Genomic DNA, 53,016 nt, shown 5'->3' with positions numbered 1-53,016 from the left:
AAGAACCCGACAGACTGACCCAAGAGCGTCAAGGATCAACCGACCTAGAACCGTCAAGAATCACCCGAAGTCCTACAGCCCCACCGGACACCCGGGCGATCGTGGGTGAAGAACGGCGCCCGGCCGACGGTTCTCACCCACATCCCACGCTTGTCCGGTCGCTCAGGCCCGCAGGACCTCGCCCGTCCGCAGGAACAGGTCGGCGGCGTGCTCGCGGGACCGCCCGATGGCCGTCAGCCCGATTCGGCCGTCCACCTCGAGCCCCAGCAGCATGTGCATGACCACCCCGACCCCCGTGACGGGGTCGAAACGCAGCCCCGCGGCGCGGACAGCGTCCAGCACGTCGCGGGCCTCCCGGCCGCGCCAGGCGGGGTCGACCAGGTTGTCGGTCGCCTCGTAGAAGCGGCTCGACCCGTCCCGCGTCACCCAGCGGGCCGCCGCCACGTCGTACCGGCCGGGCACCAGGGAGCTCAGCGCGTCGAGCGGATGGGTCGTGCCACCCTTGCGCAGGTTCATCTCGAGGGCCGCGATGCGCCACGGCTCGCCCGGCGCGGACGAGACCGCGAAGTCGACGCTGAGCCGGCCCAGTGCTCCCCGCCGTGCCAGGGTGCGGGCCGCCGCGAGCCCGTACTCCCCGAGGCGGGCGGCGTACTCGTCCGCCGCCGGGAACGTGCACCCCTGGTACACCTGGCCACCCTCCCCGCCGAGGACCTGCTCGTGGGTGGCGAGGACCTGCGGCGGCCCGTCCGGGACGAGGTCGACCTGGACGCTCGGGCTCGCGAAGCGCACCCCTTCGACGAGCTCCTCGACGATGCCACCCTCGGCGAGGTCGGCCACGTACCAGTCGGGGAAGGCCGCGACGCTGTCGCAGGGCCGGTCCTCCTCGTCCCACCGCAGCACCCGGTTCCCGTCGCCGGCCCCGCTGTCGTCGGTCTTGACCACCACCCCGTGGCAGCCCGGCAACGACCCGCGCAGGTCCGCGACCGCCGCCAGCACCGCCTCGGGGCTGCGGACGTCCTCGACCCCGACGGGGACCGGCACCCCGGCGTCCCGCAGCAACCGGCGCCCGGCGCTCTTGCGCGCCAGCACCTCCAGGTGCGGCGCCGTGCCGTTGACCGGCATCCCCAGCGCGTCGGCGATCCGCACCTCGTCGCCGGTGACGTTCCACGGGTCCAGGAACGCCGGCCGGTCCCCCACCCACTGCCGCAGCCGCTCCACGAGGTCGGGACGTGCGAGCAGCTTGGCCGACAGGGCCCGCGGTGACGGGTCGCCCACGGCGAGCACCCGGAACCGGCGGCGGCAGTCGGCACGGTCCCGGGCCGGCAGCAGGTCGAGGTAGTCGTCGACGACGTCGGCTGAGGGGGCGACCGAGCACACGAAGACCAGCTCGCAGTCGCGGACCCGGGCCAGGCGCGTCAGACCGAGCAGGTAGCGGTGCTCGAGCACCGGCAGGCGGGCGCCGTAGTGCGCCAGCAGTGACGCCGCGATGCTCAGCGAGGGCAGCGAGACGACGACGTGCGGGACCCCCGACCCCGGCCGGTGGGCACGCAGGGCGGCGGCCAGCCGCTGCTGGTTCTCGTCCCAGGCCACGCAACCACCTCGGTCCTGCCGTCACCCCCGCATCCAGCGTGCGCCTCCCCGACCGGTCGGGCAAGGGACCTTGGGCCCCGGCCCGCCACCCCCGGCCGACGTCCTCGGGCCCGGACATCCCGCGTGACAGCATGGCCGGATGAGCGACGACGCCCGCAGACAGCGCTGGGAGAAGGCCGGCGAGTGGCCCCTGACCTTCGCCGCCCTCGTCTTCCTCCTCGCCTACGCCTGGCCGATCCTCGACCCCAGCCTCTCGACGACCTGGGTCACGACCACCGAGGTCGTGTCGTGGGTGGCCTGGGCGATGTTCGCCGTCGACTACGCGGTCCGGCTGCGGCTCGCCTCACACCGCGCCACCTTCGTCCGCAAGAACTGGCTCGACCTCCTCGTCGTGCTCCTCCCCCTGCTGCGGCCGTTGCGGCTCCTACGGCTCGTCACGCTCCTCGCGGTGCTGCAGCGCAAGGCCGGCGGGTCGCTGCGCGGCCGGGTGTCGGTGTACGTCGCGGGCGCCGCCGTCATGACGATGTTCGTCGCGAGCCTGGCCATCCTCGATGCAGAACGCGACCGTGCAGGCTCGAACATCGAGGGCTTCGGCGACGCCATCTGGTGGGCGGCCACCACCGTGACGACCGTCGGGTACGGCGACCAGTACCCCGTGACCACCGCGGGCCGGTTCGTCGCGGCGGGCCTGATGCTCGCGGGCATCGCGCTCATCGGCGTCGTCACCGCCACCCTCGCCAGCTGGCTCATCGAACGGGTCGAGGAGATCGAGGAGACCGCGCGGACCGCCACCGAGCAGGACGTCCGGGCCCTGTCCGAGCAGATCGCCCGGCTCCAGGCCACCGTCGACGACCTGCGCGCCGACCGCGCGACCTAGCTGTCGAAGCCGATCCCCACGGCGTCCATCGCCTTGAGCCACAGGTTGCGCCGCCCAGTGCGGTCCTCGGCCGCCAGGCTCGCCCGAGTGACCTTGACGCCGAGTCCGCGCAGCGGCTCCGGGGGGAACGGCAACGGCTTGCGCCGGACCATCCCGAGGCGGGTCACCTCGGTGTCGCGGCGGTCGACGAGGTCGAGGGCCACCCGCGCCCCGAACCGGGTCGAGGCCACCCCGAGCCCGGTGTAGCCGACGGCGTACGCGAGCCGCCCGGCGAGCGCCGTGCCGAAGACCGGGGTGAAGCGAGACGTCGTGTCGATGACCCCGGCCCACCGGTGCGTGATTCGGATGCCCTCGAGCTGCGGGAAGATCGCCAGGAAGTGCGCGGCCAGGAGGTCGTGCGAGGCCGACTGCTCGTAGCGCGCGTCGATCCGGCCCGGGAAGTGGTAGTTCGCGTCGTACCCGCCGAACAGCACCCGGTCGTCGAGGGTGCGGCGGTAGTAGTGGAACTGGTTGCCCGCGTCGGTCAGCCCCTCACGCCCCTCCCAGCCGACCGACGCCAGCTGCTCGGCGGTCAGCGGTTCGGTCATGAGGACGTGGTCGTAGACGGGCAGGGTGTACCACGCCAGCCGCTTGAGAACGCCGCGGAAGGCGCCGGTGCCGACGACGACCCGGCGCCCGCGCACGCTCCCCCACTCGGTGCGGACGCGCACCCTCGAGGTCTCCTCGTCGAAGCCCGTGACCGCGGTGTCCTCGTGGATCCGGACGCCGAGCCCCTCGGCCGCCGCCGCGAGCCCCCAGACGAGGCGGGCCGGGTCGACGAGGCCGACGGTGGGGTCGAGCATGCCGCCGAGGTAGCGGGGCGAGTCCACCCGCGCCCGGGCCTCGCCGGCGTCGAGGAGCGACACCGGCACGCCGTGGGCCCGATGCAGGTCGTACGCCTCGCGGACGGTGCCGACCTGGCGCTCGTCGAGCGCCATCGTCAGCTCCCCCGGCACGTGGAGGTCGGCGTCGATGCCGTACGTCTTCACGGACTCCACGAGCCCGGCGAAGTTCTCGGCCCCGAGGCGCTCCAGCGTCCCGACCTCGTCGGGCCAGCACGCCAGGCCCTGCGCAAGGCCGTGGGTGAGCGACGGCGACACGAACCCGCCGTTGCGGCCCGAGGCGGCCACCCCGAGCCGGCCGCGCTCGAGCACGACGACGTCGCGCGTCGGGTCGTCCTCCTTGGCCTGGATCGCGGCCCACAGGCCGGTGAAGCCGCCGCCGACGACCACGAGGTCGGCGCGGTGCCCGCTCCCCGTGAGCGCGGGGCGCGGCGTCGGCCGCAGCGCGGGGCGGTCGGTCCAGTACACGTCCGGGACGGCGTCGGCGAGGGCCGCGCGCACGGCAGCGGGGGCGGACGAAGGCATGACAGGCATCATCCACCACCGCATCCGGCAGGTCTCGGAACGGTCACGATCAGGACCCGATCGTCGGGTGCTGTTTCCCAGCGGGGGCCTCGCGCAACTAGGTTCAGGAGTATGAGCGAGCCCCTGGTCGTCCTGTCGGGCGTCAACAAGCACTTCGGTGACCTCCACGTGCTGCAGGACATCAACCTCACCGTGGACAAGGGCGAGGTCATCATCCTCATCGGCCCCTCGGGCTCCGGGAAGTCGACGCTCTGCCGCACGATCAACCGGCTCGAGACCTTCGAGTCGGGCTCGATCACGATCGACGGGACCGAGCTGCCCGAGGAGGGCAAGCAGCTGGCCGCGCTGCGCGCCGACGTCGGCATGGTCTTCCAGTCCTTCAACCTCTTCGCCCACAAGACGATCCTCGAGAACGTCACCCTCGGCCCGATCAAGGTGCGCGGGATGAAGAAGGCAGAGGCCGAGAAGCGCGCCATGGAGCTGCTCGAGCGGGTCGGCATCGGCCACCAGGCCGAGAAGTACCCCGCGCAGCTGTCCGGCGGGCAGCAGCAGCGCGTCGCGATCGCCCGCTCACTCGCCATGGACCCCAAGGTCATGCTCTTCGACGAGCCCACGTCGGCACTCGACCCCGAGATGATCAACGAGGTGCTCGACGTCATGGTCGAGCTGGCGCAGAGCGGGATGACCATGGTCGTCGTCACCCACGAGATGGGCTTCGCGCGCAAGGTCGCCAACCGGGTCGTCTTCCTGTCCGACGGCAAGATCGTCGAGGAGGCCACCCCCGAGGAGTTCTTCACCAACCCCAAGAGCGATCGCGCCAAGGACTTCCTCGGCAAGATCCTCAGCCACTGACCCCCCAACGGCCGACCGGCCGCCCGAGCGACCACGAGTCGCCCAACACAGGAGGAACCTGATGAAGACCAACCGGATCGGACTCGTCGCCGCGGCGGCGGTCCTCGCGCTCACGGCGAGTGCCTGCGGTTCCGACGACGGAGGCTCCGGTGGTGGCGACACCGGCGGCGGCAACGGCGGCGGCGACAGCATCAAGATCGGCATCAAGTTCGACCAGCCGGGCCTCGGCCTCAAGCAGGGCAACGACTACACCGGCATGGACGTCGACATGGCGAAGTACGTCGCCGGCGAGCTCGGCTACGAAGAGGACGCCATCGAGTGGGTCCAGGCCCCCAGCGCCCAGCGCGAGAACCTCATCTCGACCGGCCAGGTCCAGCTGATCTTCGCGACGTACTCCATCACCGACGAGCGCAAGGAGAAGGTCTCCTTCGCCGGCCCGTACTTCGTCGCCGGCCAGGACCTCCTGGTCCGCGCCGACGACAGCTCGATCACCGGCCCCGACACCCTCGACGGCAAGAAGCTGTGCTCGGTCACGGGCTCCACGTCGGCGCAGAAGGTCAAGGACCAGGTCCCGGGCGTCAACCTCCAGGAGTTCGGCACGTACTCCGAGTGCGTCGCGGCCCTGGTGTCCAACGGCGTCGACGCGCTGACCACCGACGACACCATCCTCGCGGGCTACGCCTCGCAGCCGCAGTACGAGGGCAAGCTCAAGGTCGTCGGCCAGACCTTCTCCGAGGAGCGCTACGGCGTCGGCCTCAAGAAGGACGACACCGAGCTGTGCCAGCAGGTCACCGACGCCATCAACAAGATGATCGAGGACGGCTCGTGGCAGAAGGCCGTCGACGACAACCTCGGCAAGGCGGGCTACACCCCGGGTGCGGGCAACCCGCCCACCCCGGACGCCTGTTCCTGACCGACGCTCGCCGCGCGTGACACCGCCCGCCCCGAGCGGGCGGTGTCACCGCGCAGAGCACGAGCCCCGGCCGAAAGGTGAGCGATGGGCGACATCCTCCGTAACTACGACATCCTGGGCGCCTTCTGGGTGACCATCCAGCTGTCGGTCCTCTCCGCAGTCGGCGCGCTCGTGATCGGCACGGTCATCGCCGTTCTGCGGGTCTCCCCCGTGGGCATCCTCCGAACCATCGGCTCGCTCTACGTCAACCTCATCCGCAACACCCCGCTGACCCTCCTCATGGCGTTCAGCATCCTCGGGATGACCTTCATCCTCGGGCTGCAGCTCGACGAGCAGGCGACGCGCAACGCCTACTGGTGGGCCGTCATCATGCTCGCCGTGTACCACGCGGCCTTCGTCTGCGAGGCGCTGCGCAGCGGTGTCAACACGATCCCGGCCGGGCAGGCCGAGGCGGCCCGCTCCATCGGGCTCACCTTCGCGCAGTCGATGCGCGAGGTGCTCCTCCCTCAGGCGTTCCGCGGGTCCATCGCCCCGCTCGGGTCCGTCCTCATCGCGCTCATCAAGAACACCACGGTCGCCGCCGTCATCCTCGGCACCGCGGAGTCCGCCGGGCTGCTGGCGGAGATCACCGAGAACGAGGGCGCGAGCCTGCCGACGTTCTTCATCTTCGCGCTCGGCTTCGTCATCCTCACCCTCCCGATCGGGATCGCGACGACCAACCTGTCGCGACGTCTGTCGGTGAAGCGATGAGCGCCGAGACCGTCCTCTTCGACGCGCCCGGGCCCAAGGCCCGGCTGCGGCACCGCATTCTCACCGGGGTCGGGGCCCTCCTCGTCCTCCTCGCCCTGTGGGTCGTCTACCGCAAGATGGACTCCGCCAACCAGCTGCAGGGCTTCATGTGGGAGCCCTTCGTCACCGACAAGGCCGTCTGGACCGCGTACCTCCTTCCCGGCCTCTGGGAGACGGCGAAGGCCGCGGCCGCCTCCGTGGTCCTGGCCGGCGCCTTCGGCATCATCTTCGGCATGGGGCGGCTCTCGCCCTTCCGGTCGGTGCGCTGGGTCAGCAGCGTCGTCGTCGAGTTCTTCCGCTCGGTGCCGGTCCTGCTCATGATGGTGTTCTTCTTCTTCGGCTACTTCGCCACGGCGTCGTGGCTGCCCAACCAGTACGCCCCGTTCGCGGCGGTCGTCCTCGCGCTGACGCTCTACAACGGCTCGGTCATCGCCGAACTCGTCCGCTCGGGCGTGCACTCCCTGCCGAAGGGCCAGTCAGAGGCCGGCATGTCGATCGGGCTCACCGACTTCCAGACGCTGCGCATCGTCCAGCTCCCGCAGGCCCTGCGCGCCATGCTGCCGGCGCTCGTGGGCCAGCTCGTCGTCGTGCTCAAGGACACCGCGCTCGGCACCGTGGTGCTCTACCCCGAGCTGCTCACTTCCGCAAAGACCCTGGGCTCGGCGTACGCCAACACCGTGCCCGCCTACCTCGTCGCCGCGTTCCTGTTCATCGTCATCAACTACCTCCTCACCCGGCTCGCGAGCTACGTCGAGGGCTTCATGCAGCGCAAGAAGCGCTCGGCCGGCACGCCGATGGCAGCCGCGTCCGCCGCGGGACCCGCCTGAGCACGAGGACGACCCCACGCAGAAGGGCCGGGACCGCATGCGGTCCGGGCCCTTCTGGTCGGTTGGACTCGAACCGACGTTCCCTCCAGTTGGCCTCACGTGGACTCAATGGGACTGAGCATGCCTCTCAGCTGCACAAATGAGTCGTTCCCCGACACAGAGCCGGATGGATGACCTCACCGCGGCGGTGTTCGCAACGGCCGACCGCCGACCTCCATCACCTCGACGACACCTTCGATGATGTGGACTGATCAGTCCGACGCATAGTCCACCTGGGGGGTTTCAGCCGTCCGCGGCAGGGCCCTAACGTCAGGATGACGGCGCGCGCCTCAGGTGCGGACAGCGCGCTCACGCGTCGCCGACGGTCCACGGAATGGAGTCCGCTGTGGCCACTGTCCCGACCGCACCTGGTAGCCCCACGACCCCCGCACCGATGCACGGGAAGAGCGGGTCGGAGCTGGCGGCCGATGGCGGGGACCCTCGAGGCCACATCGGCCGGGTCACTGCGGGCTCATTGGTCGCCGGCCTTCTCGGCGGTCTGCTGTTGGCGTTCATCCCGGTGGTCCCCGCCCAGGAACCCCGCATGACCGGCGCGCTGCTGTGTGGGTTTGCTCTGGGCTGGGCGATGCTGGCGGTGTTCTCGGTGCGCTTCACCGATCAACCGCAGCGGTGGGCCCTCGTCCCGTCGGTGTTCATGGGGGTGGGTGGCCTGCTTCTTCTGGCCTTCGGCTCCTGGACCACCGGCGTGCTCAGCTGGGTGTGGCCGCCGGTGTTATTGGCCATGGTGGCGTGGATGGTGGTCCGAGTGCGTCGAGACCTGCACAGTCGCAGCGGGAGGGTGCTGCTGTACCCGGTGCTGGTCGTGCTGGCTCTCGCTGCCGTCGGGGGCGTCTACCAGGCCCTGGGCGCCGCTGCCGATGCCAGGGCCTACCCGATGCCCGGCCAGCTGCTCGCGGTTGACGGGCACCGACTGCACCTACAGTGCACCGGGTCAGGCAGTCCCACGGTCGTGGTCCAACCCGGCGGTGGTGAGATGTCCTCGAACTGGGCCTGGATCGCACCAGCCGTGGCCCGCACCACCCGGGTGTGCGTGTACGACCGGGCAGGTCGAGGGTGGAGCGAGCCGGCGGACACCGCCCAGGACGCCGAGCAGATATCGGCCGACCTGCACACCCTGCTGCAACGCGCGAACGTGCCAGGGCCGTACGTGGTGGCCGGGCATTCCTTCGGAGGGCTCTACACGCTGACCTTCGCCGCCCGCTACCCCGACGACGTCGCCGGGATGGTGCTCGTCGACTCAACGGCACCGACCCCGGGTGCGACCCCGACCGCGCCCCGCTCCGCGAGCTCGTATGACGTGCTGGGCCGGGCCTCGGCGTTGCTCTCGGGCAGTGCCCGCGTGGGACTGAGCCGCCTGTACGCGACGACCGAGGCCGGCACACTGCCACCGCGTTCGCGCGGCCAGGTCCGAGCCAGCATGGCAACGCCAGAGGGTGTGCGCAGCACGATCGATGAGTACATCCAGGCCGGCGCCTCGGCTCGGGAGGCCGCGTCACTCACGGACCTGGCCGCGACGCCACTCGTGGTGCTGACGGCCGGCGTCGGCAGTGCCCCCGACTGGTCCACCAAGCAGGACCGGCTGGCCACGTTGTCGACCAACACCTCGCACCGCACCGTGGAAGGGGCCGCCCACGCGGAGCTGGTCGCGAACGAGGCCGACGCAGCCAATACGACCCAGGCGATCCTTGACGTGGTCGCAGCCGTTCGGAGCAACCAACCGCTGGCTCGGTAACGCACGGGTGTCCACCGGGATCGTGGACACCGCGCGTCCGTCGGCCTCGCGACAGCGACTGCGCTTGGTCCTACAGCCCGATCATGACGGCGTTGCGGACGGCGTCGTTCACTGCGTGCGCCAGAGCCGGTCCGGCCAGGTTCCGGCTGCTCCGCCAGGCAAACGACAGCGGAACGCCGAGCAGGACATGGACGACGACGAGCTCGGCGACCACCAGCGGCAGGGGCAGGTTCACCAATGAGACGGGCAGGTGCCACAGCCCCCACAGCGCCGAGACGAAGACCGCGGACTGCCAGCCACGTGAGTCGCCGCTGTGATGCAGGTGCGCATCCAGCGCTCCACGGAACGCGACCTCCTCCAGCAGGAACGTGGCAGGGAAGTACAAGGCGGTGTACTTGACCAGGGCGCCCAACGCCGCCAGCGCCGGCAGCGGCGTCCCGGTCACCACGTGCACGATGCCGAACACGATCGCAAATCCGCTCGCCCCGATGGCGATCGGCAAGGCTGCCGAGCGCAGCGCGCCGAGGACGGTGCCGGCCCGCAGCGAGAAGGCTGCTGCAACCGCGCCGGCGACAGCGGCCATGTTCCAACCGAACAAGGTCCAGTCGGCGGCGGCCGCCGCCTGGATCGCGTAGAACACCGGGACGACGGCCAGCACCATCGCCATGGCCACGCCACGACGGCTCAGGGCGAACCGACTGGTGTCACCCGCGAACAGCTCGCGCAGCGGGCGGCGCCGCACCGCGAGCTGGAACACGGCGGTGAGCGGGACACCCAGCAAGAGGTAGCCGTTGGCACTCAGCCGGAACAGGTAGCCGATCGTCATCCACACCGCCACAAAGGCGACTGCTTCGACCAGCCGCCTCCGGCGGCAGCTGTCGCGGCCCTGCAGACGCGTGGTGTTCGTCGTGGTCGCGGGCTGCAGGCTGTCCAGAAGGGTCATGGCCGTCATCTCCGTTCAGGATGCGAGAGAGCTGAGTCCGCCTTCTCGTGTTCCCAACCCTGCTCGTCCGGCAGACCGCTCGCCCCGGCACAACGGCCGGGATCCAGTCAGGTTGAACGGGTCCGGTCACTCGTCGAACGGGGCCAACCTGACGGCGGTGGTGAAAGCCCCGTACTGGCGAAGCAGGCGAGCCCGGCCTTCAGGCACCCGGGCGGCTTCGTCCGCCCACGCCCGGGCGAAGTACTTCTTGAACCCCTCGCGCGGGTGGTCGGTCACCGCGCTATCGAGGACGCTTGTGGGCAAATCCCAGGAACGGATACCAACAACGTCGACCCCAGCGCCTGCGGACAGCAGGTACGCGACGGGGCCTGCGTCAGGGGTGACGTGGGGGCTGTGGTGCATGGTGATGGCCGTCTGCAGCGTCTCGGTGGCTGCTGTGGACAGGCCGACCTCTTCTGCGACGTCCCATGCCACCCGCGCGGACGCCAGGGTGAAGTCGTCGGTACCCGCAGCGAGGACAAGGCCCGTGTCGTGCAGCAGCGCGGCGGCGTACAGCAACTCGGTGTCGACGTCGATGCCCTCGAGCTCGCCGAGTGCGCGTCCGAACGTGTACGTGCGATGGCTGTGCCCCAGCAGAACCGATGGGAGGACGCGGGTGGCGGCGTGCGTCGCCGCTCGGGTCAGGGCCGAGTCGGGCGCAAGCAGGCGCGACGGCGCGAGGTGGGCGTTGCGTCCCGGGTGCAGGTGCACGGCCAGGCGCACTCGCCCGACCGCGTTGGCCGCATGGACCCGGACGACGTCGGCCAGCAGCCCTCGTCGCTGCCCGCGCTCCAGTCGGCCGCCGGTGCGGCGACTCCAGTCGATGGTTCCCAGCGTCGGTTCGACGTTCATCGTCATCTCTCATCCGGTCCTGGGCACGGGCCCGCAATGTCGTTGTCAGACTTCGACTGTGTCACGCGACGCACGGGCTCGCCCCGGTCAAGTGGCCGGGTTCGAGTCCGCGTAACAGACCCTCTCCTGCGCGCCGACCCGAGCGGGAGCAGTCGCCGGAAACGGGCGCGCAATCCCGGCCATGTGACCGGGGCGAGCGACCAGCGTCCACCGCGACCGTGGGGTGTGTGGCCGACCGCACCGGACGGCCAGGAACCGGAAGACCACCATGCGCACCTTCACAGCCAGCACGATGCCGGTCTCGACCCGCCCGCCCGCACCGCCGACGGGCCCGTTCGCCCGCATCACCCTCGCGTCCATGTCCGCTGGCGCCCTCGCGGGCGCCGCCAGCACGTTCGTCGTGCTGCCGTCGGCGTCGGAGGCCCGAGTCGTCGGCGGGGCGCTCGTTGCGTTCGCCGCCGGTTGGGTCCTGTTCGCCTCGCTCACCACCCGGTACACCAACCGTCCACAGACGTGGGCATACCTGCCTGCGGCAGCTCTCGCCGTCAGCGGCGCCGCCATGGCGCTGCTCGACCCCGGTGAGCCCGCGATGAGCCGCCTACCGTGGGTCTGGGCGCCCGCGCTCGTCGCGCTCGGCCTGTGGAGCGTGTGGCGCACCCGTCGTGACCTGCCACGCCGCGTGGCCCGGCTCATGGTCTACTCCGTCGCCGCCCTCGTGGTCGCGGCTGGGCTTGGTGGCGTGGCCCAAGTCGCTGTCGGTGACCCCCAGACCGCTACGGGTCCGGCGCCGGGTCGGCTCGTCGACGTGGGCGGGTACCGCCTGCACCTGCACTGCGTCGGCACCGGCGCCCCCACCGTCGTCCTGCTCAACGGGCTCGGAGAGACGTCGCCCCAGTGGGCGCGCGTCCTTCCGCCTGTCGGCGACAAGACCCGCGTGTGCGCGTACGACCGTGCAGGCCAGGGCTGGAGCGAAGACTCGTCGAAGCCGAGCGACGCGACCACCGCCGCCACCGACCTGCACGAGCTCCTCACCGTCGCCGGTGAGAGCGGCCCGTTCGTCCTGGTCGGACACTCCTCCGGGGGTGTCCACGCCATGACCTACACACACCTGTACCCCTCCCAGGTGGCTGGGCTCGTCCTGCTCGACAGCGCCAGCCCGAACCAGGCCAAGGTCGTCACGTCGTTCAACGGCGAGTACCAGGTCATGCGCCGGGGCCTCGCGGCCGTGCCGACCCTGTTCCGCTTCGGTGTCGGCCTCCTGATGCAGGCCCTGGGCGCCCCGGACCTGCCCGGGAACGCCGGCCGGCAGGCGGCAGCGTTCGCGGACAGCCCCCGCGGCTGGGCCGGCGAGCGCGCCGAGCAGGCCGAGCTGCCCACGGCGTTCGCTCAGTCGCAGGCCATGACCGGCTTGGGGGACCGACCGCTCGTCGTCCTCACCGCCAAGGCCAACGTCGACTCCAAGCCCGGGTGGGCCACAGCACAGGAGCAGATGGCCGCCCTGTCCACCAACAGCCGGCATACCGTCGCCGAGATGGACCACGTCGGGTTCCTCCACAACCCGACCGGTGCCGCTCAGTCCGTGACCGCCATCGCCGACGTCGTCACCGCCACCCGCACCCAGGGCTCCGTCACCGCGCGATGACCACCGCCACGCCCCTTCGAGACCTGTCTCGAAGCTCCGCTCCCGGTCATCTCACCCCTCCAGGTGACCGCCGAGGCTCGCGACGCCCAATCCTGCACCGGCGCCGGCGGCCCGGGGAGCGGCCCGCCCCAGAGGCGGGCCGCTCCGGACCACTACTTCCTCCCCCGCGCCGCCTCCCTGGGCCTGCGCACCCGCGCACTCGAATGGATGACCCCTCCCTCACCGGATCCTGTCCGTCGCCTCTGCCGCACTTGCCTGCTGACCCTTGGCGTCGCCGGCGCCCGCACATCCCTCACTGCCGCCGATTCTCCGGCTACGAGCGCCCCCGCGGCCGTGCCCCGAAGGTGACCTCCGTCAGCGACGCCACGGGCGCACGCCGTCAACCTCCAGCCCGTCAGCCGGCCAATCCCGGCCATTGCGCCGGGGCGAGCAACCGCCCACTCGACGACCGTGGGAACACGCAGACGCCAGCACCAGCAAAGGAACCCGCATGACTACCACCCTCACCGCCTCCACCGGCAGCGGCACCGCCGGAAGGGCACACACCGCTGGTGGCCGCTGGGCCGCCCTGGCCCTGCTCGTGTCCGCGCAGTTCGTGGTCATGCTGGACACGTCCATCGTCAACGTGGCACTGCCATCCATCCAGGCAGACCTCGACCTGCGGCCCACTGCCATCACCTGGGTCGTCAACGCCTACGTCCTGTCCTTCGGTGGGCTCTTGCTCCTGGCCGGGCGGGCCGCGGACCTGTTCGGCAGCCGACGCCTGCTCGTGGGCGGCTCCATCCTCTTCGCAGCCGGCACACTCCTCGCGGCGTCCGCGTCCAGCGCGCCCCAGCTCGTCGGTGGTCGCGTCGTCCAGGGCGTCGGCGCCGCCGCACTCAGCCCCGCCGCCATGTCCCTGCTCCTGCTCACGTTCGGCGGCCAGTCGCGAGCCCGCGCCATGAGCATCTGGGGCGCAGCGTCGGCGCTCGGCGGCGCAGCCGGCGTCATGGCCGGCGGCCTACTCGTCGGCGCGTTCGGCTGGGCCTCCGTCTTCCTCGTCACCGTCCCCGTCTCCGTAGCCGCCGTCGCCCTTGCCGGACGCCTCCTGCCCGAAGGCGCCCGAGGCGGCACCCGGCGCCGATTCGACTGGCGCGGCGCCGCCACCATCACCGGCGCCGTCGTCGCCCTCGTCCACGGCGCCCTCGGCATCGCCGACCACGGTTGGGCGTCTCCGACCGTCATCGCCGCCTTCACCACGTCCGCCTCACTCGCCGCCCTGTTCGTCAGCATCGAGCGCCGCACCGCCGACCCGCTGCTGCCGCTCGACCTGTTCCATTCCCGTACCCTGACCACCGGCGTCGGCCTCGCCGTGCTGGGCGGCGCTGCAAGAGCCTCCACTTTCATCCTCGTCGCGCTCTACCTGCAGCAGGCCCTCACCATGGCGCCAGCACAGGCGGGCCTGGCCATGGTCCCCACCTCCCTGGCCGGATTCGCGTTCTCCCTCAGCCTGCTGCCGCGCATCGTGCGCGCCCTTGGCCCGCAGCACAGTCTGGTCGCCGGGCTCGTCGTCCTTGCCGTCGGCCATCTGTGGCTCGCCAACGCACCCACCGCGAGCGGCTACCTCACCGCCGTCCTGCCCGGCCTGCTCCTCGTCGCCGTCGGAGTGGCCCTCAGCTTCACCCCCACGACCATGGTCATCGCCGGCGCAGTGCCCGACACTCACACCGGCCTCGCGTCCGGCCTCGCCGGGTCAGCCACCCAGGTGGGCGCGGCCCTCGGCACCGCCACTTTCACCGCCATCGGCATCTCCGCAAGCGGTCCCCTCGGCCAAACCCTCGGCACGACCGGCTTCGCTGCCGCGTTCACCGCCGCGGCCGCCGTGGCCCTTACCGCCGCTGTCCTCGGCTCCACCATCGCCCGAGCGCGGCACTGACCCCTACCCAACCCGACCATCCGGGTAGGCCATACCCACCAGTGAAAGACAGGAACACCATGAGAAACAGCAGCGCAACCACCTCCCTCCTCAACCAGGAAGTCACCATGAAGGCAGTCATCCAAGACAGGTACGGCAGCTCCGAGGTCCTGCGCGTCGACGACGTGGCCGTCCCCGAGCCCGGCGACCACGACGTGCTCATCAAGGTGCACGCCGCCGGGCTAGACCGCGGTACCGAACACCTCATGACCGGTAAGCCCTACGCGATGCGGATGGCGACGGGGCTGCGGCGACCCAAGATGCCCATCTCCGGACGGGACGTCGCCGGCACCGTGGTCAGGGTCGGCTCAGCCGTCACCCAGTTCGCTGCCGGAGACCAGGTCTACGGCGTTGCCCCAGGCTCATTCGCCGAGTACGCGGTCGGCCCCGAGAACAAACTCGCCCACAAGCCTGAGAACCTCACGTTCGCCCAAGCCGCCGTGGTCCCCATCTCTGCCGGCACCGCCCTGCAGGCACTCCGAGACGTCGGCAAGCTCCGGGCCGGCCAGGAGGTCCTCATCATCGGAGCGTCTGGTGGCGTCGGCAGCTACGCCGTCCAGCTCGCCAAGATCCTGGGAGCTCGGGTCACCGGGGTCGCCAGCGCCGCCAAGGCCGACTTCGTCCGCAGCCTCGGCGCCGACGACGTCCTGGACTACGACCGCGACGACTTCGCCGACGGCACCCGCCACTACGACCTCATCCTGGACATCGGCGGTGGCTCCTCCCTCCGGCGACTGCGCCGCGCCCTCACGCCTCGCGGCACCGTTGTCTTCGTCGGCAGCGAGAACACCGGCAACATCACCGGAATGGGCAGGCAGCTGCGCGGGGCGATGATGTCGCTGTTCGTCCGTCAGCGCCTCGCCCTGCTCATGGCCAAGGAACGCGCCAGCGACCTGCAGGTCCTCGCCGAACACCTCCAGGCCGGGCAGCTGACGCCGAGCATCGCGGAGAGCTACCCGCTGTCCCACGCGAAGGATGCGATGCGCCTCCTCGAGGCCGGCAGGGTTCGCGGCAAGGTGGTGATCATTCCTAAGGACTGATGGGTGTCGGCGTCACCAGCCGCATCTCAACGCCCGCCCGCCCTGCCGAACCCGCCGTGACAGAACGACGCCGGCAGGGCTACCAGGGTCTCCCGCTCAGGGAGGGGCGACCTGGGTGACCTCGTGGACGGCTTCACGAACGTCGTCGTCGACGAGGTCCGCGTTGATGGAGATGGCCGCAGCGGACCCCTCGCCAGCAGCGGTGATGACCTGAGCCCGCGGGTTGCTCACGTTGCCCACGGCCCATACCCCAGGAATGCTGGTGGTTCCGTTGACCCCCACCACCACCCAACCCAGGTCGTCCGTCAGGCACCCGAGCCCGGTGAGCAAAGTGTCATTGGGGACAAGGCGCGGCGGCACGAAGAGGGCATCCCTTGCTACCGTGCGACCATCGCGCATCAGGACCCCGGTCAGGTGGTCGCTCTCGACGACGACGCGGTCGACACCACCTTCGACGACGCGAACCGAGCGGGCCGCCAAGAGCGGGCGGTCCGCCTCAGCGAGTACGTCGTCAGGAGCAAACAGAACCAGGTCACTCGTCCATTGCCGCACGATGTTGGCGAACCGGGCGGTGTCCGGCCCGTTCCAGAGAACACCGAGCGCCTTGTCGCGCACCTCCCACCCGTGGCAGTACGGGCAGTGCAGCACGTCTGTCCCCCAACGTTGGCGCAGACCGGTGATGTCAGGCAGCTCGTCACGCAGGCCAGTCGCGACCAGGACCTTGCGCGCGCCGACCCGCTGACCACACTCCAGGCGGGCTTCGAACCCGGCAGCAGTCTTGACGAGTTCGCTGACGGAACCCGTGGTGATGGTCACCCCATACCCGCGGACCTCATCGCGACCGACATGGAGGAGGCCGGCCGGCGGCATGCCGTCTCGGGACAAGAACCCCTGCATGTGCGCCGCTGGGGCATTGCGCGGGGCGCCAACGTCAACCACCACCACTCTTCGACGAGCCCGGCCCAGCACCAAGGCAGCCGACAGGCCGGCAGCCCCGCCCCCCACAACCAGGACCTCGCACGACTCCATGGCAGGACTGTGGCCCAACAGCGACGGACGAGGCAATAGTCGGATGGGCCATCCAGAACCTCGAAGTCCTGGTCACCACGCAGCTCCCTTCACGGGGGGCGCCGCTGAACGCAGGGCCCAACCCCTCGCCCCCCTCTCCAGACCATGGTCGGCCTGCCGCTCGAGGCCACCGACCGCGATCGCTCGTCTGCATGATCAGACCGGCGGCTGAGGGTCGTACTGCACGTCACTGCGCACCGCACGAGCCCGGTCGGCAGTGGCGAGCCGGAAGACCAGGTGCAGGGCCATGTCGATGCCAGCGCTGACCCCGGCGCTGGTGATGACGTCCCCGTCGTCGACGAAGCGGGCCTTCGAGTCCACGTTGATCGACGGATCGAGCTCGTGCAGCAGCTCAAGGGACTGCCAGTGTGTGGCCGCGGGCCGTCCTGCCAGCACACCGGCGTTGGCGTACACCAGTGCGCCGCTGCAGACGCTGGTCATCAGCGGAACGGTCGCGCGCTGCCCGCGGACCCAGGCGAGGTGGTCTTCGTCGCGCATGAGGACCCGTGAACCCGGCCCGCCCGGGTGGATCAGCACGCTCATCGGTGGCACCTCGTCGAACGAGTGGTGGGCGCCGATCACCATGCCCTTGGCCGCGCGTACCGGACGGCCGTCCTTGGAGACGAGGGTGACCGCCCAGCCGTCCTGCGGGTAGGTGAGGGTCCAGTTGGACAGGATCTCCCACGGACCGACTGCGTCGAGCTCTTCGACGTCGTCGAACAGCAGGATGCCGATGTGCTTCGTGGTAGCGGGCGCGATGGGGCCCACGGGGACGGTGAGCGAGGTCATGGCGGAATCCTTCGGTAACGGCGTGGGGTTCTCTCGGTGAATCCACGGTCGCGCTTCGATGCAGGGCTCGCCCCGGTCAATGTGCCGGGATGCCTCTGGGAGTGGCCCCGATCAGCGGTACCGTCGGCTGGTGCTACACGGCCGCGAGCCCGAGCAAGCGCGCCTTGCTGCGTTGCTGGACCAGGCACGCACCGGACGCGGTGCCGTCCTGGTTGTGCTCGGAGAGCCCGGTGTTGGCAAGACCGCCTTGTTGCGGGACCTGACCACCCCCCGGAAGGCCGGTGAAGACGGCACCTTTCGGGTGGTTCGCACCGCCGGGGTCGAGTCGGAGTCACCTCTGCCATACTCGGCGCTGCACCGGCTGCTGCGTCCCGTCCTGGACTTCGACCGGCTCCCTCCCCCTCAGGCGCGCGCGCTGCGTCTCGCGTTCGGCGTCGAGGACGGACCCACGGTCGAGCCCTTTCTCGTCGGCGTGGCCACCCTGTCCGCCCTGACCGACGCAGCGGAACCCGACCAGCCGCTGCTGTGCGTCGTCGACGACGCGCACTGGCTCGACTCAGCATCGGCGGACGCCTTGCTGTTCGCGGCTCGGCAGCTGGCTGCGGACCCGGTGGCCATGGTCTTCGCGGCCAGGACCGGCGACACGACCCGACAACCGTTCGCCCCACCGGGACTGCCCGTCCTCGAGATCCACGGCCTCGACGACGACGCGGCCCGCCAGCTCCTCGACGAACGCGGCGGGGACCCGCTGCCGGGTGAGGTCGCGGAGCGTCTGCTGCGCGAAACGGGCGGAAACCCCCTCGCCCTGATGGAACTGCCCACCGGGCTGAGCTCGGCCCAGCTGCACGGCGAAGAGCCCCTGCCGCGACAGCTCACGTTGACCGCAGGCGTCGAACGCGCGTTCCTGGACCGGTGCCGCCTCCTGTCGCAGGAGGTGCAGACGCTGCTCCTGGTCGCGGCGGCCGACGCCACCGGGCGGGTCGCCACCGTCCGGCAAGCCGCCGCAACGCTCGGCGCCGACGCCACCGCGTGGGAGGACGCTGAGCGGTCAAACCTGCTGACGATCAGCGGTGACACTGTGGCGGTGCGGCACCCGTTGGTCCGGTCAGCCGTGTACCAGGCGGCGACCAGTTTCGAGCAGCGCCAAGCCCACCGCGCCCTCGCCCAGGCGGTCGGCCGCGACGACCCGGACCGTGCGACATGGCACCGTGCCGCAGCAGCCGACGGACCTGACGGGGACGTCGCCCACGCCCTGGCCGACGTCGCTGTTCGCGCCGAGCAACGCGGCGGCCACCTCGCTGCGGCCGACGCATTCGAGCGGGCGGCCGCACTGACGGTGAACGAGAAGGATCGGGCCACTCGACTGTTCGGAGCCGGGCGCACCGCGTGGGCGGCCGGGCACGCGGTCCGCGCCCGCGCGCTGGCCTCCTCAGCGCGTGAGCTCACGGTCGACCCCCTTCAGCGAGCCGACATCGACCGTCTCCGGGCACGGATCGAGGTCAATGTCGGCTCCGCCGTGGACGCACACCGCATCTTCACGGTCGCGGCTCGCACGGTCGCGGACCACGACAGCGGGCGCGCTTTGGAGATGGCCTGTGCCGCGGCCCTGAACCGCACGTACGGCGCCGACAGCGGCGCAACCCTCGGGGAGTCCCAGCTGACGCATCTGCTGGGCACGACCGATCAGGACACACCTCGGACACGGTGCCTGCGGCTGCTGCTGCGCACCCTCACCGCCTCCGGGGAGCAGGACTGGGGCCGCGCCACTACCGCTCTGGCGCGGGCTTTGGAGGCTGGACGCGAGGTTGAGGACCTGGACGTGATGGGCAACCTCGGCAACACCGCTCTGCACCTGGGCCACGACGAAGGAGCCCGCTTCTACTACTCCGCCATGGTGTCCACCGCCCGCGAGGCTGGTGCCGGCATGGTCGTCATCTACGCCCTCGAGCGCCTCATGTTCGGCCAGCTTCCCACCGGCGCGTGGACATCAGTGCGCAGTTCCGCCGACGAAGCCCTCAGGTTGGCGGGCAGCGTTGGACAGCCGACCCTGACCGCCGCGCCATTGGCCGTGTTGACCCTGCTGGCCGCGCTCACCGGTACTGACGACTTCGACCACCAGCTCGCGGCGTTCGAGGATGTTGCGTCCACGTACCCGTTGGGCATCATGGCCGGCCCCACGCACGACGTCACCCGGTGGGCCAAGGGCGCCCACGCCACCGCGCACGGTGACGCGCCGGGGGCACTCCACTACCTGTCGGGGATGCGCGTGCCGGCCCTGCACCGGCTGGCCGCCGTCGATCGGCTCGAGGCGGCCGTCCGCGCCGGCAACACAGAGCAGGCTCTGGCGTGGGTGGACGAGCTGACCCCGTTCGCGACCAAGAGTCAGCACGGCTGGGCGCTCGGCGCCGTCGATCTGGGCCGTGCCCTGACCTCGCGCGATCACGCGGACGCAACGGCGGGGTTCGAGCGTGCGGTCGGTCACTACCGGCACGCGTCACGGCCCTACGACCTGGCACGCACCCAGCTCGCCTATGGGGAGTTCCTGCGCCGCACCAACCGTCGCGTGGATGCCCGCACCCACCTGAGGTCGGCGCTGGACGCCTTCGCCGACCTGGGCGCGAAACCCCTGGCGGAGCGCGCCACCCAAGAGCTACGGGCATCCGGCGAAACGGCCCGCAAACGCGACCCATCCACCCTGCTCGCCCTGACCCCGATGGAGCTCAAGGTCGCCGAGCTGGTCAGCACCGGCCTGTCGAACAAGGACGTCGCGGCCCAGTGCTGGGTGTCACCGCGCACTGTCGCGTTCCACCTGCGCAACGTGTTCACCAAGGTGGGCGTCAGTTCGCGGACCGAACTCGCGCACCTCGACTTCAGCTGACCTCCTCGACGTCGCCCCGTCCGGCGCCGACGACGGGCGCGCAGCCGCTGCGCGGGACCCCCGCCCGCGGGCAGCCGGTCGCCCGATCAGGTCACGCACAGCCATCCGCTGTCCTGCCAAGGACCGAGCCATGGCAAGCGGTGACCTGCTCCCGCCATGAAAGGGATTCAATGGTCGACGCCAACACTCAACGATGCATAGCCGATGCCCCGGAATGCAAGAAACCCCTGACCTTGCGTCTCCGCAGGTCAGGGGCCTCTCGTGATGCTCCCCCGGTTGGACTCGAACCAACAACCCTCCGGTTAACAGCCGAATGCTCTGCCAGTTGAGCTACAGGGGAAGGGCCACCACGGGATCGCCGCGGCAGCGACGCCACGATAGCAACCCCGGACGCGCGGCACGAAATCGGCCCCACCGGGCGCCCCTCAGTCCAGCCCGACCTGCTCGCGGACCCGCGCGAGACCGGCCCGCACCTGCTCGTCCACCCCGGGGTCGCTCGAGCGGACGCCCGTGCCGAGCACGGCCTGGGACAGCAGCCGACGGGTCGCGAGGTCGCGCCGGACGACCACCTTCGCGGTGCGTCGCCCGCCGAGGTCGAGGGTCTCGGCGAGTACCACCGAGGCCTGGACCCGCTCGCGCAGCGTCTCGGGCAGCATGCCGGGCTCTGTGAGCACGACCCGCAGCGGTGGCCGGCCGTCGACCCACACGACGCGCAGGACACCCTCCTCGGACCAGGTGCCGGCATCGACGAGGTGCCACGGCCGGTCGAGAACGAGGGTGGGGTCGGACCCGGGAGCCGCGGTGACGACGTACAGGCGGTGCCGCCCGGCAACGACGGTGAGGCCCTGCTCGCCCGTGGCCCAGGCGAGCAGCTTCTCGCCGGCCGCGAGCGGGATGACCGCCGCGACGTCGTCGGGGACCTGCGGCCTGCGCAGGCCGGTCCAGTGGAGTCTCATGAGGTGGCGGCCTCCCGGAGCCGGACGCGCTCGAGCTCGAGGGCGTGCAGGGCCGTCGTCCGCTCGCGCAGCGAGGACTGGTCGGCGGCGGGGTCGTTCTGGATGCGGCGCAGCGTGGCCATCGCGTCGGCGATCCGCCGCCCGAGGTGGGCGTCGCGGACGCCCATGAGCAGGCTGTCGAGGTAGCGACGCGGCGGCAGCCCGGTGGACGAGTCGTACCGGACCGGCAGCGGCGCCACCGACAGCTCGGCGACCAGGCCCCGGACGGGGACCGGTGCCGCCTCACCGATGGCCGCCACCCAGGCCGCCGTGGACCCCGTGCGGCGTCCGTTCGCGGCGGCGATGCGGATGCCGTCGAGGACGGCCCGGTGCGCGGGCGCCGTGAGCGCCTCGGGGTCGAGCGCCTCGAGGTCGGCCTCGGGGAACTGCGTCGGGTACTGCACGAGCGCCTGGAGCAGCTGGCGCTCGACGGCGACGACGGGGTCGCGCAGGTCGGGCGGCGGCAGCGAGACGGAGCCCTCCCCGGGGCCGGGCTCCGGCACCTCGTCGGTCCCCGCAGGGCTCGGGCGGCGGTCGGGGCCCGCGTCGTCGGTGCTCGCGAGCCGGCCGGCCTTCTTCACCTCGGCGGCCATCTGCTCGACCTCGATGCCGAGCCACCCGGAGACGGTGCGGGTGTACTCGGGGCGCAGGCTCGTGTCGCGGATGGAGCCGATGATCGGGGCGACGGCCTTCATCGCCTGCACCCGGCCCTCGGCGGTCTCGAGGTCGAAGCGGCGGATCGTCGTACGGACCGCGAACTCGAACATCGGGACGGCGTTGTCGACGAGGGCCGCGACCTCCGCGTCGCCCTTGGCCAGCCGCAGCTCGCACGGGTCCATGCCGTCGGGGGCGACCGCGACGAACGACTGTGCCGCCCAGCGCTGGTCCTCGCCGAAGGCCTTCATCGCAGCCTTCTGGCCGGCGGCGTCGCCGTCGAAGGTGAAGACGACGCGGGCGGGGGCATGGTCGGCCTCGTCGCGCATGATGCGCCGCAGGATCTTGATGTGGTCGACCCCGAACGCCGTGCCGCAGGTGGCGACCGCGCCCTCGACGCCGGACAGGTGGGCGGCCATCACGTCGGTGTAGCCCTCGACGACGACGGCCCGGCGGTCGACCGCGATGGCCTTCTTCGCGAGGTCGAGGCCGTAGAGGACCTGGGACTTCTTGTAGATGGGGGTCTCGGAGGTGTTGAGGTACTTCGCGGCGATCCGGTCCTCCTCGAAGAGCCGACGCGCGCCGAACCCGACCGTGTCGCCGGTGGTGTCGCGGATCGGCCACACGAGCCGGCCACGGAACCGGTCGTAGAGCCCCCGGCTACCGCGGCCGGTGAGGCCGCCGGTGGTGACCTCGTCCTCGGTGAAGCCGCGCTGCAGGAGGTGCCGGGTCAGGGCGTCGCCGTCAGCCGGCGCGAAGCCCACCCCGAAGCGCTCGGCGGCCGCGGCGTCGAAGCCGCGTTCGCGCAGGAAGTCGCGCCCGACCCGCGCGTCGCCGCGGGCGCGGTCGAGGAGGAGGCCGGTGTAGAACTCCTCGGCGACCCGGTGGGCCTCCAGCAGCCGCGACCGCTTGCCGAGCGACGCGCCGCCCTCGCGCGGGCCGCCACCCTCCTCGTACCGCAGCTCCATGCCCACCTTGGCGGCGAGCCGCTCGACGGACTCGGTGAACGTCAGGTGCTCGACCTTCTGGACGAAGTCGAGGACGTCGCCGCCCTCGCCGCAGCCGAAGCAGTGGTAGGTGCCGACGGACGGGCGGATGGTGAAGCTCGGGGTCTTCTCGTCGTGGAACGGGCACAGCCCCTTGAGGGAGCCCACCCCCGCCGGGCGCAGCGTCACGTGGTCGCGCACGACGTCCTCGATGGAGGAGCGCTCCTTGACCGACGTGATGTCCTCGGCCTTGATCCGACCCGCCACCCGACCTCTCCCTCTCGTGTGTGCCCGAGTCTAGGTCGTGCCGACGTCAGCGCGTCGCGCGGCGGCACCAGCGGCGGTGCAGCTCGAGGGCGCGCACGTCGGTGAGCGAGGCCACCTGGTCGATGACGACCCGCAGCGCGGCGTCGGCGTCGGGGGCCGCGGCGTGGTCGGCCCGCAGGTCGGGGTCGAGCCGGGTCGGGTCGCTGTCGAAGGCCGCGACGAGCTCGGCGACCACCTCGCGCTGCGCCTCGTACAGCGCCACCCGCTCGGCGGCGTGCATGACGTAGTGCGCCGCCACCGCCTTGAGGACGACGGTCTCGGCGCGGGCCTCCGCAGGGACGACGAGGGTCGCCTCGTGGCGGACGAGCGGGCCGTCGCCGCAGGCCTCCCGGGTGGCGGACTCGACGGCGACGGCGAACCGGCCGATGAGCCGCGAGGTCATGTCCTTGAGGGCCGCGAGCGCCCGGCGGCTGCCGTCGTGGCCGGTCGGGACGGCCCCGGAGGCGAGGACCCGCTCGAGCGCGGCGCCGAGGGCGTCGGCCTCGAGGTCCGGGTCGTACACCCGGGCGGCCACGGCGAGGACGGCCTCGACGTCGGTGGTGTCCCGCAGCATCCGCGGGTCGAGCCACCCGGAGGCGATCGCGTCCTCGACGTCGTGCACCGAGTAGGCGACGTCGTCGGACCAGTCCATGACCTCGGCCTCGAAGGACCGACGTCCGGGCGGCGCGCCGTCGCGGATCCACGCGAAGACGTCGAGGTCGTCTTCGTACACCCCGAACTTCGTCGTCGGGGTCGGGGCCTCCCCGCGCCGCCACGGGTACTTGGTGGCGGCGTCGAGGCTCGCGCGGGTGAGGTTGAGGCCCGCCGGGCGGCCGTCGGCGTGGGTGCGCTTGGCCTCGAGCCGGGTGAGGATGCGCAGCGTCTGGGCGTTGCCCTCGAACCCGCCGATGCGCGCCGCCAGCGTGTCCAGGGCCGACTCCCCGTTGTGCCCGAACGGCGGGTGCCCCAGGTCGTGGGCGAGGCAGGCGGTGTCGACGACGTCGGCGCTGCACCCGAGCGCCCCGCCGAGCTCGCGGCCGATCTGGGCGACCTCGAGGGAGTGGGTGAGCCGGTTGCGGACGAAGTCATCGGACGAGGGGGCGACGACCTGGGTCTTGGCCGACAGGCGACGCAGCGCGGCGGAGTGCAGGAGCCGGGCCCGGTCGCGGGCGAAGTCGTCGCGGTCGGACCGCTTCTGGGCGGGGTCCTCGGCGACCCAGCGCTCCCGGTCCCGCGCGGCATACGTCACGCGGGCGAGCCTACGACCCGCAGGCCTCCCGGGCCGCCGCGGCCGCCCGCGCGACCCAGGTGGGCGGGGTGCCGTACCGCTGCGGCTTGACGAGCAGCCCGGCGGCGGAGTCGGCGACGAGCTGGGCCATCCGTGCGTCGCGGGTCTTCTCCTGCTTGGCGGTGAGCACCCAGTTGACGACGAGCTTGCGGTAGCCCGGGGTCGCGACCTCCCAGAACGCGGCGGCCGCGGGGTCGTCGGCGAGGAGGCGGGCATAGGCGGGCGGCAGCTCGAGCGTGCGGGTCTCGTAGGCGTAGATGCCGGAGCGGTCGGGGCGGCGCCGCTCGAAGGCCGCGAGGCCGCTCGGCTGCATGCGCCCCTGGGCGGTGAGCTCGGCGACGGCGTCGAGGTTGGTCGGCGACCACATGCTCGACGGCTTGCGTGGGGTCCACCGCTGGCGTCGGGCCTCGTCGTCGATGCGCTCGGACCGGGAGTCGATCCAGCCCCAGCACAGCGCCTCGCGGACGGCCTCGGCCCACGTGATGCCGCCCCGGCCCGAGGCCTTCTTGTACAGGCCCATCCACAGCTCGGTGGCGGTGTCGTGGTGGGCCGCAAGCCACCGCCCGAACTCGGCGGCGTCGGCGAAGAACACCGCCGGCTTCTCGGGCGTGCCGCCGGGCGTGCCGATCGTTTCGCTCACGGTCCCATCCTGCCGCCCCCCACCGACAGCGGTGCGGTGAAGCGGTGCCATGACCCCGCTCGACCGCACCGTCGGTGCAGGTTGTGGAGAACTCGACGGCGCTCCCTGCGCCATCGGCGATGCTCGGCCGATGGATCTGGATCTGCTCGTGCGGCTGCAGCACGGCGTCCTGTCGGTGGACCAGGCACGGGAGCACGGTCTCACCGAGGACATGCTGCGGTGGCGGGTCGAGTCCGGCCGGTGGAGCCGGCTGGGCCGCGGACTGTACGTCGCGCAGACCGGGCCGCTCGGCTGGCTCGGGCGAGCCCACGCGACGGTCCTCCGGGGCGGCGACGGTGTCGGCCTGGCCCTCGACTCCGCCGCGTACCTCCACGGCGTCCGGTCAGGGCCTCCGGCGATGGTCACGCTGTGGGTTCCCCGCGGCCGGAGGATGACGCGGCTCCCCGGGACGAGGGTGCGTCAACGCAGCAGCATCGACGTCGTCATGCGGCGAGGGCTGCCCGTGACCACCGCCGCCACCACCGTGCTCGACCTCGCCGACGCGCCGGGCACCGACTGGCGCGACGCGGTGGCGACGGCGGCCTGTTGGGTGCAGCGCCGGCGGGTCAGCTCCGCGGAGATCGTCGCGGCGCTGGACGCCCGGCCCCGGCACCGGCACCGTCGGATCCTGGGACTGGCTCTGGGCGTGGTGGCGGAGGGCGCCGAGAGCCTGCTCGAGATCGGGTACGTGCAGCGGGTCGAGCGACGCCATGGGCTCCCACGGGCCCGGCTCCAGGTGCCCGCCGGCGGGCCGGCGTCCCGACTCCGGCGTGACGCGGAGTACGAGCAGTGGCGCGTCGTCGTCGAGCTCGACGGCCGGCTCGGCCACGAGGGCGAGTTTCTCGCTGTCGACCGGCGCCGCGACCGGGGCGCGGCGCGCGAGGGCCGGCTCACCCTGCGGGCCGGGTGGGTCGACGTCGAGGCTGACGCGTGCGGGCTCGCGCTCGACGTCCACGAGACCCTGCGGAGCCGCGGCTGGGTCGGGCGCGGCCGGGCCTGTGGACCCCGCTGCGCGGTGCGGCACGCGCTGGCCCGGACGGCGCCACCGTGAGCGGTGCGGTGAACCGGGGTCATGACCCCGCTCGACCGCACCTCCGGCCCGTGGCGGGCGTCAGCCGCCGGAGACGCTCAGCTCGGCCTGGGCCACCTGCTCGCGCTGGGCGTCGTCGAGCTCACGGCCCGCGAGCCAGTTCTCGGGGAGCGCGACGACCCGCGGCGAGCCCGCCCGTCCGCGCGGGCCCTCGGACGGCTCCCCCGGCCAGGGGGCGTCGAGGTCCATCGACGCGATGAGGTCGTCGAGCGCGGCGAGCGAGTCGACGAGAGCCAGCTGGTTGCGCACGGTCGAGCCGGCCGGGAACCCCTTGAGGTACCAGGCGATGTGCTTGCGGATGTCGCGGCAGGCGCGCAGCTCGTCACCGTCGTAGAACTCCACGAGGTACTCGGCATGCCGCCGCAGCACCGCCGTGACCTCCCGCAGCCCCGGTCGGACCCGGGCCGCCGACCCGGCGAACGCGGCCGCGAGGTCGGTGAACAGCCACGGCCGCCCGAGGCACCCGCGCCCGACGACGACCCCGTCGCAGCCGGTGCGCCGCACCATCTCGAGTGCGTCCTCGGCCGACCAGATGTCGCCGTTGCCGAGCACGGGGACGGTCGTGACGGCCTCCTTGAGCCGGGCGATGGCCGACCAGTCGGCCTGCCCCGAGTACGCCTGCGCGGCGGTGCGCGCGTGCAGCGCGACGGCCGCGGCCCCCTCGGCCTCGGCGACCCGCCCGGCGTCGAGGTACGTGACGTGCTCGTCGTCGATCCCGACCCGCATCTTGACGGTGACCGGGACGTCGTAGGGCGCCGCCTCGCGGACCACGGCCCGCACGATGCCCCGGAACAGGTCGGTCTTCCACGGCAGCGCGGCGCCCCCGCCCTTGCGCGTCACCTTGGGGACCGGGCAGCCGAAGTTCAGGTCGATGTGGTCGGCCCGGTCCTCGGTGACGAGCATCCGGGCCGCCAGCCCGGCGGTCGCGGGGTCCACCGAGTACAGCTGGACCGACCGGGGGTGCTCCCCCGGGTCGTGCGAGATGAGCCGCATCGTCTCGGGGGTCCGCTCGACGAGCGCCCGCGACGTGACCATCTCGGCGACGTACAGGCTGCTGGCACCCGACGCGCCGCCCATCTCGAGCCCGGCGGTGCCGTACTCGCGGCACAGCCGCCGGAACGCCCGGTTCGTGATGCCGGCCATCGGCGCGAGGACGACGGGCGAGTCGATGACGTGGCGCCCGATGTGCAGCGGCGGCAGCACCGGGGTGGAGGTCGGGGCGGTGGTGACAGACATGGCGCCGCCCATTCTCGCCCGGCCGGGGCCGTGGGTGTGAATCGGAGCCGCGGGGCGTCGGCTCGCGGGGCTACCGTGGCGGGGTGGCCCACCCGCGGATGTTCGACGACGACGACCCGCTGCTGCAGCGGCTCCGGTCGGTGGCGCTCGCCCTGCCCGACGCCGCCGAGAAGGTCAGCCACGGCATCCCCGCGTTCTACACGACCAAGGTCTTCGCCTACTTCGGCGGCTCGGTCAAGGTCGACGGCGAGTGGGTCCGGCACCCCGGTGCGGTCATGGTCCTGCCCGACGCCGGCGAGCGGGAGGCGCTCGTGCAGGACCCTCGGTGCTTCGTTCCCGCCTACCTCGGGCCGTCCGGGTGGGTGGGGCTCGACCTGGCCGACGTCGACGACTGGGCCGAGGTCGAGGAGCTCGTCGAGTCCTCGTACCGCAACACCGCCGGGCCGCGCCGGGTCAGGGCCCTGGACGCCCGCTGACGTCGCCGCCCGGCGGGCGGTCGCGCCGGGACCAGGCGACGAGCTCCCAGAGGGCCGCCACCGTCTCGGCCGGATGGGTCAACGGGAAGACGTGCAGGCCCCGGGGCACGGTCACCACCCGCGTCCACGGCGCCGAGGCGGCGGCCTTCCGGAAGCGCCGTGCGTCGACCCTCAGCTGGTCGAGCTGGCCGTTGAGGAGCAGGACCGGGGCCGTGACGGGGGCGAGCATCTCGGGGCGGCACTCGGCCATGACGGCGGCCCAGGCGTCCGGGAGCCCGTCGAAGCCGTAGCCGGCCTCCTTGAGCGCCGCCGCGAGGGACGGCGGCAGCAGCGCGTCGAACTCGCGGTCCAGGGCCCGGGCCATCCGGTCCGCGCCGAGCCGCTGCTCGAACCGGGCGAGCCCGCGGTAGGCGAGAGCGCCCAGCCCGGTCGGCACCGCTGTCGCACCGAGCAGGCCGAGCCCGCTCAGCCGGTGCGGGTTGCGCGACGCCCAGGCCAGCGCCAGGTACCCGCCGAGGCTGTGCCCCGCAAGGACGACCGGCGCCCCGTCCCGAGGGCCGACCGCGGCGTCCAGGGTCTCGAGCGCCGCCGGCCACGTGAAGGGCTCGCCGCGCCGGGCTCCGTGCCCGGGCAGGTCGGGGGTGACGAGGTCCACGTCGCGCCCGACGAGGGCGGGGTAGCGCGACCACATGGCGCCGCTCACCTGCGAGCCGTGGACGAGCACGAGACGGACAGGACGCGGCACGCCGCCATTCTCTCGCACCGGTGCCGCCCGATGGTTGGATGGCCCGGTGGGTGCCCTCCTGTCCGCCGACGACCTCGCAACCGCCCTCGACCGGGGCGAGGTCAGGGTCGTCGACGTCCAGTACAACCTGACCGGCACCCCCGGGCGTGAGCTGTACGCGGACGCGCATGTGCCCGGCGCCCCCTTCCTCGACCTCGACGCCGCCCTCGCCGGGCCGCCCGGGCCGCGGGGCCGCCACCCGCTGCCGGACCCACGGGTCCTCGAGGACGCCCTGCGCCGGTGCGGGATCTCCGACGAGGACGAGGTCGTCGTCTACGACCAGCGCACGTCGCTGTCCGCCGCCCGGGCCTGGTGGGTCCTGCGCTGGGCGGGGCACCCGCAGGTGCGGGTCCTCGACGGCGGGCTGGCCGCCTGGCGGCGCGCCGGCCACCCGGTGACCGGCGACGTCCCCACCCTGGAGCCGGGCACGATCACCGTGCGGCCCGGCTCGGTCCCCGTCCTCGACGCGGACGGGGCCGCGACGATGGCTCGCTCGGGCGTCCTCCTGGACGTCCGCGCAGCCGAGCGGTACCGGGGCGAGGCCGAGCCCATCGACCGCGAGGCCGGCCACATCCCCGGCTCCCGCAACCTCCCGATGACCGACCTGCTCGACGCCGACGGCACCTTCCTGCCGCCCGACCAGGTCCGGGCACGCCTGCGACAGGTGGGGGTCCACCGCGACACCCCGGTCGGCACCACCTGCGGGTCGGGCGTCACCGCGGCCCAGATGGCCCTGGCGCTGCACGCACTGCGCATCGACGCCATCCCGTACGTCGGCTCGTGGAGCGAGTGGATCGCGGACCCCGGGCGACCGCGGGCGACGGGCGCCGAGCCCGGGTGACGGGCCTTCAGAGCGCCCAGACCCCCGTGAACGCCTCCTCGATGCCCGGCTCCGGAGGGTCGACGGCGGCGACCCGGTACAGGCGGTCGGCGAGGACGGCCCACGCGAGGACGCGCAGCACCGGGGCGCCGGCCTCGTCGGTCGACCACGACTCCAGGAGCACGGTGTCGCGCGGTCCCCACCCGAGCGGCCGGTACGTGGTGTGCGGTCCGCGGGCCGGCGCGGCGAGGATCCGCGGCGTCGGGCGGAGGTCGTTCCGGACCGCCACGAGACCCTGCATGCGACCGCTCGTCGCCGCAGCGGCGCCGAAGTAGGCACCGCGGCAGGCCCATCCCTCGGTGGTCGAGACCGACTCCCCGTAGACGTCGAGGGCCGGCCCCTCCATGGTCTTCAGCGAGACCAGCCTGCCCCCGTCGGAGTACGAGCGGATGGTCGCCCGTCCGCCGGAGACGGCGATGTCCGCCGACCCGGCCTTCACCTGGCCCGCCGCCCGGGTCACCTGGCCGGAGCGGGTGTCGACGAGCCACCCGGTGGACCCGTTGGATGCGACCACCGTCCGCCCGTCGGCCGCCCATCCCGCGGTCCGGAGGGCGTCGTCCCGGACCGGGAACCGACGGGTGCGCGCGCTGCGGACCTCGAGGACGACGACGGCACCGGGCTGGGCGAAGACGAGCCGGTGCCGGTCCGCGTCGATGGTGCGCGGCCCGAGCATCGGGGGCGAGAACGTCCCGCCCGCCGTGACGCGACGCAGCGGCGCCATCGCGACGAGCCGGGCGACGGCGCTCTGGCGTGTGAGGAGCAGCGCGGTCTGGTAGGCGTCCTCACCGACGCGGACGAGGTAGACGGCGCGGACCGGGGCTGGGCTCCCGACCGGGGAGAGGACCTCCAGCGGGCGCTCGGGCCCGGGCCCCAGCCGCTCGGGCAGCGCGAGGCTCGCCGCGTCCGGGTACCGCGGCAGCAGAGGTTCGGCGAGCGGGTCCGGCGCGAACAGGACCGTGCCCCCGGCGACCTGGACCCCACTGAGCCTGCCGTCGGCCGCACCCACCGTGGGCCCGGTCGAGGGCCGCGCCCGCCGCACCGGCTCCGCCTCGCCGGCGAGGATTCCTGCTGCCACGCCGCCGACGACGACGCCACCGCCGGCGAGCGCCACCCTGCGTCGGACGGTCCGGCGTCGGGCTCGGGCGCCCTCCCACGCGGCGCGGGCCAGGTCGACCTCGGGCACCTCGTCGGCGACGAGCTCCAGCAGCTGACGAGCCGCGTCACCCGTCGGCGGCGGCGTGCCGGCGGGGGCGTCGACGGCGACGGACAGGGCGGTCCGGGCCACCGCGAGGTCGGCCGCCACGACGTCCGCGGTGACCCCGAGCGACTCCGCCGCCTCGGCAGCACTGCGCTCCTCGAGCCACCGCAGGACCGCCACCGCCCGGACCCGGGGTTCGAGCCTGTGGAGCACTGCGCGGACAGCCTCCCGGAGCTCGTCGACGTCGGCCCCCCACGCGGCCTCCCGGGTCACGTCCGTGGAGCCCGCGTCTTCGCTCGGGCCGCTCACCACGATCAGCGCGTCGCGGTAGAGCGCCCGCCGCAGCCAGCGGTCGGGGCCCTCCTCGCGGGCCGACGTCCAGTGGGCGGCCACCGCGCCCAGAGCGCCGAGCACCACCTGCTCGCCGACGGTGCGCTCCCCCGTGACGAGGACCGCCGCGCGCAGGGCGGGCCCCTGCCGGGCCGCGGCGAAGTCGAGGAAGTCCGCTGCCTCCTCCGTCCGCGCGGACCCCTTGTCCGTCATCGCGCACCACCTCGGCACCATCGTCCCACCGTTCCGCGCGGCGACCCCGGGCCCGGCTGGGGCGCAGGTCAGAGAGCCCACACGCCGGTGAACCCCTGCTCGTCCGGCGCGTCGCGGTGCGGGCGGTCCACCTCGCCCACCCGGTAGAGCCGGTCGGTGATGACGTCCCACGCCAGCACCCGGGTGGCCGGGTCCGGGAAGACCCCGCCCACGGACCGGGACTCGAGGAGGACCGTGTCGCGGGGCCCCCAGGCCAGCGGACGGTAGGCCCCGAGCGGCACGTCCGACGTGGGCGCCGCAGCGAGGATCCGCGGGCTGGGCCGCAGGTCGCCCTGCACCGCGACGAGCCCCTGCATCCGCGAGCGGGTGGCGGGCATCGCCCCGAAGTACGTCGCGCGGCAGGCCCAGCCCTCGATGTTCGAGATCGAGGGGCCGTACACGTCGAGGTCGGGGCCGGTCAGCTCCCGCGCCCCGGTGATGCGCCCCGAGCCGGAGAACGTCCGGACCGTGGCCCGGCCGGGCGCCACGGCGATGTCGGCCCAGCCCGCGTGGACCTCCGTGCTCGCCCGGGTGACCTCGCCGGACCGGGAGTCGACGAGCCACCCGTTCTCGGCGCTGCGGGCGACCACGGTCAGGCCGTCGGTCGCCCACCCGGCCTCGACGAGCCCGTCGTCGTCGACCGGGATGCGACGGGTGCGGGCCGAGCGCACCTCGAGGACGACGACGGCACCGGGCTGGGGGAAGACGAGCCGGTGCCGGTCCGCGTCGATGGTGCGCGGTCCGAGCCTCGGCACGGAGGTCCCGTCACCCAGCACGGTGGGGCGCAACGGCGCCATCGCGACGAGCTGCACCTGCGCGGTCTGGCGCGGCAGGGACAGCGCAGGCCGGTACGCGTCGGCACCGGTCTGGATGAGGTACACCGCCCGCACCGAGGCCGTGCTGCCGGCCGGGGACAGGATCTGCAGGGGGCGGTCGACCCCCGGACCCAGCCGCGGCGACAGCGCGAGCCGCGGGGCGTCGGGGTACAGCGGGAGCAGCGGCTCGCCCTGCGGGTCGGGGGCGAGGAGGATGCGGACGCCCGCCACCGAGACCTCCGGCAGCCGCCCGTCGGCAGTGCTCGGGCCGGTCGAGGGGCGTGGGAGCGGGAGCGGCTCGTCCCCCCCGGTGAGCGCCATCGCCGCCACCGCGCCGGCGACGGCCACTCCCCCGCCGACGACGACCCTGCGCCGGACGGTCCGGTGCCGCTCGTCCGCGGCGGCCCACGCCGGTGCGGCGAGCGCGAGGTCGGGCACCTCGTCCGCCACCAGCTCGAGCAGGTCGCGCGCCTCGCCGTCCGACGGCGCCCGCCCGCCGAGGTGGAGCGCGCCGTGGGCGGTCAGGGCCTCGCGGGCCACCTCGAGGTCGGCGGCCACCTCCTCCGCCGGCACCGCGAGGGCCTCGGCCGTCTCGGCCTCGGTGCGCTCGTCGAGCCAGCGCAGGACGGCGACCGCGCGGCGGCGGGGCTCCAGCCCCGCGAGCGCCGCTCGCACCGCGTCCCGGCGCTCGCCGATGTCGTCGGGGTCGGTGTCGGGATCGGCGTGAAGGGCGCCGTCGGTGGCGGCTTCGTCGACCCGGGCGGCGGTCGCGGCGGACACGGCGTCGCGGTAGAGCACCCGCCGCAGCCAACGGTCGGGGCCGTCCTCACGCGCCGCCGCCCAGTGCGCCGCCACCGCCACGAGGGCCCCGAGCGCCACGCGCTCCCCGGCCGGCCGGTCCCCGGTCACGAGGACGGCCGCACGCAGGGCCGGCCCCTGCCGAGCCGCGGCGAACTCCCCGAAGTCGGCAGCCTCGTCGGGCCGCCGGGGCCGCTGGCCGGTCATCCCGTCACCTCCTCCTCGCCATCGTGGCACCACGGGATGCGGACCGGACCCGTCACCCGGCCTCCCAGAGCCACCCCGCGGTGTCCGCACCGCGCCCGACGTGGTTCGATCGAGACACTGGTCGGGGCTGACGTCCTCGTCGCCCGCCGCCACCGGAGGTACATCCTGATGCACCGGGACCCCGTCCCCTCCGCGCCGTGTCCCGCCTGCGAGGCCGACCGCCAGGCGGTGCGCGTGGGCGTCGACGACCCGCGCCGCGGCCTGCAGCTGCTGGAGCCGGTCGTCAGCGGACGCCTCGCCTGCTCCCACGCCCCCGGGGCGGCCCTCGCGCACGACGCCGACCTGCGCTCACGCCTCCACGACCTCGACGGGGCCGTCGCCTCCTTCCGGGGCGCCTGGCCCCTCGTACGCGACGACCCCTCGCGCAGCGAGGCCGTCGCCTGCTGCCTGCGGGTCCTCGTCCGCCTCGGCAACACCGACCGCGCGGTCGACCTCCTCCTCCCCCGCCTCGCGTGGCTCGGTACCGCGCAGGACGAGACGCAGCGGATGTGGTTCGCGGGGACCGCCGCCTGGGTGCTCCGCCACGGGCAGCGGCTCGGGCTGGCCCCGGACCTCGTCGACGGGCGGGCGGTGGCGGACCTCCAGCGCGACCTCGCCGCCACGGCCCGCGCTGTCGAGGGAGCGGACGCGCGACTGGCCGCGGCCCTCGACGACGACCTCGTGGCCCCCGAGCCGACGCTGCCGCCGACCCGGCTCCCCGGCATCGACCCGCATCCGGGGCCGACGGCGCCCGACCCGAGGTCCGGCGACGACGTCGTCGCACTGGCCCGCCGGGTCGCCGCGGCGCGCCGCGAGCTCGAGCCCGGGCTCGAGAGGGCCCTGCGCGGCTGGATGGCGGCCCGCGACACGGTCCGCCCCCTGCTCCGCTCCCCCGCCGAGTGGGCCGCCGCCGCGTCGCTGGACCGTTCGTCGTCGTACCTGCTGCGCGACCCTGCCCGCGAGCGCGCCCGGCTGGAGGACGCCGAGGCCGCAGCCGAGCGGGCCGGGGACGCCGAGGGCGCCGCCCATGCCCGCGCCGACCTCGCCGTGCTCGAGGTGCGCACCACCCTGCGCGACCACGGACCGGGCTCACCCCGGACCGCGGACGCCCGAGCCGCCGTGCACCGGTCGGCCGCCGACCTGGAGGCCGCCGGGCACACCGAGGCGGCGGCCGCCGTGTGGCGCTGGTACGCCCTCTCGACACGCCCCGGCGACGCCGTCGCCGTGCTGGAGCGGGCGGCCGCGCTGTACGCCGCCGCGGGCCGGCCGACGCGCCGGGCCCTGTGCCTGCTCGACGCCGCGCCGTTCGCCGCCTCGGCGGGGCCGGGGGCCGTGCAGGCGCTCGTCGACGAGGCCGAACGCACGGCCGCCGACAACCCCGTCATCCGGGCGCAGGCGCTGGACCTGCGCGCCCGCACCGCCCGCGCCGTCGGCGACGTCGAGACCGCGGTCGCGCTCCACGAGCAGGCCGTCGCGGCGTCGGGCACCGCGGACGCGCCGCGGATGACGACCCTGTTCGCGTTCTGCGACCTCCTCGTCGAGCTGGGCGACTGGGACCGGCTCGAGCGCTACGCCGCGGACGCGCTCGCCAGCGCCGTCCGGCTCCGGGACCCGGTCGCGCTCGCCGTCGCCCAACGCCACCTCGGCGTGGCCTGGGTCGAGGCCGGCCGGCCCGCCGAGGCCGCCGAGCTGCTCGAGGCGGCCCTGCCGGTCATCCAGCAGCACATCCCCACCCTCGTCGGTCCCACGGCGTGGGCGCTCGGCAACGCCTCGACCGCCCTCGGCGCGTGGGCCGACGCCCGGCGGGCGTTCACGACGGCCTCGGCCGCCTTCACCGCCGAGCAGCGCCTGCGCGAGGTCGGCCACGCGGAGTACCGGGCCGGGATGAGCGCCTGGGACGACGCCGACCACGAGGCGGCGGCGGCCCACCTCGAGCACGCCCTCGACGCAGCCCACGCGAGCGGGGCGGTCGACGTCGTCCTGGCGGCCTCCCGGTCCCGGGCGGCCCTGCGGGCCACGACCGGGGACCTCGACGCCGGCGTCGCCGACCTCGACGCCGTGCTCGAGTCGGTCGAGCGCTTCACGGCCGGGCTCGACACCGCGGAGGCCGAGGAGTTCGACGCCGAGGTGCTCGAGCCGGACATCCTGCGCCAGGGCGCCCATCTGCTGGCCGCCGCCGGGCGGGTCGACGAGGCGGTCGACCGGCTCGGGCGGGCCGTGGACCTGGTCGGCGGCGACTTCGCCCTCGTCCTGGGCGCCGAGCGCGGCATCGTCCTCGCGGACGCGGACCGCCTGGAGGAGGGCGAGCCGCAGCTACGGGCCAGCCTCGCTGCGCTGCGCCGGGCCGGGCTGCGCCGCGAGCAGGTGGAAGCGGCGCAGGCCCTGGCCGGCGCGCTGGACCGGGCGGGCATGCCCGAGGCGGCCCAGAGCGTGTGGGACGAGTTCGGCCCCGAGGGGTGAACCCGCGTCAGCAGCCGACGAGACGCTGGGCCAGGTAGCCCTCGACCTGGTCGAGCGCGACCCGCTCCTGGGTCATCGCGTCCCGCTCGCGGATCGTCACCGCGTGGTCGTCGAGGGTGTCGAAGTCCACGGTGATGCAGAACGGCGTCCCGATCTCGTCCTGGCGGCGGTACCGGCGGCCGATGGCGCCGGCGTCGTCGAACTCGACGTTCCAGTGCCGGCGCAGGGTGGCCGCGAGGTCCTTGGCCTTCGGCGACAGGTCGGCGTTGCGCGACAGCGGCAGCACGGCGGCCTTGACGGGCGCGAGCCGCGGGTCGAGCTTGAGCACGACGCGCTTGTCGACCCCGCCCTTGGTGTTGGGCGCCTCGTCCTCGGTGTAGGCGTCGACGAGGAAGGTCATGAGGCTGCGGGACAGCCCGGCCGCGGGCTCGATGACGTACGGGGTGTACTTCTCGTTCGTCGTCTGGTCGAAGTAGACGAGGTCGGTGCCGGAGTGCGTGCTGTGCGTCGTGAGGTCGAAGTCGGTGCGGTTGGCGATGCCCTCGAGCTCGCCCCACTCGGTGCCGGTGAAGTTGAACCGGTACTCGATGTCGACGGTGCGCTTGGAGTAGTGCGACAGCTTGTCCTGCGGGTGCTCGTAGTGGCGCAGGTTGTCGGGGTCGATGCCGAGGTCGGTGTACCAGCGGGTGCGCTCGTCGATCCAGTACTGGTGCCAGTCCTCGTCCTCACCGGGCTTGACGAAGTACTCCATCTCCATCTGCTCGAACTCGCGGGTGCGGAAGATGAAGTTGCCGGGGGTGATCTCGTTGCGGAAGCTCTTGCCGGTCTGGGCGATGCCGAACGGCGGCTTGCGGCGCGAGGCCTGCATGACGTTGAGGAAATTGACGAAGATGCCCTGGGCGGTCTCGGGGCGCAGGTAGTGCAGCCCCGACTCGTCCTCGATGACGCCGAGGTAGGTCTTGAGCATCATGTTGAACTCGCGGGGCTCGGTCCACTGGCCGCGGGTGCCGCAGTTGGGGCAGGCGATGCCGGCGAGCTCGATGGTGTCGGGGTCGACCTCCTTGCCCTTCTTCGCGTCCTTCTCGGCGAGGGCCTCCTGCATGTGGTCGACCCGGAAGCGCTTGTGGCACGACTGGCACTCGGTGAGCGGGTCGGTGAACTCGCCGACGTGGCCGGAGGCGACCCAGGTCTGGCGGGGCAGGATGATCGAGGAGTCGAGGCCGACGACGTCCTCGCGGCCGGTGACCATCGCCTTCCACCACTGCCGCTTGATGTTCTCCTTCAGCTCCACGCCGAGCGGACCGTAGTCCCAGGCGGAGCGGGTGCCTCCGTAGATCTCGCCGCACGGGAAGACGAAGCCCCTGCGCTTGCAGAGGGAGACGACGGTGTCGACGACGGAGGTGGGGGATGCCATGCGCGCAAGGCTAACCGGCGGCCGGTCGCCGCTCCGAACCGGTTTGGTGCGGGCCCGACGGGCGGGGCCCGCGGCGGCGATCCACGGCGCCCGTAGGCTTGGTTCTCGTGTCGACCCTGCGTGAGTCCTTCGAACGAGCCAGCCTGCCCGCGATCTCGTGGCTGAACGGGCTGCCCCGCCTCGTCCCGTTCCTCCTCGTCCTCGCCCTCGCGGTCGCCGGGGTGCTCCTGCCGCCGCCGGGATGGCTGCTCCTCGTCGTCGTCCTGCTGCTGCTCTCCTGGATCCTCGCTCTCGCGTGGCCGCGGCTGTCCGGCGCCGAGAAGCTGATGCGGGTGGCCGTCATCGCCCTGCTGTTCGCGATCCTCGTGACCCAGATGGCCCCTCGCGGCTGACCTGCTCGTTTGACAACGGTTCTCATTACAGATGAGAATGGTTGTCATGAAGCGTCTCGTGCCGGCCCTCGCCTCGACCGCCCTGCTCGCCCTCACGGCGTGCGGGTCGGGCGCCGCAGCCGGTGACGACGGCCGGCTCCAGGTGACCGCCTCCTTCTACCCCCTCCAGTGGGCGTCCGAGCGCATCGGTGGCGACCTCGTCGAGGTCACCGCCCTGACCAAGCCCGGCGCCGAGCCCCACGACCTCGAGCTGACCCCCAAGGACGTCGCCCGGATGACCGGCAGCGACGTCGTCGTGTACCTCAGCGGGTTCCAGCCCGCCGTCGACGACGCCGTGGCCAACGAGGCCGCCGACGCCGGGCTCGACGTCGCCGCCGCCGCAGACCTCGGCCTCGACGCCACGGACGACGACCACGCCGACGAGTCCCCCGAGGAGCACGCCGAGCACGCCTCCGGCCAGGACCCGCACTTCTGGCTCGACCCGGTGCGCTTCCAGCAGGTCGCGACCGCCATCGGCGAGCGCTTCGCCGCCGAGGACCCGGCCAACGCCGCCGGCTACCGGGCCAACACCGAGGCCGTCGTCGCCGACCTCCGCACCCTCGACGCCGAGTTCGAGGCGGGGCTGGCGTCGTGTGAGAGCACCGAGCTCGTGACGGCCCACACGGCCTTCGCCTACCTCGCCGAGCAGTACGGCCTCAGCCAGGAGGGGATCACCGGCATCAGCCCCGACGCCGAGCCGGACGCCGCGGCCCTGCGTGACCTCGCCGCCCGCGTCGAGCAGTACGGCGTGACGACCGTCTACAGCGAGACCCTCGTCTCCCCCGCCCTCGCCGAGACCCTCGCCCGCGAGACCGGCGCCACCGTCGCGGTCCTCGACCCCGTCGAGGGCCTCACCGACGCCTCGCAGGGCTCGGACTACCTCGAGGTCATGCGCAGCAACCTCGAGGTCCTCCGCGAGGGCCAGGGATGCCGGTGAGCGCCGCGACCCCGCTCATCGACCTCCGGTCGGCGGCCTTCGGGTACGCCGACCGGACGGTGGTGTCCGGGGTCGACCTCACCGTGCACCCCGGTGAGGTCGTCGCGCTGCTCGGCCCCAACGGCTCGGGCAAGTCGACCCTCGTCCGGGGGCTGCTCGGCCTCACCGAGCAGCACGGCGGCGAGGTGCTGCTCCTCGGCACCCCCCGCGACCGCTTCCGCGAGCACACCCGGCTCGGCTACGTCCCGCAGCGGCACTCGCTCTCTGCTGCAGTGCGGGCCACGGTGGCCGAGATCGTCGCCGTCGGCCGCCTCCCGCACCGGCCCTGGTGGCGCCCCACCGGTCGCGAGGACCGCGCCGTCGTCGCCCAGTCCATCGAGGCCGTCGGCCTCGCCGACCGCGCCGACGAGGAGGTTGCCTCCCTCTCGGGCGGGCAGCAGCGCCGCGTCCTCATCGCCCGGGCACTCGCCGGGCGGCCCGACCTCCTCGTCATGGACGAGCCGACCGCCGGGGTCGACCACGCCAGCCAGCTCGCCCTCGCGGACGTCCTGCGGCGCCTCGCCGCGGACGGGACCTCGATGCTAGTCGTGACGCACGAGCTCGACGCCCTGGCCGACGTCGTCACCCGGATCGTGTGCATGGATGCCGGCCACGTCGACTTCGACGGCACGCCCGCCGAGTACGGCGCTCACCTGGCGGCGCGGGGCCACGGGCCCGGCTCGGGCCACCACCACGACGACGACCCGGTCGACCTCCCGGGGGTGCGGCGCGTCCTCGGCGGCGGCCCCCTCGACCCGACGCAGGAGGCCGCCCGTGACTGACCTGCTCGCCCTCGACTTCATGCGCCAGGCCCTGCTGGCCGCACTGCTCGCCGGCATCGCCGCGCCCCTCGTCGGCACCTTCCTCGTCCAGCGCCGGATGTCCCTCATCGGCGACGGGATGGGGCACGTGGCGCTCGCGGGTGTCGCGGTCGGGATCCTCACCGGTCAGCAGCCGGTCGTCACCGCGCTCGTCGCGGCCGTCGCGGCCGGGGTCGCCATCGAGCTGATCCGGGCCTCGGGCCACACGAGCGGCGACGTCGCGCTCGCCGTGATGTTCTACGGCGGGATCGCGCTCGGCGTCGTCCTCATCGCGCGCTCCACCGCGGGCAGCCCGGCCAACCTCACGGCCTACCTGTTCGGCGCGATCCTCACGACGAGCCCCGGCGACCTGGTCGTCCTCGCGCTGCTCGCGGTCGTCGTCCTCGTGACGACCGTGGCGCTGCGGCCCCGCTTCTTCGCCGTCGCCAACGACGAGGAGTACGCGCGGTCGGCCGGCATGCCCGTGATGGCGTACAACCTCGTCCTCGCGGTGCTCACCGCCGTGACGGTCGTGGTGTCGATGCGCGTCGTCGGCCTGCTCCTCATCAGCGCGCTGATGATCATCCCCAACGCCACGGCCCAGCTGCTGGCCCGCAGCTTCGGCGCCAGCGTCCGCTGGGCCGTCCTCATCGGGGTGCTGTGCAGCGTCGGCGGCGTCGTCGTGTCCTACGCGGCCGAGACCCCGTCCGGCGGGACCATCGTGCTCCTCGCCATCGCGACCTTCCTGCTCGTCAGCGCGGGCGCGGCAGTGCTGCGCCGGGTCCGGCTCGCCGCGCACAGCCGCGCCGAACGGCACGACCACGAGCACGGCCCCGACTGCGGCCACCCGGCGGTCGAGCACGGCGACCACGTCGACTACCTGCACGACGGCCACCGGCACGCGGCCCACGAGGGCCACTACGACGAGCACGGGCACCCTGCGGAGGCCGAGAGCCGATGAGCGAGCACCCCCAGGCCAAGGCGGAGCGCCGCCCGACCCGCCAGCGCGCGGCCCTCGCCGACGAGCTCGCGGGAGCCGCGGAGTTCCGGTCCGCCCAGGACATCCACGCCTCGCTCACCGCGTCGGGCGCCCGGGTCGGGCTCGCGACGGTGTACCGCAACCTCCAGGCCATGGCAGGCGACGGCGAGGTCGACGTCATCCGCACCGCCGACGGTGAGGCGATCTACCGGGCGTGCGCCACCGACCAGCACCACCACCACGTCGTGTGCCGGGCGTGCGGGCTCACCGTCGAGGTGACCGGGGACGCGGTGGAGCGCTGGGCCGAGGCCGTCGCCGCCCAGCACGGGTTCAGCGACGTCCGGCACACCCTGGAGATCGACGGCCTCTGCGCCGACTGCGCCGCGCGCCGCTGACGGTCAGGCGCCGGGCGTGGGGGTGTCGACGGCCCCGCCGTACCGGCGCTCGCGGTCGACGTAGGACTCGATCGCGGCCCAGAGGTCGCGGCGGTCGTAGTCGGGCCACAACCGGTTCTGGAACACCATCTCGGCGTAGGCGCTCTGCCACAGCAGGAAGTTGCTCGTCCGCTGCTCGCCCGAGGACCGCACGAAGAGGTCGACGTCGGGCATGTCCGGCTCGGGCAGGTAGCGCGCGACGGTGCGCTCGTCGACGGCGGAGGCCTTGAGCCGGCCGCGGGCGACGTCCTCGGCGAGTCGCCCCACCGCGTCGCCGATCTCGGCGCGGCCGCCGTAGTTGACGCAGAAGTACAGCGTGAGCCCGGTGTTGTGGCGGGTCAGCTCCTGGGCGGTCTCGAGCTCGCGGATGACCGAGCCCCACAGCCGGGGCCGGCGCCCGACCCAGCGCATCCGCACCCCCCACGAGTGCAGCTGGTCGCGCCGGCGGCGGATGACGTCGCGGTTGAAGCCCATGAGGAAGCGGACCTCGTCGGGGCTGCGCTTCCAGTTCTCGGTCGAGAAGGCGTACGCCGACAGGTGCGTGACCCCGACCTCGATGGCGCCCGCGACGACGTCGAGCAGGGCCGCCTCACCCGCCTCGTGGCCCTTGGTGCGCGGCAGCCCCCGCTGGTTGGCCCAGCGGCCGTTGCCGTCCATGACGACGGCGACGTGGCGGGGCAGCTTGGCCGCCGGGATGGACGGGGGCCGGGCGCCACTGGGGTGCGGGAACGGCTGCTCGTACCGGGTCGGCGCGCTCACCGCTCCACCATACGGAGGCTGCGGATGCCCCGTTCGAGGTGCCACTGGAGGAACGCGGCGGTCAGGCCGCTGCCCTCGCGGCGGTGCCGGTCGTCGGAGGCGTCGGCGAGGACCCAGTCGCCCGCGAGGAGCGAGGCGAGGAGGCGCAGCGTGTCGGGCGCCGGGGCGGCCGACCCGGGCGGCCGGCACGCGGGGCAGACCACCCCGCCGGCGGCGACGTGGAACGCGCGGTGCGGGCCGGTGAGGCCGCACTTGGCGCAGTCGTGGAACGAGGGGGCGTACCCGCCGATGGCCATCGCCCGCAGGAGGTAGGCGTCGAGGACGAGCCCCGCCTCGTGCTCGCGCAGGGCCATCGAGCGCAGCGCCCCGGCGAGCAGCAGGTACTGCTGGAGGGCGGGCTCGCGCTCCTCGGTGAGCCGGTCGCACGTCTCGAGGACGGCGGTGGCGGCCGTCCACGAGTGGTAGTCGCGGGCGATGGCCTCGCCCCACGAGTCGAGGGTCTCGACCTGCGTCACCGTGTCGAGGGTGCGGCCCTCGTAGCACTGGACGTCGATGCGCATGCCGGGCTCGAGCCGCGCCCCGAACCGGGACTTGGTGCGGCGTACCCCCTTGCCGACGACGCGGAGCTTGCCGAGCCGCCGCGAGAGCACGGTGACGATGCGGTCGGCCTCACCCAGCTTGTGGGTGCGCAGGACGATCGCCTCGTCACGGTAGAGCGGCACTCCCCCATTGTCCGCGCTCGCGGTGACATCCGTGCGCCGCCCCGCCGCCCCCGGCCCCCGAACCACCCGGAACGTGGGTGAAGACCGTCGTCATGCCGACGGTCTTCACCCACGTTCGGGAAGAGGTGTGGGGTCGAGCGCGTGCTGGATCCACAGGTGGACGACGGCGAGCGAGCGGTGCGGGCGCCACGCCTCCGCGAGCCGTTCGGCCTCGCGCGCCGTGACGCCGCCGAGCGCCCTGCGCAGGACGAGGTCGCCCGGAAGGAACACGTCCGGGTCCCGCAGGCAGCGCAGCGCGACGAGGTCGGCGGTCCACGGCCCGATGCCCGGCAGCGCGAGGAGCGCGGCGCGGGTCGCGGCCCGCGCGGAGGGGTCGGGCTCCGGGCCGAGGTGGAGCCCGGCGGCCACGGCCCGGGCCAGGGCGACGACGGTGCGCGCGCGCCCTCCCGTGACCCCGACCGCTTGTTGCAGGTCGTCCGGGTCGAGGCCCGCCAGGGCCTCCGGGCCCGGGGGCAGCGTGCCGGTGCCGCAGGCGGCTGTGAGGCGCCCGGCGAAGACCCGGCCGGCGGCGACCGAGACGTGCTGACCGAGAACGACGTTCACGGCCGCTTCGAAAGGGTCGGGCGCGCCCGGGACCCGGACGGCGGGCCGCGCGGCGACCATCGCGCCGAGGACGGGGTCGGCCGCCAGGGACGCCACGGCGGGCTCGGGGTCGAGGTCGAGGCCCAGCCACGAGCGACCCACGTCCACCGCCTCGGCGGCACCCGGCCCGTGGGCCTGCAGGCGCGGGGGCGCCGTCGCCGGGAGAACCACGGTGAGCGGGACGGGGCCCGCCGCCGTCCGGACGGTGCGGGTGTGCGCCGTCGAGCCGTCCGGCCCCGTCGACACCGTGTCGACCCCGGGCACGGCATGGGCCAGCAGCCACGCTCGCAGCGCCGCCACGTCGACGGGCACGAGGACCGTCTCGTCGGCCCGCTCCGCGGCGGCCACCGCGCCGGTCACCCCGAGAGCACCGCCTCCTCGGACTCGACCGGTGCGACGACCGGCCGGCGGGTGAGGTGGATGCCCGCCACCATGCACCGGAGCGAGCCGCCGGCGTGCTCGATCGTCGGCACATCGAGCGGGACGATCCGGCACGACTCCTCGATCACCGCGCGCTGCTCGGGGGTCAGGCTGGCGGCCGCCCGCGTCGAGAGCGCGAGGATCCGGCCGCTGGTGGTCCGCAGCTCGATGGCGTTCCCCGCGAAGTCGCGGATCTGCTGGCTCGTCAGCTCGATGATCTCCCGGCCGGGCTCGGCGAGGGACTCGGCGACCTCCGCCCGCCGGCGCGCGTCCCGGATCATCTCCAGGCCCACCAGGGCGAAGGACGTGCCGATGCACATGAGGACGTTGGTGTGGTAGATCGCGGTGCCGTCGTCCTCGGTCGCGTCGAAGACCATCGGCTCGTACCCGAACTGCGAGCAGAACCGCTCGAGGACGATGGGGTCCGCCCGGTTGGAGCGCACCGTGTACGCGACCCGGATGACGTGGTCGAGGACCATCGCTCCGGTTCCCTCGAGGTACTGGCCGTCGTGCTCGAGACCCGAGTAGTCGACGACGTCCTGGACGCGGTACTGGGTCTTGAGCATCTCGACGATGTCGGCTCGGCGCTCGGTGCGGCGGCTGGGGGCGTACATGGGGTACACCGCGATCCGCCCGCCGGCGTGCGTGGAGAACCAGTTGTTCGGGAAGACGCTGTCGGCGCGCGTCGGGTCGTCGTCGTCGAAGAGGTGGACGGTGACGCCCTCCTCCGACAGCCGGTCGGCGACCCGGGTCACCTCGTCGTAGGCGGCGGCCGCGACCTCGTCGAGGGCGCGCTCCGGGTGGGGCACGGTCTGGAACGCGTTGTCGCCGGCGGTCTCGGGGTTGGGCGTGAAATGCCGCGGTCGGATCATGACGACCGCGGAGGGGGCCTGCACGCTCATGGCGCGCCTCCTTCCTCGGGGTGGGCTGCCCCAGCGTAGGGACAGCCCGGCCCGGTGCCGAAATCGTCGCCCACGGGACACCGGCGCGGCGCCGGGCGGCTCACCCGAAGTCGGAGGAGGACAGCTCGCCCCGCCCGGCCTCCACGGCGTCGAGGACGGCGTCGGCGACCACCTGCGGGTCGAGCCCCTCGGCCAGGCGTGGCGCCTCCCCCGCCAGCGCACGGCCGGCCAGACCGGTCTCGGTGTGCGGGGGCCGGACGTCCAGCACGTCGACCCCGACCCGCCGCAGCTCGCGGGTCAGGGCGCGGTCGGCCGCGGTGAGGGCCGCCTTGGACGCCGAGTAGGCCGCCATCCCGGCCATCGGCTGCTCCGCCACGACCGCACTGAGGTTGACGAGGAAGCCCTTGCTCTCGGTGAGCGCCGGCAGCACCCGGCGCAGGAGGAACAGCGGCCCGACGACGTTGGTGAAGAAGAGCTCCTCGAGCACGGCGTCGTCGGTGTCGACGAGCGGGCCGAAGGCCACGACGCCCGCGGCGTTCACCACGCCGTCGAGCCGCCCGTGGGAACCGCGCGCGGTCTCGACGAGCCGGTCGCCGAGCGTGGCGTCGGCCAGGTCGCCGACGACGACCTCGGCGCCGTCGAGCACCGACCGCAGCCGCTGCTCGTCCCGGCCGACGAGGACGACCGTGGCACCCCGCGCCGCGGCGCTGCGCGCCAGGAGCGCGCCGAGCGCACCCGAGGCCCCGACGACGGCGACGACGGCCCCGGCCAGCGGATGTGCTCCCATCCCCCCACCTCACGGCATTCCCGCCCGGGTGCGCAACTGCCGGGGCCCGACCTTCGACACGGCGCCCCGCAGTTCTGGACACCCGTTCGATTGCGGGCTACCGTGGGCCCATGCCCGTGATCCAGGGGTCACTGCTCGACCTCGCCGACGGCGTCGAGGTGCGCCCGCTCGGCGAGACCGTGCGGCGGCGCCCGCTGAGCCAGGCGGCGTGGGTCGACGAGCGCACGGCCTGGGTCGGGGGTGCCGACGAGCTCTATTCGGCGCTCCGGCGCGACGTGCCGTGGTTCGCCGAGCGCCGCCAGATGTACGACTCGGTCGTCGACGTCCCCCGGCTCCTCAGCTTCTACGGCGAGGGCGACCCCCTGCCCCACCTGGCCCTCGAGGAGTGCCGCGACGCCCTCTCGGCCCACTACGCCGACGAGCTGGGCGAGCCCTTCGTCACGGCCGGACTGTGCCTGTACCGCGACGGCCAGGACTCGGTGGCCTGGCACGGCGACCGCATCGGGCGCAGCCGCGACCAGGACACGATGGTCGCGATCCTCTCCGTGGGGTCCCCCCGCGACCTCCTGCTCCGGCCTCGGGACGGCGGGTCGTCGGTCCGGGTGTCGGCCGGGCACGGCGACCTCGTCGTCATGGGTGGGTCCTGCCAGCGCACCTGGGACCACTGCGTGCCGAAGACCGCCCGGCCCGTCGGGCCGCGGATCAGCATCCAGTTCCGGGTCCGCGGGGTGCGGTGACCGGCGGCCCCGCCTGCGACCCTCAGGCGCGGGTCGCGACGACGACGAGGAAGTCGTCCGCCGGCCCGGGCTCGGCGTCGTTGTACTGGCCCCGGACCTCGACGTCGCGGAAGCCGGCCCGCTCGAGCATGAGCACCAGCTCCCCGGCGAAGTAGCGGTTCACCGTGAGCCGGCGCCGCTCCTCGGCCTCCAGGTTCCCGTCGCGCCACTGCGTCGCGTGGATCTCCCAGGCCTCCTGCTGGGCCACCGGGTCCAGGGCCAGCATCCGGGCCGAGAGCGCGTACTCGCGGCCGTCGGGGCCGGGTCTGCGCGCCCCCGGCTCGGCCTCGGGCTCGGGCAGCGCCGGCGGTCGCTGCGCCCAGCGCGCCCAGGTCGCCTCGTCGGAGTACGGCACCTCGTTGTCGAGGACGATCCGGCCGCCGGGCTCCAGGTGCTCGTAGATGCGGCGCAGGGCCTCCTGGTCCTGGGCCCGGGTGGAGCCGAGCCCCAGGCCGCCGCACACGTACACGGTCCGGTAGCGACGCGGCAGGTCGAGCGCGTGCATCGGCTGGCAGTGCAGGCCCGGGGCCGCGCCGACGCCCGCCGCGGCCTCGGCGCACCAGGCCACCATGTCGGGCGAGACGTCCACGCCGTCGACGTCCAGCCCGTCGCGGACGTAGGGGACGAGCAGGCGGCCCGCACCGCACGCCACGTCCAGGGCCGGCTGCCCTGCCTCGACGAAGCGGCGGAAGTACTCGACCTCCGGCCCGGAGGTCCGGAAGTAGGCCCACCACCGGGCGACGATGCCCTCGTGCCAGCTGGCGGGCTCGACGACGTCAGCCACGGATCGTCTGGGCACGGAAGGCGACGACCCGGCGCACGAGGTCGGCGGGGATCGGCTCGTCGTGCGGGAACTGCACCGAGCCCTTGCCCTGCCGGTACCGGGCGAACTCCGCCGCGAAGGCCTCGTGCCCGTTCGGGGTGGCGTAGAAGCCGACGTGGCGGTCGTACCCGGCGAAGTACACGAGCGGCTTCCCGTCGAGCCGGTAGGCCGGCATGCCGTACGCGATGGCCTCCGTGGCCTCCGGCGCGGCCGCCCGGATCAGCTCGCGCATCGTGTCCAGCCGGGTGCGGACCTCGCCGTCGAACCCCGCGAGGTACTCGTCAACGGTCTCGGCCATGCCCGGCAACCTAGCGCTCGGGCGCGTCCCAGCCCAGGGCTCCGGGCGCGCCGACCGAGCGCGCCGCGATGGCGACGGCCTGCTCGAGGGCGCCCGGCAGGTCGCCGAGCCCGTCGCGCGCGACCGCTGCGAGCAGCGCCCCGTGCAGCACGTCACCGGCGCCCAGGGTGTCGACGACCTCCACCTCGGGGACGGCGACCTCGCCGGAGCCCCCGTCGGCGGCCTGCCAGGTGACGGGGCGGGGGCCGTCGGTGCGGGCGACCCACCAGGGGCCGAGCGCGCGCAGCCCGTCGAGGTCGGCCACGCCGGGCGCGTGGAAGTCCGCCGACACGACGGCGACGTCGACCAGGGCGAGCAGCGCCTCGAGCCCCGGCTTCCAGGACCCGCCGTCGAGCACGACCGGCACCTCACGCCTGCGCGCCTCCTGCGCCAGGGCCAGCGCCACGGGCAGGTGGTGGCCATCGACGAGCAGTGCACCGACTCCGGAGAGCAGCGCCTCCGCCCGCGACGGCGAGACCTCCTCGTAGCCCTCGACCCCAACGGCGTTGCGCGACACGACGGCCCGCTCCCCCGACCCCCGGGCGACGAGGACGGTCGACAGCGGCGGCTCGAACGACGGCGGGGCGAGGTCGGTGACCGAGATCGCGTGCCGCGCGAGGTCGCCGAGGACGACGGCAGAGAAGGCCCCGCTGCCGACGGCCCCGACGAACCGCGTCTCCACCCCGAGCCGGGAGCACGCCATCGCAGCGTTGCAGGCCGGGCCCCCGGCGGCGACGGTGGTGGAGAGCGCGACGACCTTCTCGTTCGGCCCGGGCACGGCGTCGACGACCTGGACGACGTCGACCGTCGCCAGCCCGCACGCCAGTGCCGCGCCCACCGGCCCTCAGTCCACGTCGACGCCGGCGCGCTCGGCCCGGTTGACGGCCGAGAGGATCGCGCGCAGCGACGCCTTGACGATGGACTCGTGGAGCCCGACGCCCCACAGCACCCGGTCGCCCACGGCACACTCCACGTAGGCCGCGGCTCGGGCGTCGCCACCGGCCGACAGGGCGTGCTCGTGGTAGTCGAGCACCCGCACGTCGACCCCGAGGGGGGCCAGGGCGTCGGTGAAGGCGTCGATCGGGCCGTTGCCCCGGCCGTGGATCTCGGTCTCGACGCCGTCGACGAGGATCGCCGCGTCGATGCGGTCGACCCCGTCGTCGGAGCCGGTGATCGTGGAGCGCACCGGGACGAACCGCGCCCAGCGCCGGTCGGTGTCGTCGCTGTGCAGGTACTCGTCGGCGAACATCTCCCAGATCTGGCTGCCCGACAGCTCCCCACCCTCGGTGTCGGTGCGGTTCTGCACGACTCCGCTGAACTCGACCTGCAGGCGGCGGGGCAGGTCCAGGCCGTGCTCGGCCTTGAGGAGGTAGGACACCCCGCCCTTGCCGGACTGGCTGTTGACCCGGACGACGGCCTCGTAGGAGCGGCCGATGTCGTGCGGGTCGATGGGCAGGTACGGCACCCCCCAGTCGAGGTCGTCGATGCTCGTGCCGGCACCCTTCGCGCGCTTCTCCATGTCGTCGAAGCCCTTCTTGATGGCGTCCTGGTGGGAGCCGGAGAAGGCCGTGTAGACGAGGTCGCCACCCCAGGGGTGCCGCTCGTGGACGGGCAGCTGGTTGCAGTACTCGACGGTGCGCCGGATGTCGGCCATGTCCGAGAAGTCGATCTGCGGGTCGATGCCCTGGCTGAACAGGTTCATCCCGAGGGTGACGAGGCAGACGTTGCCGGTGCGCTCGCCGTTGCCGAAGAGGCACCCCTCGATGCGGTCGGCGCCCGCGAGGTAGCCCAGCTCGGCGGCCGCGACGCCCTCGCCGCGGTCGTTGTGCGGGTGGAGGCTGACGACCACGGACTCACGCCGCTCGAGGTGGCGGACCATCCACTCGATGGAGTCGGCGTACACGTTGGGGGTCGCCATCTCGACGGTCGCCGGGAGGTTGACGATCATCTTGTGGTCCGGCGTCGGGTCGATGACGTCGATGACCTCGTTGCAGATGCGGACGGCGAACTCGAGCTCGGTGCCCGTGTAGGACTCGGGCGAGTACTCGTAGTACACGTCGGTCTCGGGCACCGTCTCCTCGAGCTTCTTGCACAGCCGGGCCGCCTGGAGGGCGATGTCGACGATGCCGTCCTGGTCCATCCCGAAGACGACGCGGCGCTGGAGCACGGAGGTCGAGTTGTAGAAGTGGACGATGGCCTGCTTCGAGCCGCGGATCGCGTCGAAGGTCCGCTCGATGAGGTGGTCCCGGCTCTGCGTCAGCACCTGGATCGTCACGTCGTCGGGGATGTGCCCGCCCTCGATGAGCTCGCGGCAGAAGTCGAAGTCGGTCTGGCTGGCGCTCGGGAAGCCGACCTCGATCTCCTTGTAGCCCATCTTCACGAGGAGCTTGAACATCCGCATCTTGCGCTCGGAGTCCATCGGGTCGATCAGGGCCTGGTTGCCGTCGCGCAGGTCCACCGCACACCACCGCGGGGCCGACGTCATCACCCGGTCCGGCCAGGTGCGGTCGGGGAGCTCGACCCGGATCTGGTCGTGGAAGGGGACGTACTTGCGGGTCGGCATCCCGGAGGGCTGCTGGGGGTGGATCATCGTCTCGGTTCGCCTTCGTCTCGGCTGCTGGGGGTCCGACCTGGTGCAGCAGGAACTCCGCGACGAGGGGCGGCCAGTGTCAGGCCCCGCCGCGGCAGCGAAGGAGGAGGCGCTCGAAACGCATGGAGCGAGCATGCCACGGGCGGGCGCCGGCGCCAAGGTCCGGTCCACTCCGCGGGCCGGAGAAACCAGGTGCGGACCGCCCGGACGGTGCGCCACCCTGGGTGGCGTGAGCAGCAACCTCGACCTCGACCTCGCCGGCACCGTCCCGCCCGCCGGCTGCACCGTCCGCGCGCTGGTCCCCGACCAGGACCTCGAGGCGGCGTACGACGTGTACTCCGCCGACCAGCTGGAGGACAGTGGCGTCATCGCCATCGAGCGGGCGGACCTGCTCGCCGACTGGGCCCGCCCGAGCATGGACACCCGCGCCGACACCATCGGGGTGTGGCGGGGCGACCGGCTCGTCGCGGCCGCCGAGGTGTCGCGGCGGGGCACCCGGGCCGAAGGCGCCGTCCACCCGGACGCCCGCGGAGCGGGGATCGGGACGTGGCTCGCCTCGTGGGTCGAGGCCCGCGCCACAGCCCTCGGCTCGGCCACCATCGGGCAGAGCGTGCCGCAGGGGTCCGCCGCCCATCGCCTCTTCGCCGCTCGCCCCGGCTACCGGCACGCCCACACCGCGTGGATCCTCGAGCTCCCGGACGGCGCCCAGGTGCCGGACCGGGCGCTGCCCGACGGCTACCGGATCCGCACGTCCGAGACCGAGTCGGACCACCGGGCGGCGCACGACGTCATCGAGCGGGCCTTCGGCGAGTGGGCGAACCGGCCCCCCGAGCCCTACGAGGACTGGGTGCCCGGGACCGTGGAGCGACCCGGCTACGCGCCCTGGCAGCTGCGAGTGGTCGAGCACGACGGCGTGATCGTCGGTGCGTGCTTCACCGTCGTCGACGACCTCGCCTGCGGCTACGTCGACCAGCTCGCCGTGGCCCGCGAGCACCGCGGGCGCGGCCTGGCCCAGGCGCTGCTCGCCGACGGCTTCCGCGGCGCCCGGGAGCACGGGGCGACCCGCAGCGAGCTGTCGACGGACACGCGGACCGGCGCGCTGGACCTCTACCTCAAGGTGGGGATGCAGGTCTCGAACACGTGGGTGCACCTCGTGACCGACCTGCCCCGCCCGAGCGCCTAGGCGGTCAGTCCGGCGACGGTGTCGACGTACTCCTGGCGCGCGTCGTCCTCAGACATCCCCACCACCGACGCCCACGCGTCGTACTTGGCCCGACCCACGGGATTGGTGAAGCCCGGACGGCTGCCCGCGACGTCGCCCTCGGTGGCCTGCTTGTACAGCGCGTACAGGCGCAGCTTGGTGTCGTTGCCCGGGTCCTTGGTGAGCCCGGAGACCGACTCGACCGCTGCACGGAACTCGTCCTCGGTAGCCATGCCGTCACTGTACGGCGAGGCCGCTGCCGTGGTCGGGCGCCGCGGGTCAGGCGGCGTCGAGGAGTGCCTGGAGGTGTCGTTCGACGGGAGAGTCGGGTGGGTCGGTACCCCAGCCGATCAGGGGTGGGGCGTGCGAGCGGAGGTGGGCCCGGCCGGGGTGATCACCTCGACCTCCCGGGGCATTCCCGAAACCAGGCCGACCGGCCAGCTCCTCGTGGTGCTGTCAGAAGCCGGACGGCGTCGTCGCGGGATTGTCGTAGGGCTGGCTCCAGGGCCGCCTGCCACAGAGTCGCGCTGGGCGGCCGCGCACCGAACCGATCCCAACGGTGGCACGTCCCCCCGTTCGGGTTGCGCGTCGCAGCGCCCCGAAGCGGCCACTCCCTCCCTGGCTTCTGCAGCCTCCGTCTCGTCAGATCCGGGTGTGGGTGGCTCGCGTATGCGCGTGCATCGGGTCCGTGCGCCACGGGCGGTCATCGTCGACGCATACGACGCCCTCGCTCGGGCGAGCGGCGAAGCACTACCGTGCACGCATGGCGGCGCTGGACGATGTGAAGCTTCAGCAGAGTCACACCTGGTCCCTGGGCGACTACTCCAGCATCGGGTCGCGGCTGTCGGTGGTGAGCGAGCAGCTGTGCGAAACGGCTGACCTGAGAGCCCCTTGGACAGTGCTCGATCTCGCCACCGGCCCAGGAACAACAGCACTGGCGGCCGCTCGGCGAGGTTGCCGCGTCACCGGGGTCGACATCTCCGAGGTGCTCCTGGAACGCGCGCGGGCGCGCGCCGCGGCCGAGGGCCTTCAGGTCACCTTCGCCCACGAGGACGCTGAGAACCTGCCCTATGACGCGGGCACGTTCGACGCCGTGATGTCGACGTTCGGGATCGGGTTCACCCCCTCACCCGAGGACGTGGCACGGGAGGCGATGCGCGTCCTGCGTCCCGGCGGTCGCCTGGCGCTGACGCATTGGGCACCCGGCGGCGCGAACCACGCCGAAGCGGAGGTCCTTGCCCGGTTCAGCGAGCCCGGCCCACCCAGCCCCTGGGAATCGGAGTCAGGCATCCGCGCACTGTTCGGGGACGGCGTCCAAGACCTGGTCGTGACGGAACGGGAAGTCGTCTACCGGTTCGACTCCATCGGGCATTTCGTGGACACCGCGATGACCCTTTTCGGGCCGTTCATGCGGCTGGTCGAGAGCCTCTCGGTGGAGCACCGCGCGCGACTCCGCAGCGAGCTGGTCGCGGCACTCGGCCCGTTCAACCGCTCCGGCGACGACTCCATGGTGATGCCGGTGCCCTATCTCGAGGCCACGGCAAGCCGCCGATGAGTAGTCGACCGCTTCATATCCAGAAGCGGCGTACACGCGGCCGACATCGCCGCGCTCCCATCGGCAGATCCGGATGGATCTGGTGTCGCCGGGAGTTGGTGCATACCGCCGCCTGTCGATCATGCGCATGACAAGCATGAGCGGTCTCTACCTATGGTCAAACGAGTAGCACCACGCCAGTGCGTCAACGAGTGCCGAGGGCGCCTCCGGGTGCAGGGACCGAAACTCCTCGGAGGCCCGATGAGTCATGGCTTGAAGGTCCGGTTCGTTCAGGTGGGCGTCTGAACGGTAGAACTCGGTCTCTAGTGACCGGAGCGCCACGAGCAGGTCGAGCCCGCGGGCCTCACCGAACTCTCGGGTCAGTGCTGCGTCGTCGCGGTGCGGCCACGAGCGGATGCCACGACCAGTCCACAGCGCAACAGCTTTCGTCAGGTCCTCATCCACGGTGAAAGTGTCGCTCACTGTGACGTCCGCTCATCGGCAGATCCGGACGGATATGGGTCGCCGGGACTTTCTGCACACCGCCGCGGCTGACCTACGTCTTCTGCTCCAGACGACTGCCGTTCACCGGGCTGCCGTCAAGCGGCGTGGAGGAGTGCCTGGAGGTGTCGTTCCAGGGGAGAGTCTGGGTCAGGCGCGGGGTCTGACGCGGGGTCGGGTTCGGGGTCGGGTGGGTCGGTGCCCCAGCCGAGCAGGGGCGGGGCGTGGGAGTGGTAGGTGTGCCCGGTCGGGGTGGTGACCTCG

Annotated in this window: 47 protein-coding genes and 1 tRNA gene; 22 read left to right on the top strand and 26 right to left on the bottom strand. The window is 73.2% G+C overall.

Annotated features, from left to right (window positions below):
• Nucleotides 1-162: 162 nt before the first annotated feature.
• Nucleotides 163-1,590 carry a peptide ligase PGM1-related protein gene (locus Q0963_RS16085; RefSeq protein WP_299448023.1) on the bottom strand — a complete coding sequence of 476 codons (1,428 nt, stop codon included), beginning with the start codon at nt 1,588-1,590 and terminating at the stop codon, nt 163-165.
• A 139-nt stretch (nt 1,591-1,729) separates the two neighbouring features.
• On the opposite strand from Q0963_RS16085, the gene Q0963_RS16080 reads away from it, so the two are divergent.
• Complete coding sequence (locus Q0963_RS16080) at nt 1,730-2,467, top strand: potassium channel family protein (RefSeq protein WP_299448021.1); 738 nt, start codon at nt 1,730-1,732, stop codon at nt 2,465-2,467.
• On the opposite strand, the gene Q0963_RS16075 is transcribed toward Q0963_RS16080, so the two are convergent.
• Nucleotides 2,464-3,873, bottom strand: a complete 1,410-nt coding sequence (locus Q0963_RS16075; RefSeq protein WP_299448019.1) for an FAD-binding oxidoreductase — start codon at nt 3,871-3,873, stop codon at nt 2,464-2,466. The two genes, Q0963_RS16080 and Q0963_RS16075, sit on opposite strands and share 4 nt — an antisense overlap.
• 123 nt (nt 3,874-3,996) lie before the next feature.
• Here Q0963_RS16075 and Q0963_RS16070 point away from each other — a divergent pair, with 123 nt between their 5' ends.
• The 5 genes from Q0963_RS16070 (at nt 3,997) to Q0963_RS16050 (ending at nt 9,046) form a co-directional block, all read left to right on the top strand.
• Complete coding sequence (locus Q0963_RS16070) at nt 3,997-4,725, top strand: amino acid ABC transporter ATP-binding protein (RefSeq protein ID WP_299448027.1); 729 nt, start codon at nt 3,997-3,999, stop codon at nt 4,723-4,725.
• 61 nt (nt 4,726-4,786) lie between these two features.
• On the top strand, nt 4,787-5,638 hold the full coding sequence (locus tag Q0963_RS16065; RefSeq protein ID WP_299448017.1) for a glutamate ABC transporter substrate-binding protein: 852 nt from the start codon (nt 4,787-4,789) through the stop codon (nt 5,636-5,638).
• Between the two features lie 84 nt (nt 5,639-5,722).
• Complete coding sequence (locus Q0963_RS16060) at nt 5,723-6,388, top strand: amino acid ABC transporter permease (protein ID WP_299448015.1); 666 nt, start codon at nt 5,723-5,725, stop codon at nt 6,386-6,388.
• Nucleotides 6,385-7,254 (top strand): amino acid ABC transporter permease, encoded by an 870-nt coding sequence (locus Q0963_RS16055; RefSeq protein ID WP_299448013.1) that lies wholly within the window; start codon nt 6,385-6,387, stop codon nt 7,252-7,254. Before Q0963_RS16060 ends, Q0963_RS16055 begins: the two co-directional genes overlap by 4 nt.
• 583 nt (nt 7,255-7,837) lie before the next feature.
• Nucleotides 7,838-9,046: an alpha/beta fold hydrolase gene (locus Q0963_RS16050; RefSeq protein ID WP_299448011.1), complete on the top strand. Its 1,209-nt coding sequence runs from the start codon at nt 7,838-7,840 to the stop codon at nt 9,044-9,046.
• A 70-nt stretch (nt 9,047-9,116) separates the two neighbouring features.
• Here the strand turns inward: Q0963_RS16050 and Q0963_RS16045 are convergent, their stop codons facing one another.
• The gene (locus Q0963_RS16045) at nt 9,117-9,998 is read right to left on the bottom strand and encodes a type II CAAX prenyl endopeptidase Rce1 family protein (RefSeq protein ID WP_299448009.1); all 882 of its coding nucleotides are present in this window, start codon (nt 9,996-9,998) and stop codon (nt 9,117-9,119) included.
• Nucleotides 9,999-10,115: 117 nt separating this feature from the next.
• Nucleotides 10,116-10,886 (bottom strand): HD domain-containing protein, encoded by a 771-nt coding sequence (locus tag Q0963_RS16040; RefSeq protein WP_299448007.1) that lies wholly within the window; start codon nt 10,884-10,886, stop codon nt 10,116-10,118.
• A gap of 352 nt (nt 10,887-11,238) precedes the next feature.
• Here Q0963_RS16040 and Q0963_RS16035 point away from each other — a divergent pair, with 352 nt between their 5' ends.
• The 3 genes from Q0963_RS16035 to Q0963_RS16025 all read left to right on the top strand — a co-directional run bounded on the left by Q0963_RS16035 (nt 11,239) and on the right by Q0963_RS16025 (nt 15,516).
• Nucleotides 11,239-12,522, top strand: coding sequence for an alpha/beta fold hydrolase (locus Q0963_RS16035; protein ID WP_299448005.1), 1,284 nt, complete (start codon nt 11,239-11,241; stop codon nt 12,520-12,522).
• A 490-nt stretch (nt 12,523-13,012) separates the two neighbouring features.
• Nucleotides 13,013-14,437 (top strand): MFS transporter, encoded by a 1,425-nt coding sequence (locus Q0963_RS16030; protein ID WP_299448003.1) that lies wholly within the window; start codon nt 13,013-13,015, stop codon nt 14,435-14,437.
• Between the two features lie 107 nt (nt 14,438-14,544).
• Nucleotides 14,545-15,516 (top strand): NAD(P)-dependent alcohol dehydrogenase, encoded by a 972-nt coding sequence (locus tag Q0963_RS16025; protein ID WP_299448001.1) that lies wholly within the window; start codon nt 14,545-14,547, stop codon nt 15,514-15,516.
• Nucleotides 15,517-15,612: 96 nt separating this feature from the next.
• Here the strand turns inward: Q0963_RS16025 and Q0963_RS16020 are convergent, their stop codons facing one another.
• Together Q0963_RS16020 and Q0963_RS16015 are read right to left on the bottom strand one after the other, a co-directional pair.
• Complete coding sequence (locus tag Q0963_RS16020) at nt 15,613-16,545, bottom strand: NAD(P)/FAD-dependent oxidoreductase (RefSeq protein ID WP_299447999.1); 933 nt, start codon at nt 16,543-16,545, stop codon at nt 15,613-15,615.
• A gap of 195 nt (nt 16,546-16,740) precedes the next feature.
• Nucleotides 16,741-17,373, bottom strand: coding sequence for a DJ-1/PfpI family protein (locus Q0963_RS16015; RefSeq protein ID WP_299447997.1), 633 nt, complete (start codon nt 17,371-17,373; stop codon nt 16,741-16,743).
• A 130-nt stretch (nt 17,374-17,503) separates the two neighbouring features.
• On the opposite strand from Q0963_RS16015, the gene Q0963_RS16010 reads away from it, so the two are divergent.
• Entirely contained in the window at nt 17,504-20,251 is a 2,748-nt protein-coding gene (locus Q0963_RS16010) for a helix-turn-helix transcriptional regulator (protein WP_299447995.1), read from the top strand.
• Between the two features lie 267 nt (nt 20,252-20,518).
• On the opposite strand, the gene Q0963_RS16005 is transcribed toward Q0963_RS16010, so the two are convergent.
• The 5 genes from Q0963_RS16005 to Q0963_RS15985 form a co-directional block, all read right to left on the bottom strand.
• Nucleotides 20,519-20,591 (bottom strand) — tRNA-Asn (locus tag Q0963_RS16005).
• Nucleotides 20,592-20,676: 85 nt separating this feature from the next.
• Nucleotides 20,677-21,207 carry a hypothetical protein gene (locus tag Q0963_RS16000; protein WP_299447993.1) on the bottom strand — a complete coding sequence of 177 codons (531 nt, stop codon included), beginning with the start codon at nt 21,205-21,207 and terminating at the stop codon, nt 20,677-20,679.
• The gene (dnaG, locus tag Q0963_RS15995; RefSeq protein WP_299447991.1) at nt 21,204-23,153 is read right to left on the bottom strand and encodes a DNA primase; all 1,950 of its coding nucleotides are present in this window, start codon (nt 23,151-23,153) and stop codon (nt 21,204-21,206) included. Before dnaG ends, Q0963_RS16000 begins: the two co-directional genes overlap by 4 nt.
• A 46-nt stretch (nt 23,154-23,199) precedes the next feature.
• The gene (locus tag Q0963_RS15990; protein WP_299447989.1) at nt 23,200-24,441 is read right to left on the bottom strand and encodes a deoxyguanosinetriphosphate triphosphohydrolase; all 1,242 of its coding nucleotides are present in this window, start codon (nt 24,439-24,441) and stop codon (nt 23,200-23,202) included.
• A 10-nt stretch (nt 24,442-24,451) separates the two neighbouring features.
• Nucleotides 24,452-25,120 (bottom strand): YdeI family protein, encoded by a 669-nt coding sequence (locus Q0963_RS15985; protein ID WP_299447987.1) that lies wholly within the window; start codon nt 25,118-25,120, stop codon nt 24,452-24,454.
• A gap of 130 nt (nt 25,121-25,250) precedes the next feature.
• Between Q0963_RS15985 and Q0963_RS15980 the strand changes: the two genes are divergently transcribed.
• The gene (locus Q0963_RS15980) at nt 25,251-26,210 is read left to right on the top strand and encodes a type IV toxin-antitoxin system AbiEi family antitoxin domain-containing protein (protein WP_299447985.1); all 960 of its coding nucleotides are present in this window, start codon (nt 25,251-25,253) and stop codon (nt 26,208-26,210) included.
• Nucleotides 26,211-26,270: 60 nt separating this feature from the next.
• Here the strand turns inward: Q0963_RS15980 and dusB are convergent, their stop codons facing one another.
• On the bottom strand, nt 26,271-27,485 hold the full coding sequence (gene dusB, locus Q0963_RS15975) for a tRNA dihydrouridine synthase DusB (RefSeq protein WP_299447983.1): 1,215 nt from the start codon (nt 27,483-27,485) through the stop codon (nt 26,271-26,273).
• A gap of 83 nt (nt 27,486-27,568) precedes the next feature.
• Here dusB and Q0963_RS15970 point away from each other — a divergent pair, with 83 nt between their 5' ends.
• Nucleotides 27,569-27,961: an MmcQ/YjbR family DNA-binding protein gene (locus Q0963_RS15970; RefSeq protein ID WP_367180076.1), complete on the top strand. Its 393-nt coding sequence runs from the start codon at nt 27,569-27,571 to the stop codon at nt 27,959-27,961.
• On the opposite strand, the gene Q0963_RS15965 is transcribed toward Q0963_RS15970, so the two are convergent.
• Nucleotides 27,939-28,706, bottom strand: coding sequence for an alpha/beta fold hydrolase (locus Q0963_RS15965; protein WP_299447981.1), 768 nt, complete (start codon nt 28,704-28,706; stop codon nt 27,939-27,941). The genes Q0963_RS15970 and Q0963_RS15965 overlap by 23 nt on opposite strands.
• Nucleotides 28,707-28,752: 46 nt before the next feature.
• Here Q0963_RS15965 and Q0963_RS15960 point away from each other — a divergent pair, with 46 nt between their 5' ends.
• On the top strand, nt 28,753-29,586 hold the full coding sequence (locus Q0963_RS15960) for a sulfurtransferase (protein ID WP_299447979.1): 834 nt from the start codon (nt 28,753-28,755) through the stop codon (nt 29,584-29,586).
• Between the two features lie 7 nt (nt 29,587-29,593).
• On the opposite strand, the gene Q0963_RS15955 is transcribed toward Q0963_RS15960, so the two are convergent.
• Together Q0963_RS15955 and Q0963_RS15950 are read right to left on the bottom strand one after the other, a co-directional pair.
• The gene (locus Q0963_RS15955) at nt 29,594-31,366 is read right to left on the bottom strand and encodes a hypothetical protein (RefSeq protein WP_299447977.1); all 1,773 of its coding nucleotides are present in this window, start codon (nt 31,364-31,366) and stop codon (nt 29,594-29,596) included.
• Nucleotides 31,367-31,434: 68 nt separating this feature from the next.
• The gene (locus Q0963_RS15950) at nt 31,435-33,225 is read right to left on the bottom strand and encodes a hypothetical protein (protein ID WP_299447975.1); all 1,791 of its coding nucleotides are present in this window, start codon (nt 33,223-33,225) and stop codon (nt 31,435-31,437) included.
• Between the two features lie 234 nt (nt 33,226-33,459).
• On the opposite strand from Q0963_RS15950, the gene Q0963_RS15945 reads away from it, so the two are divergent.
• The gene (locus Q0963_RS15945) at nt 33,460-35,724 is read left to right on the top strand and encodes a hypothetical protein (protein ID WP_299447973.1); all 2,265 of its coding nucleotides are present in this window, start codon (nt 33,460-33,462) and stop codon (nt 35,722-35,724) included.
• 7 nt (nt 35,725-35,731) lie between these two features.
• On the opposite strand, the gene Q0963_RS15940 is transcribed toward Q0963_RS15945, so the two are convergent.
• Nucleotides 35,732-37,138, bottom strand: a complete 1,407-nt coding sequence (locus tag Q0963_RS15940; protein WP_299447971.1) for a glycine--tRNA ligase — start codon at nt 37,136-37,138, stop codon at nt 35,732-35,734.
• A gap of 107 nt (nt 37,139-37,245) precedes the next feature.
• Between Q0963_RS15940 and Q0963_RS15935 the strand changes: the two genes are divergently transcribed.
• From Q0963_RS15935 to Q0963_RS15915, 5 genes are read left to right on the top strand one after another with little or no spacing between them, the layout of a single operon-like run.
• A complete protein-coding gene (locus Q0963_RS15935; protein WP_299447969.1) occupies nt 37,246-37,530 on the top strand; it encodes a DUF6703 family protein in 285 nt (94 codons plus the stop codon).
• Between the two features lie 46 nt (nt 37,531-37,576).
• Nucleotides 37,577-38,506 (top strand): metal ABC transporter solute-binding protein, Zn/Mn family, encoded by a 930-nt coding sequence (locus tag Q0963_RS15930; protein WP_299447967.1) that lies wholly within the window; start codon nt 37,577-37,579, stop codon nt 38,504-38,506.
• Complete coding sequence (locus Q0963_RS15925; RefSeq protein WP_299447965.1) at nt 38,503-39,327, top strand: metal ABC transporter ATP-binding protein; 825 nt, start codon at nt 38,503-38,505, stop codon at nt 39,325-39,327. Before Q0963_RS15930 ends, Q0963_RS15925 begins: the two co-directional genes overlap by 4 nt.
• Nucleotides 39,320-40,306, top strand: a complete 987-nt coding sequence (locus Q0963_RS15920) for a metal ABC transporter permease (RefSeq protein ID WP_299447963.1) — start codon at nt 39,320-39,322, stop codon at nt 40,304-40,306. Before Q0963_RS15925 ends, Q0963_RS15920 begins: the two co-directional genes overlap by 8 nt.
• Nucleotides 40,303-40,719, top strand: a complete 417-nt coding sequence (locus tag Q0963_RS15915; RefSeq protein WP_299447961.1) for a Fur family transcriptional regulator — start codon at nt 40,303-40,305, stop codon at nt 40,717-40,719. Before Q0963_RS15920 ends, Q0963_RS15915 begins: the two co-directional genes overlap by 4 nt.
• A 3-nt stretch (nt 40,720-40,722) precedes the next feature.
• Here Q0963_RS15915 and Q0963_RS15910 read toward each other — a convergent pair whose 3' ends face one another.
• From Q0963_RS15910 to Q0963_RS15890, 5 genes are all read right to left on the bottom strand, one after another.
• Entirely contained in the window at nt 40,723-41,517 is a 795-nt protein-coding gene (locus tag Q0963_RS15910; protein ID WP_299447959.1) for an isoprenyl transferase, read from the bottom strand.
• Nucleotides 41,514-42,239, bottom strand: coding sequence for a DNA repair protein RecO (gene recO, locus Q0963_RS15905; RefSeq protein WP_299447957.1), 726 nt, complete (start codon nt 42,237-42,239; stop codon nt 41,514-41,516). Before recO ends, Q0963_RS15910 begins: the two co-directional genes overlap by 4 nt.
• A gap of 105 nt (nt 42,240-42,344) precedes the next feature.
• Entirely contained in the window at nt 42,345-43,241 is an 897-nt protein-coding gene (locus tag Q0963_RS15900) for a DNA-3-methyladenine glycosylase (RefSeq protein WP_299447955.1), read from the bottom strand.
• Nucleotides 43,238-44,203 carry a citrulline utilization hydrolase CtlX gene (gene ctlX / locus Q0963_RS15895; protein WP_299447954.1) on the bottom strand — a complete coding sequence of 322 codons (966 nt, stop codon included), beginning with the start codon at nt 44,201-44,203 and terminating at the stop codon, nt 43,238-43,240. Before ctlX ends, Q0963_RS15900 begins: the two co-directional genes overlap by 4 nt.
• A 100-nt stretch (nt 44,204-44,303) precedes the next feature.
• Nucleotides 44,304-44,990 carry an SDR family oxidoreductase gene (locus Q0963_RS15890; protein ID WP_299447952.1) on the bottom strand — a complete coding sequence of 229 codons (687 nt, stop codon included), beginning with the start codon at nt 44,988-44,990 and terminating at the stop codon, nt 44,304-44,306.
• A 110-nt stretch (nt 44,991-45,100) separates the two neighbouring features.
• Between Q0963_RS15890 and Q0963_RS15885 the strand changes: the two genes are divergently transcribed.
• The gene (locus Q0963_RS15885) at nt 45,101-45,727 is read left to right on the top strand and encodes an alpha-ketoglutarate-dependent dioxygenase AlkB (protein WP_299447950.1); all 627 of its coding nucleotides are present in this window, start codon (nt 45,101-45,103) and stop codon (nt 45,725-45,727) included.
• Nucleotides 45,728-45,749: 22 nt separating this feature from the next.
• Here Q0963_RS15885 and Q0963_RS15880 read toward each other — a convergent pair whose 3' ends face one another.
• The 4 genes from Q0963_RS15880 to leuA are packed head-to-tail and all read right to left on the bottom strand — an operon-like array spanning nt 45,750 to nt 49,516.
• Nucleotides 45,750-46,550, bottom strand: a complete 801-nt coding sequence (locus tag Q0963_RS15880; RefSeq protein WP_299447948.1) for a bifunctional 2-polyprenyl-6-hydroxyphenol methylase/3-demethylubiquinol 3-O-methyltransferase UbiG — start codon at nt 46,548-46,550, stop codon at nt 45,750-45,752.
• Nucleotides 46,543-46,887, bottom strand: coding sequence for an iron chaperone (locus tag Q0963_RS15875; protein WP_299447946.1), 345 nt, complete (start codon nt 46,885-46,887; stop codon nt 46,543-46,545). The genes Q0963_RS15880 and Q0963_RS15875 overlap by 8 nt, the downstream gene beginning before the upstream one ends.
• A gap of 10 nt (nt 46,888-46,897) precedes the next feature.
• Nucleotides 46,898-47,764 (bottom strand): PfkB family carbohydrate kinase, encoded by an 867-nt coding sequence (locus Q0963_RS15870; RefSeq protein ID WP_299447944.1) that lies wholly within the window; start codon nt 47,762-47,764, stop codon nt 46,898-46,900.
• Nucleotides 47,765-47,770: 6 nt separating this feature from the next.
• Nucleotides 47,771-49,516 carry a 2-isopropylmalate synthase gene (leuA, locus tag Q0963_RS15865; RefSeq protein WP_299447942.1) on the bottom strand — a complete coding sequence of 582 codons (1,746 nt, stop codon included), beginning with the start codon at nt 49,514-49,516 and terminating at the stop codon, nt 47,771-47,773.
• 229 nt (nt 49,517-49,745) lie between these two features.
• Between leuA and Q0963_RS15860 the strand changes: the two genes are divergently transcribed.
• The gene (locus Q0963_RS15860) at nt 49,746-50,699 is read left to right on the top strand and encodes a GNAT family N-acetyltransferase (protein ID WP_299447940.1); all 954 of its coding nucleotides are present in this window, start codon (nt 49,746-49,748) and stop codon (nt 50,697-50,699) included.
• Here the strand turns inward: Q0963_RS15860 and Q0963_RS15855 are convergent.
• On the bottom strand, nt 50,696-50,950 hold the full coding sequence (locus Q0963_RS15855; RefSeq protein ID WP_299447938.1) for an acyl-CoA-binding protein: 255 nt from the start codon (nt 50,948-50,950) through the stop codon (nt 50,696-50,698). The genes Q0963_RS15860 and Q0963_RS15855 overlap by 4 nt on opposite strands.
• Before the next feature lie 530 nt (nt 50,951-51,480).
• Between Q0963_RS15855 and Q0963_RS15850 the strand changes: the two genes are divergently transcribed.
• Entirely contained in the window at nt 51,481-52,272 is a 792-nt protein-coding gene (locus Q0963_RS15850) for a class I SAM-dependent methyltransferase (RefSeq protein ID WP_299447936.1), read from the top strand.
• The last annotated feature ends 744 nt before the right edge of the window (nt 52,273-53,016 follow it).

The organism is uncultured Phycicoccus sp. (genome assembly GCF_947495705.1).
Classification (GTDB): Bacteria; Actinomycetota; Actinomycetes; order Actinomycetales; family Dermatophilaceae; genus Phycicoccus.
Note: the sequence above shows the minus strand (reverse complement) of the source record. Positions and strands in the feature narration are given on the sequence as shown.

Bases quoted from the DNA above. Each gene is read 5' to 3' on its own strand.
- Q0963_RS16080 (WP_299448021.1), top strand. From the start codon at position 1,730: ATGAGCGACGACGCCCGCAGACAGCGCTGGGAGAAGGCCGGCGAGTGG.
- Q0963_RS16075 (WP_299448019.1), bottom strand. From the start codon at position 3,873: ATGCCTTCGTCCGCCCCCGCTGCCGTGCGCGCGGCCCTCGCCGACGCC.
- Q0963_RS16065 (WP_299448017.1), top strand. From the start codon at position 4,787: ATGAAGACCAACCGGATCGGACTCGTCGCCGCGGCGGCGGTCCTCGCG.
- Q0963_RS16060 (WP_299448015.1), top strand. From the start codon at position 5,723: ATGGGCGACATCCTCCGTAACTACGACATCCTGGGCGCCTTCTGGGTG.
- Q0963_RS16055 (WP_299448013.1), top strand. From the start codon at position 6,385: ATGAGCGCCGAGACCGTCCTCTTCGACGCGCCCGGGCCCAAGGCCCGG.
- Q0963_RS16050 (WP_299448011.1), top strand. From the start codon at position 7,838: ATGACCGGCGCGCTGCTGTGTGGGTTTGCTCTGGGCTGGGCGATGCTG.
- Q0963_RS16045 (WP_299448009.1), bottom strand. From the start codon at position 9,998: ATGACGGCCATGACCCTTCTGGACAGCCTGCAGCCCGCGACCACGACG.
- Q0963_RS16040 (WP_299448007.1), bottom strand. From the start codon at position 10,886: ATGACGATGAACGTCGAACCGACGCTGGGAACCATCGACTGGAGTCGC.
- Q0963_RS16035 (WP_299448005.1), top strand. From the start codon at position 11,239: ATGTCCGCTGGCGCCCTCGCGGGCGCCGCCAGCACGTTCGTCGTGCTG.
- Q0963_RS16030 (WP_299448003.1), top strand. From the start codon at position 13,013: ATGACTACCACCCTCACCGCCTCCACCGGCAGCGGCACCGCCGGAAGG.
- Q0963_RS16025 (WP_299448001.1), top strand. From the start codon at position 14,545: ATGAAGGCAGTCATCCAAGACAGGTACGGCAGCTCCGAGGTCCTGCGC.
- Q0963_RS16020 (WP_299447999.1), bottom strand. From the start codon at position 16,545: ATGGAGTCGTGCGAGGTCCTGGTTGTGGGGGGCGGGGCTGCCGGCCTG.
- Q0963_RS16015 (WP_299447997.1), bottom strand. From the start codon at position 17,373: ATGACCTCGCTCACCGTCCCCGTGGGCCCCATCGCGCCCGCTACCACG.
- Q0963_RS16000 (WP_299447993.1), bottom strand. From the start codon at position 21,207: ATGAGACTCCACTGGACCGGCCTGCGCAGGCCGCAGGTCCCCGACGAC.
- Q0963_RS15980 (WP_299447985.1), top strand. From the start codon at position 25,251: ATGGATCTGGATCTGCTCGTGCGGCTGCAGCACGGCGTCCTGTCGGTG.
- dusB (WP_299447983.1), bottom strand. From the start codon at position 27,485: ATGTCTGTCACCACCGCCCCGACCTCCACCCCGGTGCTGCCGCCGCTG.
- Q0963_RS15955 (WP_299447977.1), bottom strand. From the start codon at position 31,366: ATGACGGACAAGGGGTCCGCGCGGACGGAGGAGGCAGCGGACTTCCTC.
- Q0963_RS15950 (WP_299447975.1), bottom strand. From the start codon at position 33,225: ATGACCGGCCAGCGGCCCCGGCGGCCCGACGAGGCTGCCGACTTCGGG.
- Q0963_RS15940 (WP_299447971.1), bottom strand. From the start codon at position 37,138: ATGGCATCCCCCACCTCCGTCGTCGACACCGTCGTCTCCCTCTGCAAG.
- Q0963_RS15930 (WP_299447967.1), top strand. From the start codon at position 37,577: ATGAAGCGTCTCGTGCCGGCCCTCGCCTCGACCGCCCTGCTCGCCCTC.
- Q0963_RS15915 (WP_299447961.1), top strand. From the start codon at position 40,303: ATGAGCGAGCACCCCCAGGCCAAGGCGGAGCGCCGCCCGACCCGCCAG.
- ctlX (WP_299447954.1), bottom strand. From the start codon at position 44,203: ATGAGCGTGCAGGCCCCCTCCGCGGTCGTCATGATCCGACCGCGGCAT.
- Q0963_RS15890 (WP_299447952.1), bottom strand. From the start codon at position 44,990: ATGGGAGCACATCCGCTGGCCGGGGCCGTCGTCGCCGTCGTCGGGGCC.
- Q0963_RS15885 (WP_299447950.1), top strand. From the start codon at position 45,101: ATGCCCGTGATCCAGGGGTCACTGCTCGACCTCGCCGACGGCGTCGAG.
- Q0963_RS15875 (WP_299447946.1), bottom strand. From the start codon at position 46,887: ATGGCCGAGACCGTTGACGAGTACCTCGCGGGGTTCGACGGCGAGGTC.
- leuA (WP_299447942.1), bottom strand. From the start codon at position 49,516: ATGATCCACCCCCAGCAGCCCTCCGGGATGCCGACCCGCAAGTACGTC.
- Q0963_RS15855 (WP_299447938.1), bottom strand. From the start codon at position 50,950: ATGGCTACCGAGGACGAGTTCCGTGCAGCGGTCGAGTCGGTCTCCGGG.
- Q0963_RS15850 (WP_299447936.1), top strand. From the start codon at position 51,481: ATGGCGGCGCTGGACGATGTGAAGCTTCAGCAGAGTCACACCTGGTCC.